Here is a 57060-nt window from a genome sequence, read left to right on the forward strand (position 1 = left end):
CATGTAGGTGCAGCGAAGCAAACCGGAGGGCAGTGTCCCCGGATGAATGCCGGAGCGAAGGAACCCCGAGCCTTAGCGAGGGGCCGGACGCTCGGGGCGAGCCTTTTTTTGCTTACTTTTTTTTGGCGTTTGAAAAAAAAGTGAGTCGCCGTAAGGGCGAAACCATAAGCGGTCGTTACCGAAGTAACGGATATGTACCCGGTCAGCAAAAGATAGGTCGGCTGTAAGGCCGCCTTCGCTGCGATGCGGCGACCCGACAAGCCAGCTCCCACAGTTAATCTGGGTACATCCTCAAATCAGGTCGGCTGTCAGACCGCCTTCGCGAGCAAGTCGAAACGTCGCACCGCCGCTCCCACAGGGGATTGGGGATGCCCGCGAAATCCAGTCAAACCCGCACATTACGCCCCGGCAACGACGAGCGCTGGCTGTTCTCCCAGTTCTCCACCAGCCCCACCGGCACATCCGCCGCCGGCAGCATTTCCTTCCCGCGTACCAGATCCGAAGCCCGCTCCGCCAGCATGATGGTGGGCGCATTGAGGTTGCCGTTCGGCTCGGTCGGGAACACCGAAGAGTCGATCACCCGCAGCCCGGCAATGCCATGCACCCGCAGCTGGGAATCCACCACCGCCATGTCGTCCTCGCCCATGCGACACGAACCGCAAGGGTGGTAGGTGCTTTCGAGGTTTTCGCGGACGAAGGCGTCGATCTGTTCATCGGTTTGCACCAGTGGGCCGGGAGCGATTTCGCCGTCGCGGAAACGGTCCATGGCTTTCTGGCCGATGATCTCGCGGGTCAGGCGGATGCAGCGACGGAAGCCTTCGCGATCCTCCTCCCGTTGCAGGTAGTTGAAGCGGATTTCCGGGTGTTCGTAGGGGTCGGCGGAACGCACCCGTACATAGCCGCGACTTTTCGGCTTGTTCGGCCCGGTGAGCACCATGAAGCCGTGGCCCTTGATCGGTTTGTTGCCGTCGTAGCGCATGGCGGCGGGCAAGAAGTGGAACTGAATGTCAGGCCAGCGCAGACCCTTGTCGGAGCGAATGAAACCACCGGCCTCGAAGTGATTGGTGGCGCCCAGCCCATCCTTGAACAACAGCCAGCGCAGACCGATCAGCAACTTGCTCAGGGGGTCCATTTTACTGTTGAGCGTCACCGGCTCCTTGCAGCCGAACTGGATGTACACCTCGGCATGATCCTGCAGGTTCTCCCCTACCCCCGGCAGATCATGACGCACCTCGATCCCGGCTTTGCGCAGGACATCGGCCGGGCCGATGCCGGAGCGTTGCAGCAGGTGCGGCGAACCGATGGGGCCGGACGAAATCAGCACTTCGCGATTGCAATACACCTCATGGGTCTGGCCATCGTGGTCATAGCGGATGCCCACTGCGCGCTTGCCTTCGAGGATGATCTGCCGGGTCATGGCATGGGTGATCACGGTCAGGTTCGGGCGGCCCATGGCCGGACGCAGATAGGCATTGGCGGTGGAACAGCGCACGCCGTTTTTCACGGTCATGTGCATCGCCCCGAAGCCTTCCTGCATGAAACCGTTGCAGTCGTCGGTCTTGATGTAGCCCGCTTCGGCACCGGCTTCGACCCAGGCCCCGTACAGCGGGTTTTTCATGTGGTTGCCGTTGGTGGTATGCAGCGGCCCGGTTTGCCCGCGATAGCTGTCACCGCCGTCCTCGTAGCTCTCGGCACGCTTGAAGTACGGCAGGCAGTTCTTGTAGCCCCAGCCCTGGGCACCGAGGGTTTCCCACTCGTCGAAGTCGTAAGCGTGGCCCCGGATGTAGACCAGGCCATTGATCGACGACGAGCCCCCCAGCACCTTGCCCCGTGGGCAGTGGATGCGCCGGCCATTGAGGTAAGTCTCCGGCTCGGTTTCGTAGCGCCAGTTGTATTTCTTGGTGTTCATCGGGATCGAGAATGCACTGGGCATCTGGATCACCACACTGCGGTCGCTGCCGCCGAACTCCAGCACCAGTACCGAGGTCGCCGGGTCTTCGCTCAGGCGGTTGGCCAACACACAACCCGCAGAGCCGGCACCGATGATGATGTAGTCGTATTTTTGCTTGGCCATGATTTATCTCCGGGCTGCCGATTCGTTGAACACCGGCAGCGAGGGCTTGGTCAGCGAGTCGCCGGTGGTGTATTGCGGGCAGGTTTTTTCGATGTGCTGGATGACGGTTTCTTCGCGCTTGAGGTCGATCGAGCGGCTCAGCCAGTAGTACGCCAGGCCCGAGACGATCAACCCGACAAGCCAGGCGATGTCAATGCTGCCCAAGGCCTTGGCCAGCGGGCCGACGTACACCTCGCGCTGTTCGACGCCGTCGAAGATGTAGAAGAACGGAATCATCGAGATGAAGCCGATGGCATACGCGAGGATGCCGCGCAGGCCCCAGTTGCCGTAGATGTTGCCGTGGGGCATGAAGAAGTGCGGGATGGCGTAGCGGCCCTTGCGCACGAAGAAGTAGTCGGTGAGGTTGACCGAAGTCCAGGGCACCAGGAAGTACAGCATCACCACCAGATAGATCCCGAGCACCGACAGGCCCTTGCCCGAACTCTGGATGCTCAGGGCCACGCCCAGTTGCAGCAGGATCACGAAACCGATGGCCAGGATCCGTGCCTTGCGGGTCGGTTCGATGTGCTTGATCGAGTCGACGCAGGTCAGCGTGGTCAGCTTGGCGCTGTAGATGTTCATCGCGATCACCGGCAGGAACGCCAGGATGGTGATGACCACCACCGCCGTGCCCATCAGCGGCGACACGGTATTGCCAACCTGACCGAGGGCCACCAGCACGTCGGTGGAGTGCAGGTGATCGGCCAGCCAGCCACCCACGGAAATCATCCACGCCCCGGACAGCGACGCACCGAGGAACACCACCAGAATCAACTTGCCGCTGGAGGTGTTCTTCGGCAGGTAACGCGAGTAGTCGGACACATACGGCGCGTAGGCGATGTTGTAGCTCGCCGCCGCCGCGAACTGCGCAATGAAACCGGTCCAGTTGAAACCCAATGGCGCCGGGGCCACTTCGCCTTCGGCCAGTGCCGGCAGCACGGCATCCGGCACCCAGCCCATCAGCACGGCCAAGGTCACCAGGCCATACAGGGGCAACGACAAGTACAACGCCCATTTGAAGCTGCGGTGCATCCAGTCATGCCCGAGGATCGCCAGCACTGCCGCCGGAATGGTCACTGCCACCGCAATCGCCGTGGGGCTGAAACCGAACAGCGTGTGCAACCCTTGCATCATCAACACCAGGTTGACGATGTTGAAACCGGCGAACACGAACAGCGTCGCCAGCAGCACCAGAATCACCCCGCGATAACCGAACTGCGCCCGGGACTGGATCATCTGCGGCAGGCCCAGGTGCGGGCCTTGCGAACCATGGAAGGCCATGAACAGCGTGCCGAACATGATGCCCAGCGTGCCGGCCAGGGTGGTCCAGAGCGCGGTCAGCCCGACGCTGGGGCCGACGAAGCCGATGGTCATGGTGAAGAAGGTGAAGTTGCCGAGGAACCAGAACGGGCCCTGGCTCGACAGTTTGTCGGTGCGCTCGCTTTCCGGGATGAAATCAATCGAATGACCCTCGACCACGGATTTGTCGTCGAGGAGGGACACACTCGGAGCAGGCTTGGCGTCAATGTTCATGATGGTCTCTTATTGTTGGAAGATCATGACGAGATAACCGCATTCTTTCGGGTGAACGACGTCCCTGTTGGAAGCCCTGTGAAGATCCCTGTGGGAGCGAGCTTGCTCGCGATGGGGCCTTATCAGTCGCTGCATCAGCGCCTGTCCTTGCGCTATCGCGAGCAAGCTCGCTCCCACAGGGTTGGTGTTGTTCAAATAGTCAGCCGTGGATCAGGGCAGCGTGATCCACACCGCCTTGGTTTCGAGCAGGTAATCGAGCTGCTCCGCGCCCAGATCCTTGCCGAAACCCGATTGTTTGTAGCCACCGAACGGCATCGACGGGTCGAGGGTGCCGTGGGCGTTGACGTAGACCGAGCCCGCCTTCAACTGCGGAATCAGGCTGTGCACCTTGCCCAGATCGTTGGAGTACAGGGCCGCCGCCAAGCCGTAGGGCGAGTCATTGGCCAGGGCCAGCGCCTCTTCTTCATCGTCGAAGGGTGCGGTCACCAGCACGGGGCCGAAAATCTCCTCCTGGACGATGCGCATGTCGTTGCGGCAGTGGGCGAAGATGGTCGGTTCGACGAAGAAGCCCGGACCTTCCACAGGTTGGCCGCCGTAGACCAGTTCCGCGCCTTCGCGCTTGCCGGTCTCGATGTACTCGTTCACGCGCTGCTTCTGCTGGGCCGACACCAGCGGGCCGATGAAGCAATCCGGGTCCAGCCCCGGCGCCATCTTCAACGTCCGGGTGTAGGCGATCAGCTCACGCAGGAACTCGTCGTAGACGCTGCGGTGCACATAGGCCCGCGTACCGGCGTCGCACACCTGCCCCGAGTTGAAAAACACACCATTGGCGACCGCTTGCGCAGCGGCGGGAATGTCCGCGTCAGCCATGACGATTACCGGTGATTTTCCTCCGAGTTCGAGGGTTAGTCGCTTCATTTCGTCCAGCGCGGCGCGACCGACGGTGCGGCCGACCGGGGTCGAGCCGGTGAAGGTCAGTTTGTCGATGCCGGGGTGGGTGGCCATGGCCGCGCCGACCACGCTGCCGCGCCCGGTGACGATGTTGATCACGCCGTCCGGGATGCCCGCTTCCTGTACCAGTTCGGCAAAGCGCAGGGCCGAGAGCGAGGTCAGTTCGGCGGGTTTGACCACCACGGTGCAACCGGTGGCCAGCGCCGCGCCGAGCTTCCAGGCCATGGTTTGCAGCGGGAAGTTCCACGGCACGATGGCGCCGACCACACCCACCGCTTCCTTGCGGGTATAGGCCAGGTAATTGCCGGGCAGCGACGGCTCGACGGTTCGGCCGTGGAGCTTGGTCGCCCAACCGGCGAAGTAACGCAAGGTGTCGACCGTACCCTGGATATCGACGTCCTTGGCGAAGGCGACGGATTTGCCCATGTCGATCGATTCGATTTCCGCCAGTTCAAAGGCGTTTTGCTCGATCAGGTCGGCCAGGCGCTGGATCAGGCGTTCGCGTTCCGCCGGTTTGGCCTGGCGCCAGGCGCCGCCGTCGAACTGGGCACGGGCGGCTTGTACGGCGCGGTCCAGATCTTCCGTGGTGCCCATGGGAATGCGGGTGATCAGGCCTTCGGTCGAAGGTTCGATGACCTCGGAAACCCCACCGTCGCTGGCCTCGACCCAAGCCCCGCCGATGAACATTTTCTGCACCTTGCCGAGGAAGGTCTGGGTGGCTTCGCTGACGCCGAATTTCTGCAGGTAGCTTTTGACGATCGTGTCCATTTTCCTCTCCTCAGGCCGGGGTGGCTTCGTGGTTGGTCTGCCGCGCCTGGGCACGTTCGTGGAAGATGAAACCGATGCTGTTGAGCAGCAGCTGCGCGGCGAGGATCGAGGTCATGCCGGTCGGGTCGTACACCGGTGCAACCTCCACCAGATCCATGCCGACGATGTTGCCCCGGCTGCGCTTGGCCAGCGCCTGGATGATTTCCAGCACTTCGTAGTAGAGGAAACCGCCGTGGCTGGGGGTGCCGGTGCCAGGCGCGATGGACGGGTCGAAACCGTCGATGTCGATAGTGATGTAGTAGTTGATGTTCTGCGGGATCAGCGCCAGCACCCCGTCGACACCCAGGCGACGTACATCGCGCACCGAGAGGATTTTCGAGCCGGCCGCGTGGGCCGCTTCGTAGTCATCGCGGTTGGACGACGACACGTTGCGGATGCCCATCTGGGTCATGCCGACAATGTGGTTCATTTCCGAGGCGCGACGCAGCGGGTTGCCGTGGCCGTAGCGCACGCCGTGGCGCTCGTCGACGAAATCCAGGTGCGCATCGAAGTGGATGATGTGGATCGGGCCGCGACCTTCGAACGCCTTGATCACCGGGGCATGCACCGAGTGATCACCGCCGAGCACCACCGGCATCACGCCGGCATCGAGGATCTTGCGCACCGCGTATTCGGTGTTGTGGTTACTGGTGACCATGTCGGTGTGGACGATGTCAGCATCGCCGACGTCGACCATGCGCACGTCGGCGGCGGTCAGGTACATGACGTCATCTTCGTGGTCATAGGCGCCGGCATGGCCGAAGGAAAACAGCGTCGATGCCTCGCGAATGCCCCGTGGCCCGAAGCGTGCGCCGGAGCGCCATTGGGTGCCCATGTCGTTGGGCACGCCGAGCACCGCCACGTCGGCATCCAGGGCATCCCAGTCGGTGCACACCGGGGATTTGCCGAACGTGCAATGCCCCACGAAGGGCAGGTTCAGGCGACCGGACTCATAACCGTTGTTCGACATTTCAAGCCTCTCCACTTCTTGTTATCGGCCTGGCGGACTGCAAGGCGACCGCCGTTGGAATGACTATGGGCGCAGCTTTTCGTGGAAAAAATGCTAAACATCAGATACTCATATCGGCATTGCCGATGTATTCGCACGCCGGAGGTCCAGGGTGATTCAACTGCACGATGTCGACCTGAAGTTGCTGAGGGTGTTTGCCACGATTGTCCGTTGCGGCGGGTTTTCCGCGGCGCAGGCGGCGTTGAATGCCGGCCAGTCGACCATCAGCGAACAGATGACCCATCTGGAGACCCGGCTCGGGGTCAAGCTCTGCCAGCGCGGACGCAGTGGTTTTCGCCTGACCGAGCAAGGGGTGGCGATTCATGAAGCCACCCAGCGCCTGCTCTCGGCGGTGGAAAATTTCTGCATGGACGCCGACGTGCTCAAGCAGCACATCAGCGGCAAGCTCAACCTGGGGATCATCGACACCACCATCACCGATCCCGATTCGCCGATCCCGCGCACCACCCAGCGCTTCGTCTCGCGGGGGCACGACGTGCACCTGAGCGTGTACGTCGGCGAACCCGCCGAGCTGGAGGAACGGGTGCTCGACGGCCGCCTGCACCTGGCCATCGGGCACTTCCCGATCCATGTGCCGGGTCTGCAGCATTCGCCGCTGTATCAGGAAGCGCTGGGGTTGTATTGCGGGCGGCGCCATCCGTTGTTCGGCAGCCAGGCCGAAGGCGATGAACTGCTCGAAGCGATCAGCACCAGCCGCATCGTCGTGCGCGGCTACATGCAGCAATACGACCTGGAACACCTGGGCGTGAGCAAGGCGGCGGCGACCGTGGACAACATCGAGGCCCTGGCGATCCTGATCATCTCCGGCGCCTACCTGGGCTTCCTGCCCGCGCACTTCGCCGCCCAGTGGCTCAAGACCGGGGAGATGCATCGACTGGCGCCACAGAGCCTGCAACTGATGTCGCCGTTCGACGTCATCACCCGGCGCGGCACGGCACCGCCACCGATTCTTCAGGCGTTTCTCGAAGATCTGGCGGCCTGTTCGCGCCAGCGCTGACAACACCTCCCCCTGTGGGAGCGAGCCTGCTCGCGAAAGCGGTGGGTCAGCTCGCATCAATGTTGAATGTGCAATTGGCTTCGCGAGCAGGCTCGCTCCCACAGGTTTTGCACCAAGGACATGGAGGTGCAGCGGATTTCAAGCCATGATGGGCTGACTTGTCATGCCTATCCGGAGGTCCGGCACGATGCCCCATGCAGCGCGATCATTACTCCTGTTCCTGAGCCTGACCCAAGCGTTCATTGCCAGCGCCGAACCCAGGCCCGCGCACATGGTGTATTTGCGCACCCTCGATCCCTCCATCGAACAGGACATCCGTTACGCCAGTGCCCATAACTTCACCGGGCATCCACTCGACGGCTACGAAGCGCCGGAGTGCCTGTTGTCGCTGGACGCCGCCAAGGCCCTCGCCCGGGTGCAATCGGCATTGCGGGCGCAAGGCTACGGCTTGAAAGTGTTCGACTGCTATCGCCCCAGCCGGGCGGTCGCGGACATGGGCCGTTTTGCAACCGAACCCGGCGATCCCCGCAAGGCCGAGTTCTATCCCCGGGTGGACAAGCAGGACTTCTGGCGCCTGGGTTATGTGGCGCGGGTGTCCAACCACTCCAGGGGCGGCACGGTCGACCTGACCCTCACCGGTCCCGACGCCCTGCCCGCTGATCGCTGGACGCCCTCGGCTACACCCGTCGACTGCACCGCCGATTATGGCCAGCGCTGGCACGACGGCGCCGTCGACATGGGCACCGGTTTCGATTGCTTCGATGAACGGGCTCATACCGACTCCACATTGATCAACGCCACTGCCATGGACAATCGCCAGCGGCTCACCCGCGCCATGGCGCAAGAAGGCTTCACCGGTTACTCCGCCGAGTGGTGGCATTTCACCTATACGCAGGATCCTGGCTTGAAGACCGTCATGGATTTTCCCATTACCCCGATTGAATCCACGCCATGAACAGGCTGATCGCGTGCCTCCTGTGGCTGCTCTCCTTCGCAACCATGGCCCAAGGCCTCGACGACAGTCGGCAACTGATTGTCGTCACCAGCCAGGATTGGGATGACACCCAGGGCACCGCCCAGCGCTATGAACGGCACGGCAACCGGTTTGAAAAATTCGAAGCGGCTTTTCCCGTGGTACTGGGCAAACACGGAATGGGCTGGGGCAAGGGGCTCAACGGCATCGAAGGCCTTCAAGGACCGCTCAAACAGGAAGGCGATGGCAAGGCCCCGGCCGGGATCTTCAAACTGGGCACGGCGTTCGGCTATGCAACCACCGCCGAGACCCGACTGCCCTACCTTGCGCTGACACCCGACATCGAGTGCGTGGACGACAGCCCGTCGAAACGCTACAACCAACTGGTCGACGGCTCGACGGTCAGCAAGGACTGGAACAGCGCCGAACGCATGCGGCGCAACGATGATTTGTATCGCCAGGGTATTTTCATCGAGCACAACACCCCGGCCTCCCCTGCTGCCGGCTCCTGCATTTTCTTCCACATCTGGCGCAGCCCCACGACGCCCACCCGGGGCTGCACCGCGATGGCCCCGGCGGATATCGCTCGTTTGCTCAGTTGGCTGGACCCGCGCCAGTCCCCGCTGCTGGTGCAATTGCCCCGGGCGCAATACGCGCAGCTGCGCGAACGCTGGCACCTTCCCGCGCGTTGATCGAGCCCCAAACCTGTGGGAGCGAGCCTGCTCGCGAAGGCGGAGTGTCAGTCAAATTAATGCTGAATGTGCCGACGTCTTCGCGAGCAGGCTCACTCCTACAGAGATGACGGCGCCTGGTTTTGCGCAGCTTGCGCGCAGTGTCCACAAACGGCGTCACGATCAGGCTGTAAAGCGTCAGGTAGCGCCCGTGATCGGCCTCGCCCGTGCCGAAGCGAATGGCCTCGGGCTGCGACTGCGTCACGTACAGCGTGCCGAACATCCAGTCCCAGAGGGACAGGTTGACCCCGAAATTCTTGTTGATGTGCCGGGGCGCGTCGCTGTGGTGAACCTGGTGTTGGGCCGGGCTGTTGAGCACATGCTCGACCACCGGCCCGAAGGACAGCCAGACATGGCTGTGCCGCAGGTTGGCCGCCAGTGCGTTGAGGATGAACACCATGTAGGTCACGCCGAACAGCGTGTACCGGTCGATCTCACCGCCGCAGGCGTACCAGAAGATCCCGGCAAAGGCGCTGACGAACACGATATCGATCAACCGCTCGATCATTTTCTCGATGAAATGCACCCGGCTGGCGGTGGCCGGCACCAGCACCGACGCCGAATGATGGACTTTGTGAAACGCCCACAGGTAGCGCGAATGGTAGGCGCGATGGGCCCAGTAATGCAGGAAGTCCTGCAACACGAACACCCCCAGCCCGTAGAGCAAGGACAGCGCGAGGTGTTGTTCTACCTGCACCCGCGCGCCCCACAGGTGGGTGAAGAAGCGCACGTAGTCGCCGGAGCGCAACACGTACGGGTCCACCAGGCCGACGATGGGCACCACCAGCATGACTTTCAGGATGGCGCGCACGAAGTAGTAACGGTAATCAAGCAAGGCCGAGGGATGGAAATGCACACGGTGGCCGCCGATGAATTGCCAGAACGTGGGTGCAGCGGTCAGCCCACGGGATTTGCGCCAGCGAAACAGGCCGTAGGCAACGGCATAAGAGGTGAAGAGAAAGGCCACGCAGAGGCGGCCGTTAAGGTCGAACAGGCCGAGAAACTGGTCGCTGACCGGCGCGATTACCCACCTGAACAGGTATTGGTAGAGAACTGCTAGAACATCCATGAACGGCTGGCCCGGAAGGTAAAGCGTTGTGGGTAGGTTAAGAACGACGCGGATATTAATGAACCGTCCCTTTCCAGCCAACACCCTTCCACTGTTGGCGGGCGCACACCCGCCAGATAACCTGTGCGCCCGCCTTGCCGGTGATTGCCGTATCACCGAGTGTAGTCGCTATTGCGGATGTTTCTTGTTCACGCCTTGCTTCGCCCTTCAACGGGCACGGCAACCGCCGATGACCGGGCCAGCAGGTAATACAGAATGCCCGGCACCATGAGCCCCACGATCCAGGAAATATCCACGCCGCCAAGCTGCGCAACCATCGGTCCGGAATAGAAATGGGTGTCGACGAACGGCAGCTGAACCAGCACGCCGATGACATACACGCTGATCCCCAGCAGGTTCCAGCGGCCATAGCGCCCCGCCGGATCGGACAAGGCCGGGATGTCGTAACGCTCCTTGCTGATGAAGTAGTAATCCACCAGGTTGATCGCGCTCCAGGGGGTGAAGAACGTCAGCAGGAACAGGATGAAATACTTGAACGAGTTGAGGAACGAATACTGCCCCAACAGCGCGAGCGTGGTGGACGCCGCGACAATCAACAGCACGAACACCATGCGCTGCCTGGCGCTGAACGTCAGGCGGCTGCGGAAACCGGTGATGATGGTGGCCACGCACATGAAGCTGCCGTAGGCGTTGAGGGTCGACACCGTGACCTTGCCGAACACCACGCTCAAATACAGCAAGGACGCCATCAACCCGGTGCTGCCCAGGCCGACGATGGTCGCCACTTCGTGACCGCGGAAGTTCGCCCCCGCCAAGGCCGCGGCAAACACCCCCAGCACCATCGACGCCTGGGCGCCCAGCACCGTACCCAGGCCGACGGCGGTGAAGGTTTTCCAGGACGCGGTCTTGCTCGGCAGATAGCGCGAGTAGTCGGCCACATACGGGCCGAACGCGATCTGCCAGGACGCCGACAACGACACCGCCAGCAGGAAGGTGCTCCAGGCGAAATGGCGGTTTTGCAGCAACAGGCCGATATCGTTGAGGGTCATCAACCGGGTAAACAGATAGACGAACGCGATGACGCCCAGCACGCTGGCCACGCGCCCGACCAGGTGGATCACCCGATAACCGAACATCGTCAGCAGCGCGATGCAGGCAGCGAAAATCAGGATGCCGGCGCTGTCGCTGACGTTGATCAACTGGGCAATCGCCTGCCCCGACAACACCGCGCCGGTGGCGCTGAAGCCGAGGTACATCAGGCACACCAGCACAATCGGGATTGCCGCACCGTACACCCCGAACTGCACACGACTGGAGATCATCTGCGGCAATCCGAGCTTCGGCCCTTGCGCCGCATGCAGCGCCACCACGGCACCGCCCAGCAGTTGGCCGATCAGCAAGCCGATCAGCGACCAGAACACATCACCGCCCAACACCACGGCCAGCGCCCCGGTGACGATCGCGGTGATCTGCAAATTGGCCCCGAGCCACAGGGTGAACTGGCTGTAGAGACTGCCGTGGCGCTCGGCCTCGGGGATGTAATCGATCGAACGGGTTTCGATCAGGGGACTTTGTTGCTGGGTCATTATTCTCGTTCTCTTCCAATTTAGTAGCCATCGCACGATCCATTGTGGGAGCGAGCCTGCTCGCGAAGGCGGTGGGTCAGCTTGCATCAATGTTGAATGTGCAATTGCCTTCGCGAGCAGGCTCGCTCCCACAGGGATTGCGTGTACCCAGGTTTATTTTTGTTGTTCGATCACAGCCACCTGCCCCACAAACGGCGCCTTGGCCCACACCACCTTGCCGCCCACCATCGTCATCAGCACCTGATTGCGCCCCAGTTCCTCCTCGGGCACTTGCATGAAGTTTTTATCCAGCACGATCAGGTCGGCGAACTTGCCCACTTCCACCGAACCGACCACCGTCTCCAGCTTCAACTGCTCGGCCGCATTCAAGGTGATGGTGCGCAACACCTCGGCACGGGACAGCGCCGGATCGGCGTTGAGCCTGCCTGCGTACTTGGGGCCATAGCTGTGTGGGTTCTGCGGATCGCCGGAGCGGGTGACGCCGACTTTCAGCGCGAGGAACTCGTCGAGCGGATCCACCGGCCAGTCGCTGCCATAGGCCACCCGGCCACCGGCGCGGGCGATGCTGCCGGACGGCTCCATGCGTGCGAACCGCTCGGCACCGAGGTGATCGCTGGTGCCGTCGACCGTGGACGGCGCTTGCTGCGCCCACTGGAAGGACATGTTGGCGGTCACGTCGAGCGCCTTGAAGCGTCCATAGTCAGCGGGGTCCACCGATTCGGCATGGGTGATGGTCGGGCGGAAGGCGTTGCCGGGCAATTGCCGGCGCACGTATTCGATGCCGTTGAGCGAGTCCCGCACCGCGCGGTCGCCGGTGGCGTGCAGGTGCGGGTCGAGGCCGGCCTGAACGGCCTTGAGCAGCAATGGATTCAGCACCTGTGGCGGGAAATACAGCTCGCCACGGTTTTTCCCCGGTGCCCATTTCGGTGATTTTTCGGTGCCGGTATTGCCCAGATACGGCGTCAACATGGCCCCGGTATCGGCCGGTGCGTTGATGATGCCGTCCATGAACAATTTGACGTGGCGCATGCTCACGCCCGGCGCCACTTGGGTTTCACCCTGGTCGTAAGTGACGGCCATGGCCTTGGCCTCGGCAATGGTCTTGTCCGGGTCGGCGGTCGCGGCGGCCGGGTCGAGCTTGATCGCCAGCAAGGCGCGGGCGGTCAGCTCACCGGACTGTTGAAGCGCAGTGAAGGCCTTGCCATTCTCCGGCCCCGACAAGGCATCGAAGAAGCTGGTAATGCCCTGCTGGCGCATGGCGTCGAGGGCGGCACGGCTCTGAACCAGTTTCTCGGCATCCGTGGCCGGCGGCACCACGGCGGCCATGGCATCGGCCGCGCCGTCCTCGCAAATCCCGGTCGGGTTGCCGGCACTGTCACGCACGTATTTGCCGTCACCGGGGTTGACCGTGTGCTTGTCGATGCCGGCCACCGCCAGTCCACGGGAGTTGACCAGCACCGTATGGAAATCGGAAGAACGTACCTGGATCGGACGCTTGGTGTTCAGCGCGTCGAGGGTCGCCTTGTCAGGGTCGCCGTCGAGACCGTTCATGCCCATGCGATCCCAACTGCCGACTTCCAGCCAGACGTCCGGGCCCTTGTCCTTGTCGGCATCCAGACAAGCCTGGATGGTTTCCTGGAACACTTTGCGGGTCATGGTCTGGTATTTCAGATCGCACAGGGTCATGGCCCGACCGCCATCGCCGGGATGCATGTGCGCGTCGATGAAGCCCGGCATCAGCATGCGCCCGGCCAGATCGATGACCTGCGTCTGTGTGCCGACGTACGAAGCAACCCCCTCATCGCTGCCGACATAAACGATCTTGCCCCCCGTGACCGCCACCGCCTGCTGCACCGAATCCTTGCCGTCGACGGTGTACACATAACCGTTGCGCATGACCCAGTCGGCGCTGGTCGGCCCCCGGCTCTGGCACCCCACCAGCGCCACGCAGGAAACAGCTGTTGCGCCGGCCACGGCGATAAACAACCTGGACAATTTCAATGGCCTCACCCCTTTTTATTGTTTTGCAAGGACTCGACCGGACGGCCGTGCATGTCCTTGATATGCAGGGCATACCCTATAGGGCGCGGTGAGCGGATGGACCTCTGCAAATGAGGAGGGTCAGGCAATTTATTGAAGCGCGGGACTCAATCGCGGCGATGCGTTTCCAGCAACGAGTTCGGCGAACGCAGAAGCGAACCCAACTCCACCTTGCTCTTGACGCCGAGTTGCAGGTAGCAGTTACGCAGGTAGGTACGCACCGTCGCCGGGCTGAGCGTGAGGATTCTGGCGATTTCCTTGTACGAGTGACCCGCGGCAAACAGCATGGCGACGGTCCGCTCCCGGGGCGCCAGCACCGCTCCGCGGGGTTGGGTTTCCAGCGACAGGATGACGTGTTCGGCATTCGGGGTCAGGGTCAGCGCCGAGCGGCCCAGGCGCATCACGCAGGGCGCCTTGGGCAAATGTGCGATGACTTCGGCGGGCAGCGTCGAGCCATTCCAGCCGGGCAATTCCCGTTGGATGACCGCACACAGCCCGGCGCCGACGTAGAGGAGACCGCCATCGAGCCCCGCGACCGCAAAGTCAGTGGCGCCGTTGCCGGTGTCGACGCGGATCATGTCTTGCACCTGGAAGCGCCACAGTTGCAACAGGTGCTCGCAGAACGCCGAAAACAGACCGGCCTCCCGGTCGTTGAACGCCGGGGCATCGTCGCCACGGTAGAGGCACACGAAAAACATCAGGCCGCTTTCCGGCAGTTCGAAGGTGATGCACATCGGGTGGTAAAGGTCGTGGCGCCGGGCGAAGGCGTCCACATCGGCATCGGGGTCGGTGTAACCGCTGTCGCGGATGACCTCGCCGGGGCGACTCAGGGTGTCATGGGAGAATTTGTCGCTGCCGGCGCTCTGCTGCCATTCGGCGGCAAAAGACTCGGCCAGGTCGATGCGCCCGTGCATCCAGCTTTGCGGCGGTGCGCCGGCGACGGAGACGGACATCTCGCCCCACCATGCCGAGGCGAAGGGTACGAGTTGGCGAAACGCCTGCAGGCCATCGACGATGAACTCGGCAGCGCCGCGTTCCCGCGCAAGACGACCCAAGTGCAGCAGGCAGCGGTTGAATGCCTGTAGCGTGGTCATCGAGGTGTCGACGACACCCTGATTGCCCTCCTTCATCGTGCGGGTCCTGTTTGCTGCGAGGTCTGGGGGCTGAACCATGCCACGGGGATTGCGATGGCGTCCATGCTTGTTGCGGGAGCGTGGCTTGTCCGCGAAGAAACCGGCAGCCGCCCCATCTCTTGCAAAAGCACCCGAGCCCTGTGGGAGCGAGCCTGCTCGCGAAGGACGTCAACGATAACGCGCCCTGTCTGAATGATCGCGTTGTCTGGACGTTTTTCGCGAGCAGGCTCGCTCCCACAATTGAATCAGGTACACCTGCAAGAAATTGGTTGGCTGTCAGGCTGTCATCGCTGGCAAGCCAGCTCCCACAAAAGGTGGAGGACGACGGCCAAAGCCAGGTCGGCTGTCAGGCCGCCTCGCTTTGGATTTGGCTTTTGAGGTGCACGCCCCCTCGAGAGGCCGAGTGGAGCTTCTCTGTAGGAGCAAAGCTTGCTCGCGATGACGGCAGTCCAGGCGACATCGATGGCACCTGATACGCCGCTATCGCGAGCAAGCCTTGCTCCTACAGATCCGGTCTGTCCTTGAGGTCTATGGAGGCTTCGTAGCAGCCAGCACTGCTTCAATTTCCTCAGCCACCAGGCTTTCAATCCGGCTCATGTTGCGATCACGGATACCTTGCTCCCGCAGCATGGTCACGGTGCGGAACAGGTACTGCGCCGCCGAACCCCAATGCCCCGCTGCGCGGGCCAGGACTTGCGCGACCTTGTCCATCGGCAGCTTGCCAGCATAGGCCTTGCCGTCCCGGGCGGCGATGAAGGCCAGGGCGCGCAATGGTCCGGACGCGGTTTTCACCGTTATCCAGCGCGCCACGTTGGTCGGCGGGTTGGCGTCGATTTCCCGGGCCAGCAGCAGGCTTATTTGCTTGAAATGATCTTGTGCTGGCAGTCGGAAGGCCACCCCCTGGCAGCTGCCACCCCGGTCGAGGGCCAGCATCAGCGCTGGCAGCTCGCGTGTGCCGCGCCAGCGGGTCAGGGTCAGGCAGAACGAGCGATGCCAGCCATAGGCGGTGGCGCTGCGACGCTCTTCGAATTCAAACTCCGGGGCCCAGATCAACGAACCGTAGGCGAACACCCAGAGAGCCTGCGGTGTGTATTCGCGCAGCAAGGCCTCGACCATCGCATCGACCTCTGCCGGCGTGTGCTCGGCAGTGCCGGGTTCGGGCCCCGGGTCGGGCTCGAACCGTTCGACATGGGCGACCAGTTCCGCCGTCAGGTTGCGTCGGGTGGATGGCCGGTTTTTGCTTGCGTCCATATCCGCCTCTCAATATGGATCCAACTGCAATCAGTCACCCAGAAAGACTAGCAGCGCGTACCTAATTTTCCCGAGCCGAGCGTCACTGCACCGTGCTGCTCAAGCCATACAAATGGGGCCGTCGATCCCGATGCAGGTCATTGCGCTCACTGATGCGCTTGTTGCGTGCCTCCGCGAGATTCAGGGTGGCCAGCAGCATCTGCTCGCCGCCCTGCTCCGCCGGCCCGGCCAACGGATAGCCATCGGCATCGACGATCACCGAGCCCTGGACCCAACTCACTCCGCGCTCGTGGCCATAGCGGTCACAGGCCGCAATGAACAGGCGGTTGACCGAAGCGTTGGCCTGCACCCGCAACACTTCCGCCGGACGTTCGGTTTGCGGTCGCGGACCGTCGGGCCAGTTGACCGGCGCGCAGAGCAGGTCAGCGCCGGCCAGCGCCGGAAGACGCACCCATTCGGGGAACTCCAGGTCGTAGCAGATCAGCATGCCGATTCGCCCATGAGCCGTTTCGACCACTGGCGGCGCGGCATCCCCGGCGCTGAAGATCTCCTTCTCGGCGTCCCACAGGTGCGCCTTGCGGTACACCGCCCGCACGCCCTGGGCATCGATCAGCGCCGCGCTGTTGGCCAGTTGATCGTCGGCCAGGCGCTCGCAAAAGCCGCCGACGATGATCAGGTTCAGTTCCCGGGCCAGGGATTGCCAGAGGCGCAGGGTCGGGCCGTCAACGGTTTCCGACAAGGCCAGGGCTTCGTCGCGTCCGCTGAACAGGTAGCCACTCTGCACCAGTTCCGGCAGCACCACGACCTGGGCACCCTGCAGCGCCGCCGAGCGGATGGCGCGCTCGGTCAGGCTGCGGTTGTAAGCGAGGTCGCCGATTTTCGGTGCCAGTTGGCAGCAGGCGACCACGGTGTTCTTTGCAATATTCAACGCCCAACCTCCGCGGATTGATGGGTCATGGCGACGATGTCGTGCTCGGTAATCGCGTCGATGACCCGGCGCTCGGCGGCCAGATCCAGCGAACGGCTGAGGATGTAATAGGTCAGGCCCGATACTACCAACCCCACCAGCCAGGCGATGTCGACGCCTTCAAGCAGGCGCGCCAGCGGGCCGACGAACACTTCCTTGCCGGCCGCGGCATCGTAGATGTAGAAGAACGGCACCATGGCGGCAAAGCCGATCAGGTAGGCAACGATGCCGCGAAATTGCCAGGCGCCGTAGATGCCCTTCGGCGTGAAGAAATGCGGGATCGCATAACGGCCTTTACGCACGAAGAAGTAGTCCACCAGATTGACTGCGGTCCAGGGCACGAGGAAGTACAGCAGCAACACCAGGAAGGTGTTCAACAGGGCAATGCCGTCACCCTTGATCGACAGCACGCAGGTCAACAGGATAAGACTGATCACGCTGATCGACAGCACCCGGGCGCGGGGTGTCGGGGTGATTTTTTTGATCGAGTCGACACCGGTCAGCAAGGTCAGCATGGCGCTGTAAGTGTTGAGCGCGATGATCGGCAGGAAGCCTGCCACCGACACCACCACGAGCAAATTGCCCAGCCCCGGAATCATCGAAGAGCCGACCTGATTCAACGCCACCAACGCATCCGCCGCTTTCAGCTCCTGGGCCAGCCAGGCGCCAAGGCCGATCATCCAGCTGCCGGACAACGAGGCGCCGATGAACACCGCCGCGATCAGTTTCGGCCGGCTGGTGTTTTTCGGCAGGTAGCGGGAATAATCCGAAACGTAAGGCGCATAGGAAATGTTGTAGCTGGCGCCGATGGCGAACAGCGTGGCAAAGGCAATCCAGTTGAAGCCCAGGTCTGTTGCCGGGGTGACGCCTTCGGTTCCGGCGCCGAACATCAGGGCAATGGTGACCAGCGCATACAACGGCAAGGTCGCCAGCAACGCCCATTTGAAGGCCTTGTGCATCAGATCATGACCGTAGATCGACAACAGCGCGCCGATCAACACCACGATCACGGCGACGATGGTCGGGTCGACGCCGAACACATGTTCGAGGCCGTTCATGATCAGCGAGATGTTCACCACGTTGAAGCCGACGAACACAAACATGGTCGCCATCAACGCCAGGATCACGCCGCGATAACCGAACTGGGCGCGGGACTGGATCATTTGCGGCAAGCCCATCTCCGGACCTTGCGAACCGTGGAACGCCATGAAGATGGTGCCGAACATGATGCCCAGCGCGCCGGCCAGCATGGTCCACAGTGCCGACAGTCCCAGGCTCGGCCCGACGAAACCGATGGAGATGGTGAAAAAATGGAAGTTGCCGAGAAACCAGAACGGGCCCTGGCTACTGAGTTTGGCGTGGCGTTCGTTTTCCGGAATGTAGTCGATCGAGTGGCCTTCGATGGCCAACCCGCTGCCAGCCTCGGCGGCGTGCGCAGAAAGTGGGGACCCTGACATACGATGGTTCCTATGCAGTTGATTGTTTTTGTTGTGGGTACAGAGGCCGGTTCAGCATCCAGATCCGGTGAAACGCCAGAAAAAGCTGACGATGCCCCTGGTTTCCCTGCAATGTATGGCGTTGGTCATGGCGGTAAAATATCGTACATGCACTGTTCACATAGATCCGCTTCTATGTAATCGACTGTCGGGAGCCCCCATGCTGGGAACTGTAACGGAGCTGGATCTGCGCTTGATCCGGGTATTTCTCACGGTCGTCGAAGCCGGCGGGATATCGGCGGCACAAACCGCGCTCAACACCACGCAGCCGACCATCAGCGCGCAACTGGCGACCCTGGAGGCACGGGTGGGGTTTCGCCTGTGCGAACGCGGGCGCGGCGGTTTTTCGGTGACGCCCAAGGGTGGACAGTTCGTCGAGGCCGCGCGGCGGTTGCTGGCGGCGGCCGAGGGTTTTCGCGTTGAGGTCCAGCACATCAATCGCAAGGTCTCGGGCAACATCAACATCGGCCTGCTGGGGCAGATCGACCCGGTGGCGAACAAGAAAATCGGTTTGGCCATTGCACGCCTGCGGGCCCGGCACGAGGGTCTGTACTTCCACTTCACCGAGCTGTCGTCATCGCTGCTGGAAGAAAAGATCATCAACGGCCACATCGATTTGGCCATCGGTTACTTCTGGCACCGCTTGCCGAATATCGATTATTTCCCGCTGTTCCAGGAAACCCAGATTGCCTACTGCGCGCCGTCACACCCGCTGTTCGGGCAAGTGGGGGCGCTGACCCGCGAGGATGTGAGCCATTACGACTGGGTCTGGCCGAGCCACCCCTTGCCGGAGATGCCAGCGCCCACCTCGATCGAACGCCTGACGGTGCTCACCGACAGCATGGATGGCGCCGCCCTGCTGATCCTGTCCGGCCAACACCTGGGTTTTCTGCCGCAGCATTATGCGGCCCGGCATGAACAGCTCGGGCAGTTGCATCCGCTCAATCCCGAGTTGCTGCGCTATGAGGTGGGGTTCCATGCGGCGGTAAGGCATTCGGCGCGGCAGCGGGATTTGGTGAGTGCGTTTTTGAACGAGCTGATCGATATCTTCGGTTCGCCCTGAACCACACAACTCATGTGGGAGCGAGCCTGCTCGCGAAGGGGTCAGTCCATTCAATATCAATGTGACTGACCTACCGCTTTCGCGAGCAGGCTCGCTCCCACAGGTTCGGCGCTAAATTCAGAAGCGGATTTCACTGGCCGGAATCACATCGATCCGGGCTACCGAACTGCTCAAATCCGCCCAATCCCTGTTGTGTTCGGCAATGATGTCTTCGGCCGTCGTGTTGCCGTTGTCGACGGTGGAATGTGCGTCGGCGGCCAGCACCACGTCGTAGCCCAATTGATGCGCCTGGCGCAGGGTTGCATTCACGCAGTAATCGGTTTGCAGGCCACAGATGACCAGGCGTTCGACGTCCTCCACCGGCAGCAGTTGTTGCAGGTTGGTCTGATAGAACGAATCGCCGGTGGTCTTGCGTACCCGATGATCCTTGGGCGAGGTTTGCAGCCCTTCGGCCAGTTGCCAGCCCGGGGCGCCATGTTTGAACAGCTCACCCTCTTCTTCATGCTGGATGAGCACTACCGGCAGACCGGCGCTGCGAGCCCTGGCACTCAAACCATTGATGGTGTCGATGACACGCTTGATCTCATGGCACTCGTACTCGCCGGAGCACAGGGCTTGTTGAACGTCGATGATGAGCAGTGCAGTGGTCATGGTTCCTTCCTTGAGAAGTCAGTGGATCAGGGGACGAACATAAGCCCGTCCCCTTTCGAACACAACCGTCAGTAGCCCAGTGACAACCCGGTGCCGCGCCGTGGGTCGTTAGCCCCGTAGAAACGGTTCTTGCCCACCGCCTTGCCTTCCAGCGAAGGCGCCCCGACGAGGATCGCCGCCAGGTGGTTGGCATCCTGGGGACCTGCAAATTTATGGCCCCAGCTTTCAAGGATCTTCACCGTGTCGGGACTTGTGGTGAAGTTCTCCAGATTGGTTTCCTCCGGCAGCCATTGCTGGTGGAAACGTGGCGCATCGACCGCTTCCTGGATGTTCAGGCCGTAGTCGATCACGTTGAGCATGGTCTGCAAGGTGGCAGTGATGATGCGGCTGCCGCCCGGCGTACCGACCACCATCACCACTTTGCCGTCCTTGGTGACGATGGTCGGGCTCATGGACGACAGCGGGGCCTTGCCGGGGGCAATGGCGTTGGCCTCGCCCTGCACCAGGCCGTACATGTTCGGTACGCCGATTTTCGAGGTGAAGTCGTCCATTTCGTCGTTGAGGATGCCCCCCGGTCTTGCTCGCCATTACCCCTGCACCGACCCCGTCGTTGAGGGTGTAGGTCACCGACACCGCGTTGCCCCACTTGTCAGAGGGAACGCTTCAAGAGCAGTACGAAGTATGGTCAAGATTGCGTATTGCGCCTCCCCGGCGAGGCAGTATCCTTAACGCTTGTTCAACAATTCGGCGGGGCCCTCGGCATGACCTATACGTACATCACCCTGGCCTCCCCGGTCGGCGAGTTGAAACTGGTGGCGAACGGCACGCGACTGACCGCCATCCTCTGGGAAAACGACAAACCCGGCCGGGTGCGCCTGGGCCCGATGAGCGAAGCGCCAGACAACCCGATCCTGTTGCGCGCTGCCGAACAACTGCGCGAATACTTCGCCGGCACGCGCCAGCGTTTCGAACTGGAGCTGGATTTTGCCGGCACGGAATTCCAGAAGAAGGTCTGGGCCGCATTGCTGACGATTCCGTTCGGCGAGACGCGCAGCTACAGCCAGATCGCCGAACAGATCGGCACCCCCAGTGCGGTGCGGGCGGTGGGGGCGGCAAATGGCAGGAATCCGATCTCGATCATTGCGCCCTGTCATCGGGTGATTGGTGCTTCGGGCAAGCTGACGGGGTTTGCCGGGGGGCTGGAGGCGAAGGAGTTGCTGCTGACATTGGAGGGGAGCGAGTGGTCAGGCTCGAACAAGACGGGAGACTTGTGGGACTGAACCTGCCACTCGGCAAACCAGGTCACGGAAATGTGGGTTCTCCCTCTATGACGACGAACGCCTTGGGAATTTTCTTGCCGTTCTTTGTCGGAAAACCGCTATTCAAAAAGCTCTTCATGTCTTCGATAACGGCGATGACGCGTCGGCGGCTATGAGCAAAACCGATCATTTCCTCCGCATCGGGTAAAGAGGTGCAAAGATTGATGCAGCCGATAGAGGCAAGAAAACCGATACCCGGATGAATCAGAATTTCCTCGCGAGGGTCTGTTTCCTTCAGTTCAATTCCCGGCTTGGGCCTGGCGCTGGAGCTTTCGGATTCTTTATAGCCGAACGTCACATATTTCGCGCCGTCCTGAGTTGCCAAGGGATACCGTCCGGCCTCCACTCTTCGATTGTTTCCGGGCTGTGAGTTATCGCCAGGACCACGGGTTTCGGCAACCATCCCCGAAAGATCAAGTCCTGTCTGTTTTTGCCCGTCGTGGAAAACCTGATAGGTGCCCACTGTTCTGCGCTTGCCATCGCTGGATCGACGCTGCTCGGACTGCCTGACGATGTGCATCTCCCAACCTGTTCCTGTAATAGGCATGTCATTACCCTCCTGTCATGGACCCTTTAATCTGAAAACCGGGTGACTGAGGTGGCAGACAGGTGACAGCACTACAGGTGTTAAACCATTCACTTTCAATGAACCGAATAGTTCATTCTTGCCACGCATAAGGCATAGCAATGAATATCGGTATCTTCCACTCATTGGCGACGACTGGAGCGGGTGCCCGTCACGCCGCAGCGAAAATCCCTTTCATGGCGGCAAACTGCAACAGCATGATCGTCTTTGCGTCACAGATTTCTCCGCGTTCAAACGCTTCCAGCGCTTTTTCGAACGGCCATTCCAACACTTCCAGTTCCTCGGTTTCCTCTTCCAGCCCGCCGCCCTCACTGACCTTCGATGCGGCATCGTATTCAGCGATGAAGAAGTGCAGTTTTTCGGTGACCGAACCCGGGCTCATGTAAGCCTCGAACACTTTCTGGACATGGTGCACGCGGTAACCGGTTTCCTCCTCCGCTTCAGCGCGGATGCGCTCTTCAGGCGCGGCACCTTCGAGCAGCCCCGCCGCCACTTCGATCAGCAAGCCGTCGTGGCCGTTGACGAACACCGGCAGGCGGAATTGCCGGGTCAGCACCACGGTTTTCCTTTCGCGGTTGTACAGGAGAATCGCCGCGCCGTTGCCTCGGTCGTAGACCTCCCGGGTCTGACGCTGCCAGTGGCCATTATTGCGCTGGTAATCGAAGGTGATTTTTTTCAGCAGGTACCAGTCGTGGGACAACACCTGGGATTCGAGGATGTTGACCCGCTCGGCTGTGTTGGACATGAAAACGCATCCTGTTTTTTCAGTGGATCTACATGTTAGGTGAAAACGCCCGGCGCTTGCCTCCTCAAGCGAGCTGCGCCTTGTATTCCTTCACATACTGATTCGCCAGCGTCTCTTTCTGCCTGTCGTCGAGCAACTTGCCGGCCATCTGGAAGAACTTCTGCTCTTCCTCCTCGAGGTGGTGGTGAACCTTCTCGGACAGTTTCCTGGCCGTCACCAGCCAGGCCGGGCTGGACATCTCGGTCTCGTCCAGCGCCTCCATCATTTCATCCATTTCGTGATGCTCGGCGATGGCATGGCGGCTGAGGTCGACGCCGTTGTCGAACGCCATCAACGGGATGTAGAAATGCCGTTCTTCGGCGGTGGCATGGGCCTGGAGTTCGGACTTGAGCTGCTTATAGGCCTCGACGCGCTCAGGGGTGTCACCGCTGGTCTTGATCAGTGCTTTGGCATAGGTACGTTGGCGTTCGTGGCTTTCGCGCAAGGCTTCAAAAATGTTCACGGAGTGTCCTCGGGGCAGCGTTCTGGAGTGACGCTTCTTGAGGCTAGACATCTGTGCGCAGGCGACGGTTCCACTTCTGCCCAGGGGATGGATCAATCGCCATGACCACGATAGGCTGCCGTCTCACCGCCATAAGGACATCGCCATGACCCTGAGAATCGAGTTCTCGCCAACACCCACGGAAGAAGAGCGCCAGGCCATCCTGCTGCCGCTACGCGCGTACAACGCGTCGAAGGCGGACGGCGCCATACCCGAGCACCTTGCCTTGCTGATACGCGACGATAACGGCGAGATCCTCGGCGGTCTCTACGCCCGATTGTTTTATCAGTGGCTGTTCATCGACCTGCTGTCGGTACCGGAACAGGCACGGGGACAAGGCATGGGCACGAAGCTGATGCAGATGGCCGAAGACCTGGCGCGGGAGAGGAAATGCATCGGGTTGTGGCTCGATACGTTTGAGTTCCAGGCACCGGAGTTCTACCGGAAATGCGGTTATAGCGAGATCGGGCACATCGCCGATTACCCGCCGGGTTTCAAGCACTTCTTTTTTCAGAAGCGGCTGAATTATTAATCAAAACACTGTGGGAGCGGGCTTGCCCGCGAAGGCGGACTATCAGCCAACATTGATGTCGACTGAACCGACGCATTCGCGAGCAGGCTCGCTCCCACAGGGGTAGCTCAAGCCTTTAGATCACAGGCACGTCGCCAACGCCGCCAACCGGCGCTTGGCGACAAAGTCGTCCTGTTGCGCGTAGTAGCTCAGCACGGTGCCCGACGCATCGGTGGTCACGTCCACGAAAGACTCCGCCGAACGCGTGTACACGGTCGTGCCGCCCTTCTCGCCAGGTTGCAGATAGCCACTGGCATCGACACCGAACACCGCTTCGTCCTGCCAGGAAAACTGCACGCACTGGGCCACGACTTTTTCCGGCTTGTCCGAGTTGAGGGTCTTGTACGGGGGTTTGCTGCGGGCGTCGCTCATCACCGAGCCCGCGCAACCGGCCAGCATTGTCACGGCCAGCGCCACCATCAGAATTCGCATTGCAATCGCTCATCAGGAAAAAGCGGACTGTATCACTGTGGCAGCGCGTATCGTTCTGCTTTACTGCAATACATCCAGCGAAGGAGCGACCATGGCAGCACCTGAACAACATCATGAACTCGCGTTGAAGCGGTTCCTCGATGAACGCCCCGAACTGCGCACCGAACTCGACAACCTGAATCCCTTGCTCGCCCAGGCCAAGGGCGAAACCCTCGAGCAGTTTCGCGACGAGCGTTTGCACGAAGCCTTCGAGGCCGAAGCCGAGGGCCTGGGCCTGTTTGCCTGGGAGCTGACCCTGAAGTTGACGGCCGCGACGCCCGAGGACTATGAGACCCAGCGCCTCGAAGTGCACCGGGAAGTGGCCGAAATGGCGGGGATGGACTGGCTGGAGTATTGCGAGTTATATGGACTGAATCCGTAACGTCACCGCCAAAGGATGCTTCCATCGATGCTGCCTTCGTCCTCCAGTAGCCACGCCAGTTCAGGTCATTTGCACACGCAGAAATGGCGCGGGCGCATTGGCTTGAGCCTGGTGGCGATGCTCTCGGTGCTGGCCGGCATGACCGACGCCATTGGCTTCATGGCCAGTGGTGATTTCGTTTCGTTCATGAGCGGTAATACGACCCGGATGGCCGTCGCGATCAGTGTCGGCGACCTGACGTTAACCCTGCGCCTGGTGATCCTCGTGGCTACGTTTATCCTCGGAAACGCGCTGGGGATTATCGTCAGCCGACTCGCCGGCCGCCGGGCGCTGCCCTTGCTGCTGTGCATCGCCGCCCTGCTGTGCGCCGCGGCGGCCTGGCCCTTCGAATCACAGCTGCCGGCCTTGCTGGCGGCAATCATCGCCATGGGCATGCTCAATGCCGCCGTTGAAGAAGTGAATGGCCTGCCCGTCGGCCTGACCTACGTCACCGGCGCCTTGTCGCGCTTTGGTCGTGGCCTGGGTCGCTGGATGCTCGGCGAACGACGCAACGGCTGGCGCGTACAACTGATTCCCTGGGCCGGCATGTTTGGCGGCGCGATACTCGGTGCCGTGCTGGAACATCACCTGGGGCTCAAGGCGCTGTATGCCAGCGGTGCGCTCGCTGCCGCGTTGGGGCTGTTGTCGCTGAAGATCCCGCGGCGCTGGCAGTTGGGTTACATGCCCCGCTAGATCCAACATTTGCATTGCCCGGTATTCCGCTTTCGCGAGCAGGCTCGCTCCCACATCTGAAATGCATTCCAATGTGGGAGCGAGCCTGCTCGCGAAGGGGCCGACCCGGTTTCCGTATAAACCCACTTAGCCGCCCCGCCGATAAAGCTTTATCATGGCCGCAGTTTCACTGATCGAGTCCGTCATGAAGTTCGCCATTGCCGTGTTTTCCGCCGCCCATGCGCCCTCCTCGCGCCGCGCCTTGCTGTTCGCCCAGGCCGCGCTGGCCGGCGGGCATGAGATCGTCCGGCTGTTTTTCTATCAGGATGGCGTCTACAACGCCTCCACCAGCGTTGTCACGCCCCAGGACGAGTTGGACTTGCCCAGGCAATGGCGCGCCTTCGTCAGCGAGCAGCAACTGGACGGCGTGGTCTGCATCGCCGCTGCCCTGCGCCGTGGTGTGTTGAACGAAGAAGAAGCCAAGCGTTATCAACGCGAGGCGGTCGCCGTCGGCACGCCGTGGGAACTGTCCGGCCTCGGTCAGCTGCATGACGCGGTGCAGGACGCCGACCGACTGATCTGCTTCGGAGGCGCGTGAGATGGCTAAATCCCTGTTGATCATCAGTCGTCAGGCACCGTGGTCCGGACCGGGTGCGCGGGAAGCACTGGACATCGTATTAGCCGGCGGCGCTTTCGATCTGCCGATCGGCCTGCTGTTTCTCGATGACGGTGTGTTCCAGCTGGCGACGAACCAGGACGCCAAGGCCTTGCAACAGAAAGACCTGAGCGCCAACCTGCAGGCCTTGCCGATATTTGGTGTCGACGAATTGTTCTTCTGCGCCGACAGCGCCAGCGACCGTGGCCTCAGTGTCGTGTCGCTGGCCGAAGCCCAGGCACTGGCCGCCGATGAAATCACCGCTCTCATTGACCGTTACGACCAGGTGATCACTCTCTGATGTCGACTTTGCATGTGTTGTCCCATTCCCCGTTCGGCGACGATCGCCTGAACAGTTGCCTGCGCCTGATCGGCGCCGACGATGCGCTGCTGCTGTGCGGTGACGCAGCCTACGCCTTGCAGCCGGGCACTGCGCCGTTCGCTGCGCTCAAGGCACGCGGACTGAAACTTTATGTCCTGGCCGAAGATGCCCAGGCCCGGTCCATCGCGATCCCGGACTGGGCCGAAGCCGTCGATTACCCGGCCTTCGTCGAGCTGTCGATCCATCACGACAAGGTCAACACCTGGCTATGAATTCCCTGACAGTCGGCGCCCGCGCCATCGAGTTGGACAAGGACGGTTTTCTGGTCGAGTTGAGTGACTGGTCCACCGACGTCGCCAGCGCCCTGGCGGCGGCCGAAGACATCGAGTTGAGCCCGGAACACTGGGAAATCCTCGACTTGCTGCGCAGCTTCTATGCCGAATTCCAGTTGTCGCCGGCCACCCGGCCGCTGATCAAATACACCGCATTGAAACTCGGCCCGGCCAAGGGCAACAGCCTGCACCTGAACCGATTGTTCAAAGGCACCCCCGCCAAACTCGCCGCGAAACTGGCGGGCCTGCCCAAACCGACGAATTGCTTATGACCGATTACCCGGCGTTGACCCTCGAAACACCCGCTGAACACCCGTTCGCCCAGTTCGTGCGCATCCTCGGCAAAGGCAAGCGCGGCGCCCGCGACCTGACCCGCGAAGAAGCGCGCCAGGCCATGGGCATGGTGTTGGATGAACAAGTCGAGGAAACCCAGCTCGGTGCTTTCCTGATGCTATTGCGGCACAAGGAAGAAAGCGCTGAAGAAATGGCCGGGTTCACCGAGGCGCTGCGTGAACGCTTGCAGGCACCGGCATTGAATGTCGACCTGGATTGGCCGACCTACGCTGGCAAGAAGCGGCATCTGCCGTGGTATCTGCTGGCAGCCAAGTGCCTGGCGCAGAACGGCGTGCGGATTTTCATGCATGGCGGCGGCGCGCACACCGCGGGTCGCCTATACAGCGAGCAATTGCTGGAGGCGCTGCAGATCCCGCTGTGTCGCAACTGGCAGCAGGTCGGTGCGGCACTGGACAACGGCGGCCTGGCCTTCATGCCGCTAGTGGACTGGGCGCCACAACTGCAACGCATGATCGACCTGCGCAACACCCTGGGCCTGCGTTCGCCGATCCACTCCCTGGCGCGGATTCTCAATCCGCTGGGTGCCCGTTGCGGCCTGCAAAGCATTTTTCACCCCGGCTACCAGGCTGTGCATCGCGATGCCAGCGGCCTGCTCGGCGACACGGCGATCGTGGTCAAGGGCGATGGCGGCGAGATCGAGATCAACCCGGACACCGACAGTCATCTGTACGGCACCACCGGTGGTGAAAGCTGGGACGAAGAATGGCCGCAGTTGTCGAGTCAGCGCCACGTCAAACCGGCCAGTCTCGAGCCTGAGCACTTGAAGGCCGTATGGCGCGGCGAGGTGGTCGACAGCTATCCGCAAATGGCCCTTGTCTCGACCATGGCCCTGGCCTTGCGCGGCCTCGGCCAGCCCCGTGAGCAGGCCTTCGAAACAGCCCAACGCTACTGGGACGCGCGAGACAAATCGATTTAGTCGATAGTTATTCTTCAACCTTTGCGCTTTTTTATCGAACCCATCGGACTAGACTCTTCTCCAACGCTTACTGGTTGAGGAGTCTTGGACATGGGTTTGCTCGTTGAAGGTCGCTGGCAGGACAAGTGGTACGAAAGCAGCAAGGACGGCGCGTTCCAGCGCGAACAGGCACAGCGACGGCACTGGGTCACCGCCGACGGACAACCCGGCCCGAGCGGTATCGGGGGCTTTGCTGCCGAGGCGGGTCGCTATCACCTCTATGTGTCCCTCGCCTGTCCGTGGGCTCATCGCACGCTGATCCTGCGCAAGCTCAAGGGCCTCGAAAGCCTGATCGATGTGTCGGTGGTCAGTTACCTGATGCTGGAAAACGGCTGGACGTTCGACAAGTCCCACGGCTCCACCGGCGACAAACTCGAGCACCTGGACTTCATGCACCAGCGCTACACCGCCGATGCCGCCGACTACACCGGTCGTGTCACCGTGCCAGTGCTCTGGGACACGCAGAAGAAGCACATCGTCAACAATGAATCGGCGGAAATCATCCGCATGTTCAACAGCGCCTTCGATGAGTTGACCGGCAACGATCTGGATTTCTATCCGGCACCGCTGCGCAGCGAAATCGACGCGCTGAACGAACGGATTTATCCAGCGGTGAACAATGGCGTGTACCGCGCCGGTTTTGCCACCTCACAGCAGGCCTATGAAGAGGCATTCGACGGGTTGTTTGTCGAACTGGATCGACTTGAACAGCTGCTAGGCGCGAACCGTTACCTGACCGGCGAATACCTGACCGAAGCGGACATTCGCCTGTTCACCACGCTGATCCGTTTCGATGCGGTGTATCACGGCCACTTCAAGTGCAACCTGAAGCGAATTGCCGATTATCCGAACCTGTCGAACTGGCTGCGAGAAATTTATCAGTGGCCGGGGATTGCCGAGACCGTGGATTTCACCCACATCAAGAACCACTACTACGGCAGTCACAAGACCATCAACCCAACGGGTGTCGTGCCGAAAGGACCCGCACAGGACTTCACCGCAGCCCATGATCGGGCGCGGTTGAGCGGGAAAGGGGTTTGGCGCAGGGCCTGAGATTTGTGCAGCCTTTGAAGGACTCTTCGCGAGCAGGCTCGCTCCCACAGGGGATTTGTGAACGACACAAATTCATTGTGGGAGCGAGCCTGCTCGCGAAGGGAGCGACTCGGTCTCTAGACCTGCCCCTGAGCCCCTTCAAACCACGCCAGTTTCTCGCGCAGCTGCACCACCTCACCCACGATCACCAGCGTCGGCGCATGCACTTCATGCTCCGCCACCAGCCGTGGCAGGTCGGCCAGGGTGCCGGTAAACACCCGCTGATTGACCGTGGTGCCCTGCTGGATCAACGCCGCCGGGGTATCCGCGCCGCGACCATGCTTGATCAGCTGTTCGCAGATGATCGGCAAGCCCACCAGCCCCATGTAGAACACCAGGGTTTGCGCCGGCGCGACCAGGTCGGCCCACGGCAGATCGGTGGAACCGTCCTTGAGGTGACCGGTGACAAAGCGCACCGACTGCGCGTAATCGCGGTGGGTCAGCGGGATCCCGGCATAGGCCGCACAACCGCTGGCCGCGGTGATACCCGGTACCACCTGGAACGGGATGCCATGGGCCGCCAGCTCCTCGATCTCTTCGCCGCCACGACCGAAAATGAACGGATCGCCCCCCTTCAACCGCACCACACGCTTGCCTTGCTTGGCCAGGTCCACCAGTTGCTGGTTGATCTGATCCTGCGGCACGGCGTGATCGGCGCGACGCTTGCCGACATACACCCGCTCGGCATCACGACGGCACAACTCGAGAATGGCCGGCGCCACCAAGCGGTCATAGAGCACCACGTCGGCTTGTTGCATCAGGCGCAAGGCGCGGAAGGTCAGCAGGTCCGGATCACCGGGACCGGCGCCCACCAGATACACCTCACCGGTCGCGACCGGTGCTTCGCCATCCACTTTTGCTTGCAGCAGACGCTCGGCTTCGGCGCCCTGCCCGGCCAATTGCCGATCGGCGATCGGCCCCTGGAAAACGTCTTCCCAGAACGCACGACGTTGCTGCACATCCGGGAACAGGTTTTTCACCTGGTTGCGGAAACGCGCCGCCAGCCCGGCCAGTTGACCGTAGGTGGAAGGAATCCAGGTTTCGATCTTGGCGCGGATCAAGCGCGCCAGCACCGGCGCGTCGCCGCCGCTGGACACGGCGATGATCAAGGGCGAGCGGTCGACGATGGCCGGGAAAATCACGCTGCACAGGGCGGGCGCGTCGACCACGTTGACCGGCACACAACGCCGATGGGCATCGGCGGACACTTGTGCGTTCAGCGACTCGTCATCGGTGGCGGCAATGATCAGCCCGCAACCGTCCAGATCCGCTTCGACATAGCCACGCAACACGCACTCGCCACCGCTGGCGGCAACCAGTTCGCGCAATTGCGGTTCGATTTCAGGTGCGACCACCCGCAGCAGCGCACCGGCATCGGCCAGCAGGCGGGATTTGCGCAAGGCAATTTCCCCCCCACCGACGACCAACACACGACTGCCGCGCAGGTTATGGAACAGCGGCAGATATTTCATTTAGCCGATGACCTCGAGGCCACCCATGTACGGCTTCAATACCTCTGGTACACGGATCGAACCGTCGGCCTGCTGGTAGTTTTCCAGCACCGCCACCAGGGTACGACCGACCGCCAGGCCGGAACCGTTCAAGGTGTGGACCAGTTCCGGCTTGCCGGTTTCCGGGTTGCGGAAACGCGCCTGCATGCGGCGGGCCTGGAAGTCGCCGCAGTTGGAGCACGACGAAATTTCACGGTACTTGTCCTGGCTCGGAATCCACACTTCCAGGTCGTAAGTCTTGACGGCGCTGAAGCCCATGTCGCCAGTGCACAGCGCGATGGTGCGGTATGGCAGTTCCAGCAGTTGCAGGACTTTCTCGGCGTTGGCGGTCAGGCCTTCCAGCGCTTCCATCGAAGTCGACGGGTCGACGATCTGCACCATCTCGACCTTGTCGAACTGGTGCTGGCGAATCATGCCGCGGGTATCGCGACCCGACGCACCAGCCTCACTGCGGAAGCACGGGGTATGAGCGACGAACTTGATCGGCAGCAGTTTGGAATCGACGATTTCGCCGGCGACGATGTTGGTCAGCGACACTTCAGCAGTCGGGATCAGATAGAAATCGGCTTCACCTTCACGAGCAATCTTGAACAGATCCTCTTCGAACTTCGGCAGCTGGCCGGTGCCTTGCAGCGCCGGGGCCTGGACCAGATAAGGCGTGTAGGCCTCTTCATAGCCGTGCTCGGTGACGTGCAGATTGATCATGAACTGCGCCAGGGCGCGGTGCAGACGGGCGATCGGACCGCGCAGCAGCGCGAAACGCGCACCGGACAGCTTGGCGGCGGTTTCGAAGTCCAGCCAGCCGAACTTCTCGCCCAGGGCGACGTGGTCCTGAACCGGGAAATCAAAGGCGGTCGGCGTGCCCCAACGGCGCACTTCGACGTTGCCGTCTTCGTCGTCGCCAATCGGCACCGATTCGTGCGGCAGGTTGGGAATGCCCAGCAGGATCGAGTCCAGCTCGGTCTGGATCGCGTCCAGTTCGGTTTTGCCGGTCGCCAATTCGCCGGCCATGCGCTCGACGTCCGCCATCAACGGTGCAATGTCTTCGCCGCGCTGCTTGGCCTGACCGATGGATTTGGAACGCGCATTTCGTTCAGCCTGCAGTGCTTCGGTGCGGGTCTGGACGGTCTTGCGCTGTTCTTCCAGCGCTTCGATGCGCGCAACATCCAGGGCAAAGCCACGGGATGCCAGGCGGTCCGCTACGTCCTGAAGGTTGCTACGTAACAGTTTGGAATCGAGCATGTCGGTCTCTCGTTATCAAAGTTTGGTCAAGGACAGGCCAGCCCAGGTGGCGAGCAGCCCGCCGAATACGCTGATGGCCAGATAACCGAAGGCTATCGGCGCCTGCCCGCTTTCCAGCAGGCGCAGCGTATCCAGTGAAAAAGATGAAAAGGTCGTCAGACCCCCTACAAAACCCACAATCAGGCCGGCGCGAATTTCGATCGGTATTTCCGGGCGCGTCAGAAACAGCCCGTACAGCACGCCGATGATCAGACAGCCCACCAGATTGACAGCCAGAGTAGCCGTATAAAAATGCCGGGGCCAATTGGCGCTGACCCAGTTGCCGGTGGCGAAACGCAGTAATGTACCAGCGATGCCAGCTACGGACACCGCAAGAATCGTCTGAATCACTATTTTCTCCGCTGCCGGGGGCTTAAACGATCGAGTTGCGCCAGGTGATTGAGTTTTTCGCCGATCTTCAGCTCCAGGCCACGGGGCACCGGTTGATAGAACGGAATGGGGTCAAGTTCTTCCGGGAAGTAGTCTTCACCGGCGGCATAGGCGTCGGGCTCGTCGTGGGCGTAACGGTATTCGTCGCCGTAACCCAGTTGCTTCATCAGCTTGGTCGGCGCGTTGCGCAGGTGCAGCGGTACTTCCAGCGAGCCATGTTCGGCGGCAGCGCGCAGGGCCGTCTTGAAGCCCATATACACGGCGTTGCTTTTCGGCGCGCAGGCCAGATAGGTGATGGCTTGGGCCACCGCCAGCTCGCCTTCGGGACTGCCGAGGCGCTCCTGCACTTCCCACGCCGCCAGGCACAGGCTCAGTGCACGGGGATCGGCATTGCCGATGTCTTCGCTGGCCATGCGCACCACGCGTCGGGCCAGGTACAGCGGGTCGCAGCCGCCGTCGATCATGCGCGCGAACCAGTACAGCGCACCGTCGGGGTTGGAGCCGCGCACCGATTTGTGCAGCGCGGAAATCTGGTCGTAGAAGGCTTCGCCACCCTTGTCGAAACGCCGTCGGGTATCGCCCAGCAGGCTTTGCAACAGATCGACGCCGATTTCGCTGTTGTCTTCGGCCAGGTCCGAGGCGTTTTCCAGCAGATTGAGCAGACGCCGACCGTCGCCATCGGCGGCCGACAGCAGCATCTGGAAGCCTTCGTCGCTTAGGGTCAGGTTGCGCTTGCCCAGGCCACGCTCTTCGGTCAGCGCGCGATGCACCAGCTTGCGCAGTGCCGCCTCGTCGAGGCTTTTGAGCACGTAAACCCGGGCACGGGACAACAAGGCGTTGTTGAGTTCGAAGGACGGGTTCTCGGTGGTCGCACCGATGAAAATCAGCGTGCCGTCTTCGACGTAGGGCAGGAAGGCATCCTGTTGGGACTTGTTGAAACGGTGCACTTCGTCGACAAACAAAATCGTGCGCCGGCCGTACTGCGCGGCCTGCTGTTTTGCAATCTCCACCGCCTGGCGGATTTCCTTGACCCCCGCCAGCACGGCCGACACCGTTTCGAAGTGCGCGTCGGACACTTCCGCCAGCAACTTCGCCAGCGTCGTCTTGCCCACCCCCGGCGGCCCCCAGAAAATCATCGAATGCAGGGCACCCTGCTCCAGGGCTTCGCGCAAAGGCTTGCCACGAGCGAGCACGTGTTCCTGACCGACGTACTCATCCAGATTGGCCGCGCGCAAACGGGCGGCCAGGGGCTGGGAGATCGGGGCGCTGCGAAACAGGTCCATCACAACTTATGAAACCTCACTGGTCCTGATGTGTATCAGATCCCTGTGGGAGCGGGCTTGCTCGCGAAAGCGGTGTATCAGCCACATCATTGCTGAATGTACCGACGTCTTCGCGAGCAGGCTCGCTCCCACAGTGTTTTTATTCCTGGATCACATCGGCACCCTTGGGGATGTCGAACTTGAACTTGGACGCCGGGATCGGCTCGTTGGCCTTCACACCGGTGAACAGGATATTGGTGCGCTGGCCGACGCTGTCGATCAGCTGCATATCATTGACCAGGCCATTGCGGAACGACAGGCGCAGGCTGTCGAACAGGGTGTCCTTGGTTTTCGGCTTAAGGGTGAAATCGATCACGCCGCCAGCTTCCTTGGCACTGATATCGAAGCTCTGACTGATCTTGGACACGTCACCGGACAACAGCAGCGCTGGCGTCTGGGTCAGGCGTTGATCGAGGTTCTTGATGGTGACCTGCTCCAGGTCAGGGTCCCACAGCGAGACTTTCTTGCCATCGGAAACCATCAGCTGTTCTTGCGGCGCATCGGTGTGCCAGTAGAACAGGCCAGGACGTTGCAGCGACATCTGACCGGCGGTTTCCTGCAATTGAGTGCCAGTGCCATCGAGGGTCAACTGGGAAAAACGTGCGCTCAGGGTCTGGGATTTTTCCAGGAGTTGAGTCAGGCGCGCCACGTCCTTGTCGTCGGCATGGGCCGAGAGCGTGGTCAAAGCCAGTACCGGCAGCAACAGCATGCGGATCAGACGCATGGGAGTCCTCTTAACATTCATGGGAGTGCGGGTGGCGCCCCGAGGACGCCGCCCGTTCAATTTCAGGTCAGTCGCGCACCGGGCCAGGGGCCAGCACTTCACGCGATCCGTTGGTGTTCATGGCCGTCACGACCCCGGCCATTTCCATGGCTTCGATCATGCGTGCGGCGCGGTTGTAGCCGATTTTCAGCTTGCGCTGAACCGCGGAAATCGATGCGCGACGGCTTTCCAGGACGAACTGCACCGCTTCGTCGTACAGCGCGTCGGTTTCGGGATCGTCACCGTCGCCGCCACCGCTGCTGCCTTCAAAGCCACTGCCGGCCTCCTCGACACCGTTGAGAATGTCGTCGTTATACTCCGGCGCGCCGCGCAGTTTCCAGGCTTCCACCACCCGGTGAACCTCATCGTCGGACACGAAGGCACCGTGGACGCGAATCGGCAGGCTGGTGCCCGGCGGCATGTACAGCATGTCACCGTGGCCCAACAGTTGTTCGGCGCCACCCTGGTCGATGATGGTGCGCGAGTCGATCTTGCTCGATACCTGGAACGCCATACGGGTCGGGATGTTGGCCTTGATCAGACCGGTGATCACGTCCACCGACGGCCGCTGGGTCGCGAGGATCAAGTGGATACCGGCCGCCCGGGCCTTCTGGGCGATACGGGCGATCAGTTCTTCAACCTTCTTGCCGACAATCATCATCATGTCGGCGAATTCGTCGACGACCACGACAATGGTCGGAAGCTTTTGCAACAGCGGCGCTTCGTCGTGGATGCTTTCACGCTTGTACAGCGGATCGCTCAACGGCTCGCCAGCGTCCTGGGCCTCCTTGACCTTGGCGTTGAAGCCCGACAGGTTTCGCACGCCCATCTTCGCCATCAGCTTGTAGCGCCGCTCCATTTCGGCAACGCTCCAGCGCAAGGCATTGGCCGCGTCCTTCATGTCGGTGACCACCGGGCACAGCAGGTGCGGAATGCCTTCGTAGATCGACAGTTCCAGCATTTTCGGGTCGATCATGATCAGCTTGGCGTCATCCGGGCCGGACTTGAACAGGATCGACAGGATCATTGCGTTCACACCCACCGACTTACCGGAACCGGTGGTACCGGCCACCAGCAGGTGGGGCATTTTCGCCAGGTCGGTGATGACCGGCTTGCCGCCGATGTCGTGACCCAGGGCCAGGGTGACCGGCGACTTGAAGTTGTCGTACTCGGGGGTCGACAGCACCTCGGAGAAACGCACGATCTGCCGGTCTTCGTTGGGAATCTCGATACCGACCGTGGTCTTGCCCGGAATCACTTCCACGACCCGCACACTGGTCACGGCCAGGGAACGCGCCAGGTCCTTGGCAAGGTTGGCGATACGGCTGACCTTGACCCCGGCTGCCGGCTGGATTTCGTAACGGGTAATCACGGGACCCGGATGGATCGAATCCACAGTGACTTCGACACCGAACTCCTTGAGCTTGATTTCCAGCAGATGACCGACTGCCGCCAGGGATTCCGGGGAGTAATTGAGTTGTTTCTTTTCTGCCGGATCGAGAATCGAGATCGGTGGCAAGGTGCCTTCCACCGCGCTGTCAACGAACAGCGGCGCCTGCTTCTCTTTTTCCACGCGCTTGCTTGGCGCTGCCGGCTTGACCGGCGCCGGAGCAATGACCGGCGGCACCTGCTTCTCGCGCTCGGACATGTGCTTGCTCAGGGCCTGCTCACGCTCGATCAGGCGTTCCTTGACCTTGGCCTGCTCACGCTTGTCAGTGACGGTTGGCGCGACCACGTCGTGCACCCGATCATCGACTTCACGCAATTGCGCGACCAGCTGCTTGCGCTCGGTACGGGCGGCCCACCAGCGATTGGCCGCGCCCTGGAACAGTTCGAACAGGTCGAGGGTGATCTTGCCGGTGACGTCCATCACCTTGAACCAAGACAGGTCGGTGAACACCGTCAGGCCGAACAGGAACAGTGCGATGAACAGCAGTGTGCTGCCTTGAATGTTCAGCGCGTTTTTCGCCAGATCGCCCAGGCTTTCGCCCAGCGCGCCGCCAGCGCCGGCCGGCAGACCGGTCGCGGCATGGAAATGGATATGCGCCAGCGCAGCGCCGGACAGCACCAGGAACACCAGGCCGATCAGGCGCCAGGAGAACAGCCAGCCGCTCCACTGCCACGGCTCGTGGCGTTGGCGGAAGATCTGATATGCCTTGATCGCCAGCAATAAGGGGAAGATATACGCGAAGTAGCCCAGCACCATGAACAGGATATCAGCGCTGTAGGAGCCTGCCGGCCCGCCGAAATTCTGCACGTCATCGATTTTGCTGTTGTGGCTCCAGCCCGGATCGTCCTTGCCGTAGGTCAGCAAGGCCATCATCAGGAACAGGCACAACGCGCCGATGGCGATCAATGCACCTTCCTTGAGCCGGTAGTGCAATTGCTGGCGCCAGAGCGGAACGACAGTTTTAGGTGCTTCGGTGGATTTCTTCAAAACGCTTCTTTTCCTGCGCCATGGGCGCGTCCATCTGTTGAATGACTATAAAACTGCCAAAAACTGCCCAATCCAGGCAGGTAAAAAAGTTAACAAGCGTAACCGGGTCTACTTTTAACACTGTGCCCCGGTTTTTATAAACACGAGCCGCACCCTTTACTTTGTTACAAACACTGTTACAACCGGGCATTGTACGGGTTTGTACGTCCGATGCCATGCTTGCGGCACTTGGATGTAGCATAGTCAAAAGCACATCACATGCGACTCAATTTGAGCATGCATTCTCTTTTGTGACAAAGGCTTATGAGGTGTTTTTATGAGCGAAGCGCAGCATCACCGCCTGATCATCCTGGGTTCCGGCCCTGCCGGTTACAGCGCAGCCGTGTATGCCGCCCGCGCCAACCTCAAACCCGTCGTCATCACTGGCATACAGGCAGGTGGCCAGCTCACCACCACTGTCGAAGTCGATAACTGGCCAGGGGACGTTGAGGGTCTCACCGGCCCGGTCCTCATGGAGCGCATGCAAAAACACGCTGAGCGCTTTGCTACACAGATTGTTTACGACCACATCCATACAGCCAAGTTGCAGCAACGCCCGTTCGAATTGACGGGCGATAGCGGCACTTATACGTGCGACGCACTGATCATCGCCACCGGTGCCTCGGCCCAATATCTGGGACTGCCGTCGGAAGAGACATTTGCCGGCAAAGGAGTTTCAGCCTGCGCGACCTGCGATGGTTTCTTCTATCGCAATCAGGTAGTCGCTGTGGTCGGCGGCGGTAATACCGCGGTTGAAGAAGCGCTGTACCTGTCGAATATCGCCAAAGAAGTTCATCTGATCCACCGTCGCGACAAGCTGCGCTCGGAGAAAATCCTTCAGGACAAGCTCTTCGAAAAAGCCGCCAATGGCAATATCCGGCTGCACTGGAACCAGAACCTGGATGAAGTGCTGGGCGATGCCAGCGGCGTGACCGGTGCGCGACTGCGCGACAGCCATACCGGCGCAACCAGGGAACTGGCGGTGGCCGGCGTGTTCATCGCCATCGGCCACAAACCCAATACCGACCTGTTCATTGGCCAACTGGAAATGCGCGATGGTTACCTGCTGATCAAGGGCGGCAGCGAGGGCAATGCCACCGCAACCGCCATCGACGGCGTATTTGCCGCCGGCGACGTGGCTGACCACGTTTATCGCCAAGCGGTGACCTCCGCCGGAGCCGGCTGCATGGCAGCCCTGGATGCGGAAAAATACCTCGACGACATTCCCGCCGTTTAACGGCACACTGGGTGGCGGGCCTTGCGCCCGCTACCGCCCTCCCCTTCTGCAAGCCCGGACGCCATGCTGACTTGGTTACAACGCAACTCCCTGACTTTCCCGCCGCTGGAAAAAGCCATGCGCGACCCCAACGGCCTGCTGGCCGCTGGCGGCGACCTGTCTGCCGATCGCTTGATACAGGCCTACCGCCACGGCTGCTTCCCCTGGTTCTCGGAAGGCCAGCCGATTCTGTGGTGGTCGCCGGACCCGCGCACCGTACTGTTTCCCGACGAACTGCACGTTTCCCGAAGCCTGAACAAGTTGTTGCGCCAACAACGCTATCAAGTGACCTTCGACCAGGATTTTGCCGCCGTCATCCGCGCCTGCGCCGCTCCACGGGAATACGCCGACGGCACCTGGATCACCGAAGCCATGCAGGACGCCTACCTGGAACTGCACCGTCGCGGGTTCGCGCATTCGGTGGAAGTCTGGGACCAGGGCACGCTCGTCGGCGGGCTGTATGGCCTGGCCATGGGCCGGTTGTTTTTCGGTGAGTCCATGTTCAGCCGCGCCGACAATGCCTCCAAATATGGCTTTGCCATGTTGGTGCGACATCTGAAAGACTCGGGCTTTGTGCTGATCGACTGCCAGATGCCCACCGACCACCTGCACAGCCTGGGCGCCCGGTCGATTCCCCGCAGTGCGTTTGCCGGCTACCTTGCGCAGTATCTGGATCAACCCAGCCGCGCAACCTGGGTTTGCTGAGCGTCTTTTGCTCGCGTGGCTTACACTTAGAGACGCCCCCTAATCAAAAGCTTATTCCGAGGGTTGATCATGACCGAGTTGGCGCGCTTGAAGTTTTATGCCACTCAGCCCCACTCTTGCAGCTATCTGCCTGAGGAGCAGGCGACAACCCTGTTCCTAGACCCTAGCCAGCCCATGGATGTGCATGTCTATGCAGACCTGTCGGAAATGGGTTTTCGTCGCAGTGGCGACCACTTGTATCGGCCCCACTGCCAGAACTGCAATGCCTGCGTCCCGGCGCGCATCCCTGTTGTGCAATTCACGCCCAATCGTCAGCAGAAACGCATTTTCAAACGCAACGCCGACTTGCAGGTTCGCCCGGCGAAGCCAGGATTCAGCGAAGAGTATTTCGACCTTTACCAGCGTTATATCGAACAGCGGCATGCCGATGGCGACATGTACCCACCCAGTCGCGATCAGTTTTCGACCTTCCTGGTGCGCGACCTGCCGTTTTCACGGTTCTACGAATTCCGCCTCGACGGTCGGTTGCTGGCGATTGCGGTGACCGATCTTCTGCCGAACGGTCTATCGGCGGTCTACACCTTCTACGAACCCGAGGAAGAACGCCGCAGCCTGGGGCGTTACGCCATTCTCTGGCAAATCGCCGAGGCCCGCCGGCTGGGGCTGGACGCGGTCTACCTGGGCTACTGGATCAAAAACTGCAAAAAAATGAGCTACAAGACCCAATATCGCCCCATTGAACTGCTGGTCAACCAGCGCTGGGTCGTTCTGAACTAGCTCACACCCTAAACCCCTTGGCTTGAACCCCACTTTTCGGGCACAATGCACGCCGCTTTTGCCTGGCGCAGTTGCACCGGGCCATTCACTGGACACCGAGGGCTTTACTGCATGTCGAAAGAAGACAGCTTCGAAATGGAAGGCACTGTCGTCGACACCCTGCCCAACACCATGTTTCGCGTGGAGTTGGAAAATGGGCACGTCGTAACCGCGCATATCTCCGGCAAGATGCGCAAGAACTACATTCGTATTCTTACCGGCGACAAAGTGCGCGTCGAGCTGACGCCCTATGACTTGAGCAAAGGGCGCATCACTTACCGCGCTCGCTAAGGCTGGAGCGAGCTTGCTCGCGAAAAACCTGAGAGCACCGCGTCAAGTCAGACTCCCCGCATCATCGTTGACGAGCATCGAGAGCAAGCTCGCTCCCACAGAGACAGGGCCCGCTCGCTAAGCAAGTCAATACAAGACGCCCGGCATTTGCCGGGCGTTTTTGTTTGCCTGCAATAATCTCAGAAAGAAACAGATCCTCTGTGGGAGCGCATAACTGGCACACAGCAAAAAGGCGCCCGAAGGCGCCTTTTTGCTTTGTTGCGATAACGTCAGGCCATTTCGGCCGTGGTCTCGAACTCGAAGGTCAGCTCGCCGTCCTTGATGTCGATGTGTACCACACCGCCATGTTCGGCCAGTTCGCCAAAGAGAATTTCCTCCGCCAGTGGACGCTTGATCTTGTCCTGGATCAGGCGAGCCATGGGTCGAGCGCCCATCGTCGCGTCGTAACCACCGGCCGCCAGCCAGCTGCGAGCCGCATCGGTGACTTCCAGCAGTACACGCTTGTCTTCCAGCTGCGCCTGAAGCTCGATAAGGAACTTGTCCACCACGCTCTTGATAACCTCATGACTGAGGCGACCAAACTGGATGATGGTGTCCAGACGGTTGCGGAATTCAGGCGTGAAGCTCTTCTTGATCACTTCCATCGCATCGGAAGAGTGATCCTGCAGAGTGAAGCCGATCGACGCACGCGCTGCGGTTTCGGCACCGGCGTTGGTCGTCATGATGACGATCACGTTACGAAAGTCCGCCTTGCGCCCGTTGTTATCGGTCAGCGTACCGTGGTCCATGACCTGCAGCAGCAGGTTGAAGACTTCCGGATGCGCCTTCTCGATCTCATCGAGCAACAGCACGCAATGGGGTTGCTTGGTGATGGCTTCGGTCAACAGACCACCCTGATCGAACCCTACATAGCCCGGAGGCGCACCGATCAGACGCGATACGGTGTGGCGCTCCATGTACTCGGACATGTCGAATCGAATCAGCTCGACACCCAACGCCTTGGCCAGTTGACGCGCCGCCTCGGTTTTACCGACACCGGTAGGCCCGGCAAACAGGAAGGAACCGACAGGTTTGTCAGGCGACTTGAGGCCCGCACGGGACAGCTTGATCGCGGTCGCCAGGGAGTCGATCGCGGCATCCTGCCCGAAGACCGTCAGCTTCAGGTCACGCTCAAGGTTACGCAGCAGCTCTTTGTCGGAGCTGGTGACGTGTTTTGGTGGAATCCGCGCAATTTTCGCAACGATGTCCTCGACCTGAGGTACCTCGATGCGTTTTACGCGCTTCTCGATCGGCTGCAGACGCTGGAAGGCACCCGCCTCGTCGATGACGTCGATGGCCTTGTCCGGCATGTGCCGGTCATTGATGTAGCGCGAGGCCAGTTCGGCAGCGGCACGCAGGGCTTCATCGCTGTATTCGATGTTGTGATGAGTCTCGAAACGCCCCTTCAAGCCACGCAGGATACCGATGGTGTCCTCCACCGAAGGCTCCGACACATCGACCTTCTGGAAACGCCGCGCCAGGGCACGATCCTTCTCGAAAATCCCGCGGAATTCCTGGAAGGTGGTCGAGCCAATGCAACGGATGTCACCGGACGACAGCAGCGGTTTGAGCAGGTTCGAGGCGTCCATGACGCCACCGGACGCAGCACCCGCACCAATGATGGTGTGGATTTCGTCGATGAAAAGAATCGCCTGCGGACGTTTTTTCAGTTCATTGAGCAGCGCCTTGAAGCGCTTCTCGAAATCACCGCGGTATTTGGTGCCTGCAAGCAGTGCCCCCAGATCGAGGGAATAGACGACACTGTTGGCCAGCAGGTCCGGTACCTGATTGTCGACAATGCGCTTGGCCAGGCCTTCGGCAATCGCGGTTTTACCCACGCCCGCCTCGCCCACCAGCAGCGGATTGTTTTTGCGACGACGCGCCAGGATCTGCGCGACACGCTCGACTTCCAGCTCGCGGCCTACCAATGGATCGATACGACCCTGGCGCGCAAGTTCGTTGAGGTTACTGGCATATGCATCCAGAGGATTGCCTGAAGAAGAAGACTCACCGCCCTCGTCGTCCTGCATATCTTGCTCACCCTCGGAGTGGTCACCGTGCCCCGGCACCTTGGAAATACCGTGGGCGATGTAGTTGACGACATCGATACGGGCAACGCTCTGCTGTTTCAGCAGGAACACCGCCTGACTCTCTTGCTCACTGAAGATCGCGACCAGCACGTTGGCGCCAGTCACTTCGCGTTTGCCCGAGCTCTGTACGTGAAACACAGCACGCTGCAGGACACGCTGGAAGCCCAGGGTTGGCTGGGTTTCACGATCCTCGTCATGCACGGGGATCAATGGCGTGGTGGAGTCGATGAACTCCTGCAGGTCATGCTTGAGTTTGTCGAGGTTTGCACCGCACGCACGCAAAACGGTGGCGGCAGCCTCATTGTCCAATAGGGCCAGCAGGAGATGTTCTACGGTCATGAATTCATGACGCTTCGAACGAGCCTCCTTGAAGGCAAGATTGAGGGTGACTTCGAGCTCGCGGTTTAACATAGCTTCACCTCATACCCAAGTGTCCGGCGATTAACCGTCCTTCTCGATTTCACAGAGTAGCGGATGCTGGCTTTCCCTGGCGTACTGGTTGACCTGCATGGCCTTGGTCTCGGCGATGTCGCGGGTAAACACTCCACATACTGCCCGTCCTTCTGTATGGACGGCCAGCATGACCTTGGTCGCCAGCTCGCGATTCAGGTTAAAAAACACCTCGAGCACTTCGACGACGAAATCCATCGGTGTGTAGTCATCATTGAACAAAACCACCTTGTACATCGGCGGCGCCTGTAAAGCAGGCTTAGCCTCCTGAACAGCAATGCCTGCGGAATCGTCGTCGTGTAAATCAGGGCGATCCTGATTGAATGTTAGTCGAATCTGGCTGATTGCATGCATGGAAAGAAAGGTTCGTCAGTTGTGCAAATACAGTGGTGGGGGCGTCTATTAACGATTTCAACTCCGAGCGCCGGGTCACCTTGACTATCGGCAAAACGGTGTTACAACCAATAGAGCCCACAGTGGGTAAAAAAGGTCCGCGGAGTCAACTTTTTTCGAAGAAGTGACTGCGGATGAACTGGATGATACTCCAGTGATGGAGTCTGTTGCAGAGGGAGTTGGGTATGTCAGGCGTCAAGGTCAGTGGCAAGGTGAAATGGTTCAACAACGCCAAGGGTTACGGTTTCATCAATGAGGACGGCAAGACAGAAGACTTGTTTGCTCACTACTCGGCCATCCAAATGGATGGTTATAAAACCCTGAAGGCCGGCCAGGCTGTCGAATTCGAAATAATCCAGGGTCCCAAAGGCCTGCAGGCCGTCAACATCAGCGCTCCTGTAGATGCTTCGAAAGTCTCGACACCTGCCACGCAACAGACCGTGACGGTTTAAACAACCACCGTCATCCAGTCATAAAAAAACCGCCCGACTCAATCACTTGAATCGGGCGGTTTTTGTACGCCTGTCGCTTGCTTACATGTGCTTGATCAATTCATCACCGAAGCCGGAAGACGAAACCAGCTTGGCGCCTTCCATCAGGCGCTCGAAGTCATAGGTCACGGTCTTGGCCTTGATCGCACCATTGGTGCCCTTGATGATCAGGTCCGCCGCCTCGGTCCAGCCCAGATGGCGCAACATCATCTCCGCAGAGAGGATCACCGAGCCCGGGTTGACCTGGTCCTTGCCGGCATACTTCGGCGCGGTGCCATGGGTGGCTTCGAACATGGCGACGGTGTCGGACAGGTTGGCGCCCGGCGCGATACCGATACCGCCCACTTCCGCCGCCAGCGCATCGGAGAGGTAGTCACCGTTGAGGTTCAGCGTGGCGATCACATCGTATTCGGCCGGACGCAGCAGGATCTGCTGGAGCATGGCGTCGGCGATGGCATCCTTGACGATGACTTCGCGACCGGTTTTCGGGTTCTTGAACTTCATCCATGGACCGCCATCGAGCAGTTCGGCGCCGAATTCTTCCTTCGCCACCTCATAGCCCCAGTCCTTGAAGGCACCTTCGGTGAACTTCATGATGTTGCCCTTGTGCACGATGGTCAGCGACTTGCGGTCGTTGTCCACCACGTATTGCAGGGCCTTGCGCACCAGACGCTTGGTGCCTTCCTTGGATACCGGCTTGATGCCGATGCCGCAGTCCTGGTCGAAACGGATCTTGGTGACGCCCATTTCTTCTTTCAGGAACTTGATGACTTTAGTGGCTTCCGGCGAGCCGGCCTTCCACTCGATACCGGCATAGATGTCTTCGGAGTTCTCGCGGAAGATCACCATGTCGACGTCGCCAGGCTTTTTAACCGGGCTCGGCACGCCTTCGAACCACACCACCGGACGCAGGCACACATAAAGGTCAAGCTGCTGGCGCAGTGCCACGTTGAGCGAGCGGATACCGCCACCGACCGGCGTGGTCAGCGGACCCTTGATGGAAACGACGTAATCTTTCACGGCATCCAGTGTTTCCTGGGGCAGCCAGGTGTCCTGGTCGTAGACCTGGGTGGCTTTCTCGCCGGCATAGACTTCCATCCAGGAAATCTTGCGCTTACCCCCGTAGGCTTTTTCCACGGCAGCATCAACCACTTTGATCATCACGGGGCTGACGTCGACGCCAATGCCGTCGCCTTCAATGAATGGAATGATCGGATTATTAGGAACATTGAGAGAATGGTCGGCGTTGACGGTGATTTTTTCGCCGACGGCTGGAACCTGAATCTTCTTGTAACCCATGCTGAACTCCATTGATTGGATTGAACATCTGGCTTGGTTCGAGCGTAACCCAGTTGAATCGGCGCGCAAACCCTATGTTCCATCGATCTGCCGCAAAGCCGCATAACAGCTGAGCTACAAGCCTGAAAGCAAAGGGAAAAGTGCCAAACTCAAGCACGACGAACGACCCTGCACCGCCGACATCTTTGCACGCGTCCCTGCGACCTTTAGACCAATGGACGAGAATCGATTCACATGAACCATCGGCAGATTGCCAGCTACCTATGTATAATGCCGCCCGCTGACCACAGGGTCACGACGGCCGACCTCTCCTTGCTACTCAAATGTAGCCGAGACTTTCCGCCCATAGCCGGACTGTTACCGCAGCCCGACTGCTTGACGCTCTACTGATGCACCCAACATCACCGCGAAGAAATCTCGACATTCGGTTCATGGATGACTTTGAACGAACGCGCTTACCCGGCGCCCCTCGAGTTTCTGCGCACGCTTTAGCAAAGAAGAGAGAGTTAATCCGAATATGCCCACCCGCTCGAAGATCATCTATACCTTCACCGACGAAGCCCCAGCCCTCGCCACCTATTCACTGTTGCCTATCGTAGAGGCCTTCACCGCCTCGGCTGATATCGCCGTTGAAACCCGCGATATCTCTCTTGCAGGGCGCATCCTGGCCAGCTTCCCCGAGCAACTGGGCGACAAAGCCGTAGCCGACCACCTCGCCGAACTGGGCGACCTGGCCGTTACGCCTGAAGCCAACATCATCAAGCTGCCGAACATCAGCGCCTCGGTTCCGCAGCTGCAAGCCGCGATCAAAGAACTGCAAGCCCAGGGCTACGCCCTGCCGGACTACCCGGAAACCGTCACCTGCGACGCCGACAAAGAAGCCAAGTCCCGTTACGACAAGGTCAAGGGCAGCGCCGTGAACCCGGTCCTGCGTGAAGGCAACTCCGACCGTCGCGCTCCGCTGTCGGTCAAGAACTACGCGCGCAAGCACCCGCACAAAATGGGCGCCTGGGCTGCGGACTCCAAGTCCCACGTTGCGCACATGAGCACCGGCGATTTCTACGGCAGCGAAAAAGCCGCCCTGATCGACGCCGCTGACGCCGTGAAGATCGAGCTGGTCGCACAAGACGGCACCACCACCGTCCTGAAAGAAAAAACCAGCGTTCAGGCTGGCGAGATCCTCGACTGCGCCGTGATGAGCAAAAACGCCCTGCGCGCGTTCATTGCCGCTGAAATCGAAAGCGCCAAGCAACAAGGCGTGCTGCTGTCGGTTCACCTCAAGGCCACCATGATGAAGGTCTCCGACCCGATCATGTTCGGCCAGATCGTTGCCGAGTTCTATAAAGACGCACTGGCCAAGCACGCTGACGTGCTGGCACAGATCGGCTTCAACCTGAACAACGGCATCGGCGACCTGTACGCTCGCATCAAGGCTCTGCCGGCCGAGCAACAAGCTGCCATCGAAGCTGACATCCAGGCGGTCTACGCCGTTCGTCCGTCGCTGGCGATGGTCAACTCCGACAAAGGCATCACCAACCTGCACGTGCCGAGCGACGTTATCGTCGACGCCTCGATGCCAGCCATGATCCGTGACTCCGGCAAAATGTGGGGCACCGACGGCCAGCTGCACGACACCAAGGCCGTGATCCCGGATCGTTGCTACGCCACCATCTACCAGGCAGTGATTGAAGACTGCAAGGCAAACGGCGCCTTCGACCCAACCACGATGGGCAGCGTGCCAAACGTTGGCCTGATGGCCAAAAAAGCCGAAGAGTACGGTTCCCACGACAAGACCTTCCAGATCAAGGCCAACGGCGTGGTCCGCGTGACCGACAGCAAAGGCACCCTGCTGATGGAACAGGCTGTTGAAGCCGGCGACATCTTCCGCATGTGCCAGACCAAAGACGCGCCGATCCAGGACTGGGTCAAACTGGCCGTCAACCGCGCCCGCGCCAGCAGCACGCCTGCGATCTTCTGGCTGGACCCGATGCGCGCCCACGACGGCGTGGTGATCGAGAAAGTTCAGGCTTACCTGAAGGATCACGACACTGCCGGCCTGGACATCCAGATCATGGCTCCGGTCGATGCGATGAAGTTCACCCTGCAGCGCACCCGCGAAGGCAAGGACACCATCTCGGTGACCGGTAACGTACTGCGCGACTACCTGACCGACCTGTTCCCGATCATGGAACTGGGCACCAGCGCCAAGATGCTGTCGATCGTACCGCTGATGAACGGCGGTGGCCTGTTCGAAACCGGCGCCGGCGGTTCGGCTCCGAAGCACGTTCAGCAACTGCTGGAAGAGAACTTCCTGCGCTGGGATTCCCTGGGCGAGTTCCTGGCCCTGGCCGCGTCCCTTGAGCATCTGGGTGTGAACTACAACAACCCGAAAGCTCTGGTACTGTCCAAGACCCTGGACCAGGCCACCGGCCTGTTCCTGGACAACAACAAGTCGCCATCGCGCAAAGTCGGCAACATCGACAACCGCGGCAGCCACTTCTACCTGGCGCTGTACTGGGCTCAAGCCTTGGCGGCCCAGACCGAAGACACTGCACTGCAAGCGCAGTTCGCGACCCTGGCCAAGACCCTGACCGAGAACGAAGCAACCATCGTTGCCGAACTCAACGCCGTTCAGGGCAAGCCAGTGGACATCGGCGGTTACTACCACGCCAATGCCGAACTGATCAGCAAGGCCATGCGCCCGAGCGCCACGCTCAACGCGGCGATTGCTGCGCTGGTGTAAGGTTGTTGTGATGCAAAGAAACCCCGGCCCCGTGCCGGGGTTTCTGTTTATGCACATCTGCCGAAACCGGCCCTTGTGGGAGCGAGCCTGCTCGCGAATGCGGTTTATCATTCGACATCAATGCTGGCTGACCCACCGCTTTCGCGAGCAGGCTCGCTCCCACAGGGGCCGGTTTCCATATTGAAAACTTTGCACCCCTGAACTTGAGGAAACCCCATGGACTGGCAACCCCACATCACCGTCGCCACCATCGTCGAAGACAATGGCCGCTTCCTGATGGTCGAAGAACTCAAGCACGGACGCGCGGTACTCAATCAGCCCGCCGGGCATCTGGACCCGGATGAAACCCTGATCGAAGCCGCCGTGCGCGAAACCCTCGAGGAAACCGGCTGGGACGTAGAAGCGACCGGCGTACTGGGCATTTACCTCTACACCGCCCCGAGCAACGGCGTCACTTACCAACGGGTCTGCTTCATCGCCAAACCGCTGAAACACCACCCCGACTATCAGCTGGATGACGGCATCGTCGGCGCCAAGTGGCTGACCCGTGACGAATTGCTGCATCAGCGCGCAAACTGGCGCAGTGAGCTGATCATCCGCTGCATCGATGATTATCTGGACGGCAAGCACTTCGGCCTCGAATTGATCCGTCCTTCTCTTTAGCCTTGCGGGCCCGAGCCTGTTAGAATCGCGTCCTTTTTCAAGACACTCATTGAATCCCTATGCGTGATCCAGCCCCTTCTGACACACAAAAGAAGCGCGTCATTGTCGGCATGTCCGGCGGCGTGGACTCTTCCGTTTCCGCCCTCCTGCTGATCGAGCAGGGTTATGAGGTGGAAGGCCTGTTCATGAAGAACTGGGAAGAAGACGATGGAACGGAATACTGCACCGCCATGGATGACCTGGCGGACGCCCAGGCCGTGTGCGACAAAATTGGCATCAAGCTGCACACCGCCAACTTCGCCGCCGAGTACTGGGACAACGTGTTCGAGCACTTCCTGGCCGAATACAAGGCCGGCCGCACGCCGAACCCGGACATCCTGTGCAACCGCGAGATCAAGTTCAAGGCGTTCCTCGACTACGCCATGATGCTCGGCGCCGACCTGATCGCCACCGGTCACTACGTGCGTCGTCGCGACATCGATGGCCGGACCGAGCTGCTCAAGGGCCTGGACCCGAACAAGGACCAGAGCTACTTCCTGCATGCCGTCGGCGGTGAACAGATCGCCAAGACCCTGTTCCCGGTTGGCGAACTGGAAAAACCCCAGGTGCGCGCAATTGCCGAGAAATACGAACTGGCGACCGCGAAGAAAAAGGATTCCACCGGGATCTGCTTCATCGGCGAACGCCGCTTCAGCGATTTCCTCAAGCAATACCTGCCCGCGCAGCCGGGCGAGATCAAGACCACCGAAGGCGAAGTCATCGGCCGTCACCACGGCTTGATGTATCACACCATCGGCCAGCGCCAGGGCCTCGGCATCGGCGGCCTGAAAGACGCTGGCGAAGAGCCATGGTACGTGCTGATCAAGGATCTGGAGCACAACGAGCTGATCGTCGGCCAGGGCAACGACCATCCGTGGCTGTTCTCCCGCGCCCTGCTCGCCTCCGACATCTATTGGGTCAACCCGATCGACCTGAGCCAGCCGCGCAAGCTGACCGCCAAAGTCCGCTACCGCCAGAGCGACCAGCCCTGCACCCTGGAAAAGACCGCCACCGGCTATCGCGCAACCTTCGATGACCCGCAACGCGCGGTCACTCCGGGCCAGTCCGTGGTTTTTTACGACGGCGAGATCTGCCTCGGTGGTGGCGTGATCGAAGTGGCCGAACCGTGGACAAGCAAAGGCCAGCAACAATGAGCCCGACCCAGGAGCAACTGACGGCGCTGGGAGGCGTGTTTCTCGCCGCCGTGCTGGTCGACAAGATCGCCAAGACCGGCCAGACCAACGAAGCCGGCCTGAGCTGCATGCTCGGCAGCCTGTTGATCCGCGACCCCAAGGACACCCTGGAAGTGTACGGCGGCGACGACATCAACCTGCGCGAAGGTTATCGCGCCCTGATCGGCGCCCTCGAACGCGACCCGAGCGCCCTGCAGCGCGAGCCGCTGCGCTATGCGCTGGCCATGCTGGGCCTTGAGCGCCAACTGGCCAAACGCGGGGACATGCTGGACGTGATTGGCAAACGCCTGCCGCAGATCCAGTCCCAGGTCGAACACTTCGGCCCCGCGCACGAAAACGTGATCGCCGCGTGTGGCGCGCTGTACCAGGACACCCTGAGCACCCTGCGCCAGCGCATCCAGGTCCACGGCGACATGCGCAACCTGCAGCAACCGAGCAACGCCTCGAAAATCCGCGCCCTGTTGCTGGCGGGCATTCGTTCGGCACGCCTGTGGCGGCAGTTGGGCGGTCATCGCTGGCAACTGGTGGTCAGCCGACGCAAATTACTCAAAGAGCTTTACCCGCTGATGCGCAGCTGATGCGCCTCTGCAACACCGTTTTGTAGTCTGTAACGCGTAATACGCTGGTCAGTTGGCAACGGACCCGCGGATTTTTTCATGTATGATACGCGCCCCATTTCGTTGCCCGACTGTCCGAGAACACCCCATGCAGCTCTCTTCGCTCACTGCGGTTTCCCCTGTTGACGGCCGCTACGCCGGCAAAACCCAGGCCCTGCGCCCAATTTTCAGCGAGTACGGCCTGATCCGTGCCCGCGTCCTGGTTGAAGTGCGCTGGCTCCAGCGCCTGGCCGCTCACCCTGCCATCAGCGAAGTGCCGGCGTTCTCCGCCGAAGCCAACGCCGTATTGAACACCCTGGCGGAAAACTTCTCTCTGGAGCACGCCGAGCGCGTCAAAGAGATCGAGCGCACCACCAACCACGACGTAAAAGCCATCGAATACCTGCTCAAAGAGCAGGCGGCCAAGCTGCCGGAACTGGCCAAGGTCAGCGAATTCATCCACTTTGCCTGCACCAGCGAGGACATCAACAACCTGTCCCACGCCCTGATGCTGCGTGAAGGCCGTGATGACGTGATGCTGCCGCTGATGCGCCAGACCGCCGAAGCCATCCGCGAACTGGCCATCCGCTTCGCCGACGTGCCTATGCTGTCGCGCACCCACGGTCAACCGGCTTCGCCGACCACCCTGGGCAAAGAGTTGGCGAACGTGGTTTACCGCCTGGAGCGCCAGATCGCTCAGGTCGCCGCCGTTCCACTGCTGGGCAAGATCAACGGCGCCGTCGGCAACTACAACGCACACCTGTCGGCCTACCCCGAGATCGACTGGGAAGCCAACGCCCGCGCCTTCATCGAAGACGAGCTGGGCCTGGGCTTCAACCCGTACACCACGCAGATCGAACCGCACGACTACATTGCCGAGCTGTTCGACGCGATCGCACGCTTCAACACCATCCTGATCGACTTCGACCGCGACATCTGGGGCTACATCTCCCTGGGCTATTTCAAACAGCGCACCATCGCTGGCGAAATCGGTTCGTCGACCATGCCGCACAAGGTCAACCCGATCGACTTCGAAAACTCCGAAGGCAACCTGGGCATCGCCAACGCACTGTTCCAGCACCTGGCGAGCAAGTTGCCGATTTCCCGCTGGCAGCGCGACCTGACCGACTCCACCGTACTGCGCAACCTCGGCGTCGGCTTCGCCCACAGCGTGATCGCGTACGAAGCGAGCCTCAAAGGCATCAGCAAGCTTGAGCTCAACGCCGAGAAAATCGCCGCTGATCTGGATGCATGCTGGGAAGTCCTGGCCGAGCCGATCCAGACCGTGATGCGCCGCTACAACATCGAGAACCCGTACGAGAAACTGAAGGAACTGACGCGCGGCAAGGGCATCAGCCCTGAGGCGCTGCAAACTTTCATCGACGGCCTGGACATGCCCGCCGCCGCCAAGGCCGAGCTGAAACTGCTCACCCCGGCGAACTACATCGGCAACGCTGTAGCGCAAGCCAAACGCATCTGATCGACCGCTAGACCCTTTTAAGACGCCCGGCCGCGCCGGGCGTTTTTATTCCCGTATGAAAAGTGCATTTTTTCAATAGGTTACACATGAATCCTGACATCCCTCTTCAACTTCTGGGCGGCATCACGGCACGGGAATTCCTGCGCGACTACTGGCAGAAAAAACCGCTGCTGATCCGCCAGGCGATTCCTGATTTCGAAAGCCCGATCGACGCCGACGAACTGGCTGGCCTGGCGCTGGAAGAAGAAGTCGAATCGCGCCTGATCATCGAGAACGGCGAGCGTCCGTGGGAATTGCGTCGCGGCCCGTTTGCCGAGGACGAGTTCAGCAAACTGCCGGAGCGCGAGTGGACCCTGCTGGTGCAAGCCGTTGACCAATTCGTACCGGAAGTCAGCGAATTGCTGGAGCACTTCCGCTTCCTGCCGAGCTGGCGCATCGACGACGTGATGATCAGCTTTGCTGCCCCGGGCGGCAGCGTGGGTCCGCACTTCGACAACTACGACGTGTTCCTGCTGCAAGGCCATGGCAAGCGCAACTGGAAAATCGGCCAGATGTGCGACTCCGAGAGCCCGCTGTTGCAACACGCGGACCTGCGCATCCTCGCCGACTTCGAAACGACCGATGAATGGGTGCTGGAACCAGGCGACATGCTGTACCTGCCACCGCGTCTGGCCCACTGCGGCGTCGCGGTCGACGACTGCCTGACCTACTCCGTGGGATTCCGCGCACCGAGCGCCGCTGAAGTACTGACTCACTTCACCGACTTCCTCAGCCAGTTCCTGCCGGACGAAGAGCGCTATACCGACGCCGACGCCCTGCCAGCCGCCGACCCGCACCAGATTCAACACGACGCCCTCGATCGCCTGAAAAGCCTGCTGGCCGAGCACATGAGCGACGAGCGCCTGCTGCTGACCTGGTTCGGCCAGTTCATGACCGAGCCGCGCTATCCGGAACTGGTGGTCGGCCCTGAAGACCTCGCCGAAGACGACGTTCTCGGCGCACTGGAGCAAGGCGCGGTGCTGATCCGCAACCCGAGCGCACGTCTGGCCTGGTCGGAAGTCGATGACGACCTGCTGCTGTTCGCCAGCGGCCAGAGCCGTTACCTGCCGGGCAAACTGCGCGAGCTGCTGAAAATGATCTGCGCCGCCGACGCCCTGCACAGCGATAACCTCGGCGAATGGCTGAGCGATGAAGACGGTCGCGGCCTGCTGTGCGAACTGGTCAAGCAAGGAAGCCTGGGGTTTGCCGATGAATAAGATTCACGTACGTGTCGCAGACTGGCAAAAGGACAACGCCGAGATCCGGCGCATTCGTGAAGCGGTGTTCGTCGCCGAGCAGTCCGTTCCACCCGAACTGGAATGGGATGCCGACGACCTGACTGCCGTGCATTTCCTTGCCCTCGAAGGCGATTTTCCGATTGGTACCGCACGCCTGCTGCCTGACGGTCATGTCGGCCGGGTGTCGGTACTCAAGGACTGGCGCGGTCTGAAGGTCGGCGATGCACTGATGCAGGCGGTGATCGGCGAAGCCGAGAAACGCGGCCTGAAGCAGCAGATGCTCAGCGCCCAGGTACAGGCCACGGCGTTCTATGAGCGCCTGGGCTTTCGCATGGTCAGCGAGGAATTCCTGGAAGCAGGGATTCCGCATGTGGACATGGTGCGCGAGTCGGCTTGAGACCCGGTTGATGCCTTCGCGAGCAGGCTCGCTCCCACATTGGAGTGATAGCGCCGCAGAAATTTGAGGCAGCTCACAAATCTACTGTGGGAGCGAGCCCGCTCGTGAAGGGACCCTGAAGGACACCCAAAACGCCCCGTCATTTTCCAATGCCGGGGCGTTTTGCTGTCTAGGATTCAACTTGCCCCACCCCAGGCCGACAAACTGGCACTATCAACACACCTGTAGGAGCGAGCCTGCTCGCGATGGTCGTCAACGATAACGCTGGAAGCCTGACACCCCGCTGCGCGCTCACGACCATCGCGAGCAAGCTCGCTCCTACAGATCAAGAATTCGAAGGCGGAGATAACGGATATGTCCTTACGCACCCTGCTCACCACACTCTTGGTGACCTGCAGTTTTTCGGTCATGGCAGCCACCGAAATCGTGCCACTGAACTACCACACCAGCGCCGATATGTTGCCAGTGGCGCAGGATTTCATTGGCAAGGAAGGCCAGGTCAGCGCCTATGGCAATCAGCTCATCGTCAACGCCGATCAGCGCAAGATCGACGAACTTAAAGCGCTTTTGGGCCAACTCGATACCGCCCCCAAACGCCTGCTGATCACCGTCGACACCAACGAAAACAACGTCCAGGGCGATCAGGGTTACTCGGTCAATGGCGCCAAGCCAAGCCAGACCCGAGTCATCAACCGCAGCACCGATAGCCGTGACGGCGGCATCCAGCAAATTCAGGCCACCGATGGCATGCCGGCACTGATCCAGGTCGGCCAGAGCGTACCCCTGACCAGCACCCAGACCGACTCCTATGGCGACCTGCGCAGCCAGACCGAATACCGCAATGTCACCCAGGGGTTTTACGTCACCGCGAGCGTCACCGGAGAGATCGTTCACCTGTCGATCAGTACCAACCGTGACCGCATGAGTCAGGAACGTCCCGATGTAGTGAACGTGCAAAGCACCGACACAACCGTCACCGGCCGCCTGGGCGAATGGATCCTGCTGGCCGGGGTGAATGGCCAGACACAGGCCGACAAACAAGGCCTGGCCCGCAGCTACTCGACCCAAAGCCGGAACGACATGACCCTGCGAGTGAAAGTCGACGCCTTGGACTGAGCCACCTAATCCTGACTGACAAGTCGCATTAGACCAAAGATGTAGTGGTTGAAAAAAAGCACTACAAAACGTTTGACGAGTCAAAAAAGCAAAGGCATGATGGCCTCGCTCCCGCTAATCAGAGGCCCTGGCAAGGGCCTTCGAGGCGATGTTCGCACCTACCCCGCGAACCGCTTCGTGTCTGTACCGCCCACAAGGTGTGTTTGACGAGGTTGTCGACTGGAACGAAGTTGTCCCGAGGGACGGAAGCGTAATTAGGTAACCCGGCACCACACTGATGTTCGTACCAAGGCCCACGACGCCCGAATGCGCCCGCAGTCCGCCTTTACCTGCTCACTTCCCCTCGAGCCCATCGTTCATCCCGTCGCCTTCCCCGCCAAATTCGACTTGACCACTCAAGCTTCTGGTCAGCGAGCGCAGGAATTTTCCACCGCAGAACAACTTTTCATACAAGACGCGACGAGGTTTATCTCCATGGCACTGACACGCGAACAGCAAATTGCAGCCCTCGAAAAAGACTGGGCTGAAAACCCGCGCTGGAAAGGCGTGACACGCACTTACTCCGCTGCTGACGTCGTCCGTCTGCGTGGCTCGGTTCAACCTGAGCACACCTTTGCAAAAATGGGCGCCGAGAAGCTGTGGAACCTGGTCACCCAGGGTGCCAAGCCAGCCTTCCGTCCTGAGAAAGATTTCGTCAACTGCATGGGCGCCCTGACTGGCGGCCAGGCTGTGCAACAAGTCAAGGCCGGTATCCAGGCGATCTACCTGTCGGGCTGGCAAGTGGCTGCGGACAACAACTCCGCCGAATCGATGTACCCGGACCAGTCGCTGTACCCGGTTGACTCGGTTCCAACCGTGGTCAAGCGCATCAACAACTCGTTCCGTCGCGCCGACCAGATCCAGTGGAAAGCCGGCAAGAACCCGGGCGACGAAGGCTACATCGACTACTTCGCTCCGATCGTGGCTGACGCAGAAGCCGGTTTCGGCGGCGTTCTGAACGCCTACGAGCTGATGAAGAGCATGATCGAAGCAGGCGCCGCCGGCGTTCACTTCGAAGACCAACTGGCTTCCGTGAAGAAATGCGGCCACATGGGCGGCAAGGTACTGGTTCCTACCCAGGAAGCCGTGCAGAAGCTGACTGCTGCCCGCCTGGCGGCTGACGTTGCCGGCACTCCGACCATCATCCTGGCCCGTACCGATGCCAACGCAGCTGACCTGCTGACTTCGGACTGCGACCCGTACGACCAGCCATTCGTGACTGGCGAACGTACCCAGGAAGGCTTCTACAAAGTGCGCGCCGGTCTGGACCAGGCCATCGCTCGCGGCTTGGCCTACGCTCCGTACGCCGACCTGATCTGGTGCGAAACCGCCAAGCCGGACCTGGAAGAAGCTCGTCGCTTCGCCGAAGCGATCAAGAAGGAATACCCGGACCAACTGCTGTCGTACAACTGCTCGCCTTCCTTCAACTGGAAGAAAAACCTGGACGACGCGACCATCGCCAAGTTCCAGCGCGAACTGTCCGCCATGGGCTACAAGCACCAGTTCATCACCCTGGCCGGCATTCACAACATGTGGCACAGCATGTTCAACCTGGCGCACGACTACGCCCGCAACGACATGACTGCCTACGTGAAGCTGCAAGAGCAGGAATTCGCTGACGCCTCTAAGGGTTACACCTTCGTGGCTCACCAGCAGGAAGTGGGCACCGGCTACTTCGATGACATGACCACCGTGATCCAGGGTGGCTCGTCCTCGGTTACCGCGCTGACCGGTTCGACTGAAGAAGAACAGTTCCACTGATCTGCTTCACCTGAGTCAACGGCCGTTGCGGACCGTATAGAAAGCTAACCGCAACGCTGCAAATCTGACGCCCCGACTGGTTCGGGGCGTTTTTTTGCCCGGAATTTAACCAACACCACAAAACCCTGTGGGAGCGAGCCTGCTCGCGAATGCGATTTATCACTCACCGGTGATGGTGACTCATCCGACGCTTTCGCGAGCAGGCTCGCTCCCACAATGGCCAGTGGCGCCCGGAGGAAAAGTATTGATCCAGAGCGGTATCGACTTCAGGAAACTCGGTTAAAACGGGCACCAACGCTACTTGCAGTAACCCCCATATAAGACAACTTCCCAACTTCCCGCCGGATAAACAGTTTGAAACCCGAGCCAAACAATATTGATTATCATTTAGCTGAAACTATGTTCGTTACATTCCTAACAAAACATATTTCCCGAAAAGCCGGCTAATGCCCGCAACGCAAGGCCTACGGCGCTTTTGGCGCTCGCTATGTCCTTATTCCTATAAATAATTTCGCTATAGGAATTTTACTTGCAGGGTGTTGTGCCATAAAATCAGCGGGATTGATTGCTGCGACATATCGTCACTGCTTTGTTTCTTTTCAAGCTCAGAGACCCTTGCTCTCTGTTAAGGATTACCAGCATGCCCGAAGCGACAGGACTCATGGCCCACAACTGGGGCTTTGCCATTTTCCTTCTGGGTGTTGTCGGCCTCTGTGCCTTCATGCTCGGCGTCTCC

At 60.6% G+C, this 57060-nt stretch carries 55 protein-coding genes and 1 pseudogene (1 of these 56 only partly in view); 29 read left to right on the forward strand and 27 right to left on the reverse strand.

Going from position 1 to position 57060, the window contains the following annotated elements; translation table 11 throughout:
- Nucleotides 1-385: 385 nt before the first annotated feature.
- The 4 genes from betA to speB form a co-directional block, all read right to left on the reverse strand.
- On the reverse strand, nt 386-2074 hold the full coding sequence (gene betA / locus HNQ83_RS17900; protein ID WP_175390164.1) for a choline dehydrogenase: 1689 nt from the start codon (nt 2072-2074) through the stop codon (nt 386-388).
- Between the two features lie 3 nt (nt 2075-2077).
- Nucleotides 2078-3646, reverse strand: coding sequence for a cytosine permease (locus tag HNQ83_RS17905; protein WP_175390165.1), 1569 nt, complete (start codon nt 3644-3646; stop codon nt 2078-2080).
- A 210-nt stretch (nt 3647-3856) separates the two neighbouring features.
- The gene (locus HNQ83_RS17910; protein WP_175390166.1) at nt 3857-5365 is read right to left on the reverse strand and encodes an aldehyde dehydrogenase; all 1509 of its coding nucleotides are present in this window, start codon (nt 5363-5365) and stop codon (nt 3857-3859) included.
- A gap of 10 nt (nt 5366-5375) precedes the next feature.
- On the reverse strand, nt 5376-6374 hold the full coding sequence (gene speB, locus HNQ83_RS17915) for an agmatinase (RefSeq protein WP_175390167.1): 999 nt from the start codon (nt 6372-6374) through the stop codon (nt 5376-5378).
- A gap of 151 nt (nt 6375-6525) precedes the next feature.
- Here speB and HNQ83_RS17920 point away from each other — a divergent pair, with 151 nt between their 5' ends.
- From HNQ83_RS17920 to HNQ83_RS17930, 3 genes are all read left to right on the forward strand, one after another.
- Nucleotides 6526-7431 (forward strand): LysR substrate-binding domain-containing protein, encoded by a 906-nt coding sequence (locus tag HNQ83_RS17920; RefSeq protein WP_175390168.1) that lies wholly within the window; start codon nt 6526-6528, stop codon nt 7429-7431.
- A gap of 187 nt (nt 7432-7618) precedes the next feature.
- Nucleotides 7619-8386: a M15 family metallopeptidase gene (locus HNQ83_RS17925; protein WP_175390169.1), complete on the forward strand. Its 768-nt coding sequence runs from the start codon at nt 7619-7621 to the stop codon at nt 8384-8386.
- Nucleotides 8383-9096 carry a L,D-transpeptidase gene (locus tag HNQ83_RS17930; protein WP_175390170.1) on the forward strand — a complete coding sequence of 238 codons (714 nt, stop codon included), beginning with the start codon at nt 8383-8385 and terminating at the stop codon, nt 9094-9096. The genes HNQ83_RS17925 and HNQ83_RS17930 overlap by 4 nt, the downstream gene beginning before the upstream one ends.
- Here HNQ83_RS17930 and HNQ83_RS17935 read toward each other — a convergent pair.
- The 7 genes from HNQ83_RS17935 to HNQ83_RS17965 form a co-directional block, all read right to left on the reverse strand.
- Nucleotides 8999-10204, reverse strand: coding sequence for a sterol desaturase family protein (locus HNQ83_RS17935; protein ID WP_175390171.1), 1206 nt, complete (start codon nt 10202-10204; stop codon nt 8999-9001). The two genes, HNQ83_RS17930 and HNQ83_RS17935, sit on opposite strands and share 98 nt — an antisense overlap.
- A gap of 188 nt (nt 10205-10392) precedes the next feature.
- Nucleotides 10393-11790: a cytosine permease gene (locus tag HNQ83_RS17940; RefSeq protein WP_175390172.1), complete on the reverse strand. Its 1398-nt coding sequence runs from the start codon at nt 11788-11790 to the stop codon at nt 10393-10395.
- A 153-nt stretch (nt 11791-11943) separates the two neighbouring features.
- Complete coding sequence (locus HNQ83_RS17945) at nt 11944-13791, reverse strand: amidohydrolase (RefSeq protein ID WP_175390173.1); 1848 nt, start codon at nt 13789-13791, stop codon at nt 11944-11946.
- 146 nt (nt 13792-13937) lie between these two features.
- On the reverse strand, nt 13938-14960 hold the full coding sequence (locus tag HNQ83_RS17950; RefSeq protein WP_175390174.1) for a helix-turn-helix transcriptional regulator: 1023 nt from the start codon (nt 14958-14960) through the stop codon (nt 13938-13940).
- A gap of 531 nt (nt 14961-15491) precedes the next feature.
- On the reverse strand, nt 15492-16214 hold the full coding sequence (locus HNQ83_RS17955; protein ID WP_175390175.1) for a gamma-glutamylcyclotransferase: 723 nt from the start codon (nt 16212-16214) through the stop codon (nt 15492-15494).
- Nucleotides 16215-16296: 82 nt separating this feature from the next.
- Nucleotides 16297-17142: a nitrilase family protein gene (locus HNQ83_RS17960; protein WP_175390176.1), complete on the reverse strand. Its 846-nt coding sequence runs from the start codon at nt 17140-17142 to the stop codon at nt 16297-16299.
- Nucleotides 17139-18638 (reverse strand): cytosine permease, encoded by a 1500-nt coding sequence (locus HNQ83_RS17965; RefSeq protein WP_175390177.1) that lies wholly within the window; start codon nt 18636-18638, stop codon nt 17139-17141. The genes HNQ83_RS17960 and HNQ83_RS17965 overlap by 4 nt, the downstream gene beginning before the upstream one ends.
- Before the next feature lie 199 nt (nt 18639-18837).
- On the opposite strand from HNQ83_RS17965, the gene HNQ83_RS17970 reads away from it, so the two are divergent.
- A complete protein-coding gene (locus tag HNQ83_RS17970) occupies nt 18838-19740 on the forward strand; it encodes a LysR family transcriptional regulator (protein WP_175390178.1) in 903 nt (300 codons plus the stop codon).
- Between the two features lie 117 nt (nt 19741-19857).
- Here the strand turns inward: HNQ83_RS17970 and HNQ83_RS17975 are convergent, their stop codons facing one another.
- Nucleotides 19858-20391: a cysteine hydrolase family protein gene (locus HNQ83_RS17975; RefSeq protein WP_175390179.1), complete on the reverse strand. Its 534-nt coding sequence runs from the start codon at nt 20389-20391 to the stop codon at nt 19858-19860.
- 68 nt (nt 20392-20459) lie between these two features.
- Nucleotides 20460-21042, reverse strand: a pseudogene (locus HNQ83_RS17980) (gamma-glutamyltransferase); the annotation flags it as partial.
- A gap of 110 nt (nt 21043-21152) precedes the next feature.
- On the opposite strand from HNQ83_RS17980, the gene HNQ83_RS17985 reads away from it, so the two are divergent.
- On the forward strand, nt 21153-21671 hold the full coding sequence (locus HNQ83_RS17985; RefSeq protein WP_175390180.1) for a methylated-DNA--[protein]-cysteine S-methyltransferase: 519 nt from the start codon (nt 21153-21155) through the stop codon (nt 21669-21671).
- Between the two features lie 22 nt (nt 21672-21693).
- Here HNQ83_RS17985 and HNQ83_RS17990 read toward each other — a convergent pair whose 3' ends face one another.
- The 3 genes from HNQ83_RS17990 to HNQ83_RS18000 all read right to left on the reverse strand — a co-directional run bounded on the left by HNQ83_RS17990 (nt 21694) and on the right by HNQ83_RS18000 (nt 23543).
- Nucleotides 21694-22257, reverse strand: a complete 564-nt coding sequence (locus HNQ83_RS17990) for a hypothetical protein (protein ID WP_175390181.1) — start codon at nt 22255-22257, stop codon at nt 21694-21696.
- 190 nt (nt 22258-22447) lie between these two features.
- Entirely contained in the window at nt 22448-23041 is a 594-nt protein-coding gene (locus HNQ83_RS17995) for an NUDIX domain-containing protein (RefSeq protein WP_175390182.1), read from the reverse strand.
- A gap of 64 nt (nt 23042-23105) precedes the next feature.
- Nucleotides 23106-23543 carry a hemerythrin domain-containing protein gene (locus HNQ83_RS18000; protein WP_175390183.1) on the reverse strand — a complete coding sequence of 146 codons (438 nt, stop codon included), beginning with the start codon at nt 23541-23543 and terminating at the stop codon, nt 23106-23108.
- Nucleotides 23544-23688: 145 nt separating this feature from the next.
- Here HNQ83_RS18000 and HNQ83_RS18005 point away from each other — a divergent pair, with 145 nt between their 5' ends.
- On the forward strand, nt 23689-24114 hold the full coding sequence (locus tag HNQ83_RS18005; RefSeq protein ID WP_175390184.1) for a GNAT family N-acetyltransferase: 426 nt from the start codon (nt 23689-23691) through the stop codon (nt 24112-24114).
- Nucleotides 24115-24234: 120 nt separating this feature from the next.
- Here the strand turns inward: HNQ83_RS18005 and HNQ83_RS18010 are convergent, their stop codons facing one another.
- Nucleotides 24235-24585, reverse strand: a complete 351-nt coding sequence (locus HNQ83_RS18010) for a hypothetical protein (RefSeq protein ID WP_095192688.1) — start codon at nt 24583-24585, stop codon at nt 24235-24237.
- 91 nt (nt 24586-24676) lie between these two features.
- Between HNQ83_RS18010 and HNQ83_RS18015 the strand changes: the two genes are divergently transcribed.
- The 8 genes from HNQ83_RS18015 (at nt 24677) to HNQ83_RS18050 (ending at nt 29388) form a co-directional block, all read left to right on the forward strand.
- Entirely contained in the window at nt 24677-25006 is a 330-nt protein-coding gene (locus tag HNQ83_RS18015; protein ID WP_175390185.1) for a DUF6388 family protein, read from the forward strand.
- A 27-nt stretch (nt 25007-25033) separates the two neighbouring features.
- Nucleotides 25034-25738: a YoaK family protein gene (locus tag HNQ83_RS18020; protein WP_175390186.1), complete on the forward strand. Its 705-nt coding sequence runs from the start codon at nt 25034-25036 to the stop codon at nt 25736-25738.
- Nucleotides 25739-25922: 184 nt separating this feature from the next.
- Nucleotides 25923-26315: a sulfurtransferase complex subunit TusD gene (tusD, locus tag HNQ83_RS18025; protein ID WP_175390224.1), complete on the forward strand. Its 393-nt coding sequence runs from the start codon at nt 25923-25925 to the stop codon at nt 26313-26315.
- Between the two features lies 1 nt (nt 26316).
- Nucleotides 26317-26673, forward strand: coding sequence for a sulfurtransferase complex subunit TusC (tusC, locus tag HNQ83_RS18030; protein WP_175390187.1), 357 nt, complete (start codon nt 26317-26319; stop codon nt 26671-26673).
- Nucleotides 26673-26966 (forward strand): sulfurtransferase complex subunit TusB, encoded by a 294-nt coding sequence (gene tusB / locus HNQ83_RS18035; protein WP_175390188.1) that lies wholly within the window; start codon nt 26673-26675, stop codon nt 26964-26966. The genes tusC and tusB overlap by 1 nt, the downstream gene beginning before the upstream one ends.
- A complete protein-coding gene (locus tag HNQ83_RS18040; RefSeq protein WP_175390189.1) occupies nt 26963-27298 on the forward strand; it encodes a TusE/DsrC/DsvC family sulfur relay protein in 336 nt (111 codons plus the stop codon). Before tusB ends, HNQ83_RS18040 begins: the two co-directional genes overlap by 4 nt.
- On the forward strand, nt 27295-28296 hold the full coding sequence (locus HNQ83_RS18045) for a glycosyl transferase family protein (RefSeq protein ID WP_175390190.1): 1002 nt from the start codon (nt 27295-27297) through the stop codon (nt 28294-28296). Before HNQ83_RS18040 ends, HNQ83_RS18045 begins: the two co-directional genes overlap by 4 nt.
- Nucleotides 28297-28386: 90 nt before the next feature.
- Nucleotides 28387-29388 (forward strand): glutathione S-transferase family protein, encoded by a 1002-nt coding sequence (locus HNQ83_RS18050; protein WP_175390191.1) that lies wholly within the window; start codon nt 28387-28389, stop codon nt 29386-29388.
- A 116-nt stretch (nt 29389-29504) separates the two neighbouring features.
- On the opposite strand, the gene cysG is transcribed toward HNQ83_RS18050, so the two are convergent.
- From cysG to HNQ83_RS18085, 7 genes are all read right to left on the reverse strand, one after another.
- A complete protein-coding gene (cysG, locus tag HNQ83_RS18055) occupies nt 29505-30899 on the reverse strand; it encodes a siroheme synthase CysG (protein WP_175390192.1) in 1395 nt (464 codons plus the stop codon).
- Entirely contained in the window at nt 30900-32180 is a 1281-nt protein-coding gene (gene serS, locus HNQ83_RS18060) for a serine--tRNA ligase (RefSeq protein ID WP_175390193.1), read from the reverse strand. It abuts the gene before it with no gap.
- Between the two features lie 15 nt (nt 32181-32195).
- Nucleotides 32196-32570, reverse strand: coding sequence for a fluoride efflux transporter CrcB (crcB, locus tag HNQ83_RS18065; RefSeq protein ID WP_175390194.1), 375 nt, complete (start codon nt 32568-32570; stop codon nt 32196-32198).
- Nucleotides 32570-33892, reverse strand: coding sequence for a replication-associated recombination protein A (locus HNQ83_RS18070; protein ID WP_175390195.1), 1323 nt, complete (start codon nt 33890-33892; stop codon nt 32570-32572). The genes crcB and HNQ83_RS18070 overlap by 1 nt, the downstream gene beginning before the upstream one ends.
- Before the next feature lie 139 nt (nt 33893-34031).
- Nucleotides 34032-34655: an outer membrane lipoprotein chaperone LolA gene (gene lolA / locus HNQ83_RS18075; protein WP_150768471.1), complete on the reverse strand. Its 624-nt coding sequence runs from the start codon at nt 34653-34655 to the stop codon at nt 34032-34034.
- 67 nt (nt 34656-34722) lie between these two features.
- On the reverse strand, nt 34723-37131 hold the full coding sequence (locus HNQ83_RS18080; RefSeq protein WP_175390196.1) for a DNA translocase FtsK: 2409 nt from the start codon (nt 37129-37131) through the stop codon (nt 34723-34725).
- Nucleotides 37106-37348: a hypothetical protein gene (locus tag HNQ83_RS18085; protein ID WP_175390197.1), complete on the reverse strand. Its 243-nt coding sequence runs from the start codon at nt 37346-37348 to the stop codon at nt 37106-37108. Before HNQ83_RS18085 ends, HNQ83_RS18080 begins: the two co-directional genes overlap by 26 nt.
- Nucleotides 37349-37447: 99 nt before the next feature.
- Between HNQ83_RS18085 and trxB the strand changes: the two genes are divergently transcribed.
- From trxB to infA, 4 genes are all read left to right on the forward strand, one after another.
- Nucleotides 37448-38407, forward strand: coding sequence for a thioredoxin-disulfide reductase (trxB, locus tag HNQ83_RS18090; protein ID WP_175390198.1), 960 nt, complete (start codon nt 37448-37450; stop codon nt 38405-38407).
- A gap of 63 nt (nt 38408-38470) precedes the next feature.
- Entirely contained in the window at nt 38471-39151 is a 681-nt protein-coding gene (gene aat / locus HNQ83_RS18095; RefSeq protein ID WP_175390199.1) for a leucyl/phenylalanyl-tRNA--protein transferase, read from the forward strand.
- Between the two features lie 69 nt (nt 39152-39220).
- On the forward strand, nt 39221-39928 hold the full coding sequence (locus HNQ83_RS18100; RefSeq protein WP_175390200.1) for an arginyltransferase: 708 nt from the start codon (nt 39221-39223) through the stop codon (nt 39926-39928).
- A gap of 111 nt (nt 39929-40039) precedes the next feature.
- Nucleotides 40040-40258, forward strand: a complete 219-nt coding sequence (gene infA / locus HNQ83_RS18105) for a translation initiation factor IF-1 (protein ID WP_002553999.1) — start codon at nt 40040-40042, stop codon at nt 40256-40258.
- A gap of 269 nt (nt 40259-40527) precedes the next feature.
- Here the strand turns inward: infA and clpA are convergent, their stop codons facing one another.
- Both clpA and clpS read right to left on the reverse strand, forming a co-directional pair.
- On the reverse strand, nt 40528-42798 hold the full coding sequence (gene clpA, locus HNQ83_RS18110) for an ATP-dependent Clp protease ATP-binding subunit ClpA (RefSeq protein ID WP_175390201.1): 2271 nt from the start codon (nt 42796-42798) through the stop codon (nt 40528-40530).
- A gap of 30 nt (nt 42799-42828) precedes the next feature.
- Nucleotides 42829-43191 (reverse strand): ATP-dependent Clp protease adapter ClpS, encoded by a 363-nt coding sequence (gene clpS / locus HNQ83_RS18115; RefSeq protein ID WP_015094394.1) that lies wholly within the window; start codon nt 43189-43191, stop codon nt 42829-42831.
- 224 nt (nt 43192-43415) lie between these two features.
- Here clpS and cspD point away from each other — a divergent pair, with 224 nt between their 5' ends.
- Nucleotides 43416-43682: a cold shock domain-containing protein CspD gene (cspD, locus tag HNQ83_RS18120; RefSeq protein ID WP_175390202.1), complete on the forward strand. Its 267-nt coding sequence runs from the start codon at nt 43416-43418 to the stop codon at nt 43680-43682.
- Nucleotides 43683-43763: 81 nt separating this feature from the next.
- Here the strand turns inward: cspD and icd are convergent, their stop codons facing one another.
- Nucleotides 43764-45020, reverse strand: a complete 1257-nt coding sequence (icd, locus tag HNQ83_RS18125) for an NADP-dependent isocitrate dehydrogenase (protein ID WP_175390203.1) — start codon at nt 45018-45020, stop codon at nt 43764-43766.
- A 517-nt stretch (nt 45021-45537) separates the two neighbouring features.
- On the opposite strand from icd, the gene HNQ83_RS18130 reads away from it, so the two are divergent.
- From HNQ83_RS18130 to HNQ83_RS18175, 10 genes are all read left to right on the forward strand, one after another.
- On the forward strand, nt 45538-47763 hold the full coding sequence (locus HNQ83_RS18130) for an NADP-dependent isocitrate dehydrogenase (protein ID WP_175390204.1): 2226 nt from the start codon (nt 45538-45540) through the stop codon (nt 47761-47763).
- 216 nt (nt 47764-47979) lie between these two features.
- Nucleotides 47980-48426, forward strand: a complete 447-nt coding sequence (locus HNQ83_RS18135) for an NUDIX hydrolase (RefSeq protein WP_175390205.1) — start codon at nt 47980-47982, stop codon at nt 48424-48426.
- A gap of 59 nt (nt 48427-48485) precedes the next feature.
- Nucleotides 48486-49619 (forward strand): tRNA 2-thiouridine(34) synthase MnmA, encoded by a 1134-nt coding sequence (gene mnmA / locus HNQ83_RS18140; RefSeq protein WP_175390206.1) that lies wholly within the window; start codon nt 48486-48488, stop codon nt 49617-49619.
- A complete protein-coding gene (hflD, locus tag HNQ83_RS18145) occupies nt 49616-50236 on the forward strand; it encodes a high frequency lysogenization protein HflD (protein ID WP_175390207.1) in 621 nt (206 codons plus the stop codon). Before mnmA ends, hflD begins: the two co-directional genes overlap by 4 nt.
- Nucleotides 50237-50363: 127 nt before the next feature.
- On the forward strand, nt 50364-51734 hold the full coding sequence (purB, locus tag HNQ83_RS18150; RefSeq protein ID WP_175390208.1) for an adenylosuccinate lyase: 1371 nt from the start codon (nt 50364-50366) through the stop codon (nt 51732-51734).
- Between the two features lie 86 nt (nt 51735-51820).
- Entirely contained in the window at nt 51821-52990 is a 1170-nt protein-coding gene (locus tag HNQ83_RS18155; RefSeq protein WP_175390209.1) for a cupin domain-containing protein, read from the forward strand.
- On the forward strand, nt 52983-53408 hold the full coding sequence (locus tag HNQ83_RS18160; protein WP_175390210.1) for a GNAT family N-acetyltransferase: 426 nt from the start codon (nt 52983-52985) through the stop codon (nt 53406-53408). Before HNQ83_RS18155 ends, HNQ83_RS18160 begins: the two co-directional genes overlap by 8 nt.
- 354 nt (nt 53409-53762) lie before the next feature.
- On the forward strand, nt 53763-54524 hold the full coding sequence (locus HNQ83_RS18165) for a secretin N-terminal domain-containing protein (protein ID WP_175390211.1): 762 nt from the start codon (nt 53763-53765) through the stop codon (nt 54522-54524).
- A 474-nt stretch (nt 54525-54998) separates the two neighbouring features.
- Nucleotides 54999-56324, forward strand: a complete 1326-nt coding sequence (aceA, locus tag HNQ83_RS18170; RefSeq protein WP_175390212.1) for an isocitrate lyase — start codon at nt 54999-55001, stop codon at nt 56322-56324.
- Between the two features lie 640 nt (nt 56325-56964).
- Nucleotides 56965-57060: the 5' end (the start) of an NADH-quinone oxidoreductase subunit A gene (locus HNQ83_RS18175; RefSeq protein WP_003223812.1), read on the forward strand. It continues 318 nt past the right edge of the window; the window shows 96 of its 414 coding nt (coding positions 1-96); the start codon lies at nt 56965-56967; its stop codon lies off the right edge, out of view.

The sequence above is a fragment of the Pseudomonas sp. C2B4 genome, from assembly GCF_013359695.1.
Lineage (GTDB): Bacteria > Pseudomonadota > Gammaproteobacteria > Pseudomonadales > Pseudomonadaceae > Aquipseudomonas.

Coding starts and splice junctions, on each gene's coding strand:
- icd (WP_175390203.1), bottom strand. CDS start 45,020: ATGGGTTACAAGAAGATTCAGGTTCCAGCCGTCGGCGAAAAAATCACC.
- HNQ83_RS17935 (WP_175390171.1), bottom strand. CDS start 10,204: ATGGATGTTCTAGCAGTTCTCTACCAATACCTGTTCAGGTGGGTAATC.
- HNQ83_RS18155 (WP_175390209.1), top strand. CDS start 51,821: ATGAATCCTGACATCCCTCTTCAACTTCTGGGCGGCATCACGGCACGG.
- HNQ83_RS17910 (WP_175390166.1), bottom strand. CDS start 5,365: ATGGACACGATCGTCAAAAGCTACCTGCAGAAATTCGGCGTCAGCGAA.
- HNQ83_RS18135 (WP_175390205.1), top strand. CDS start 47,980: ATGGACTGGCAACCCCACATCACCGTCGCCACCATCGTCGAAGACAAT.
- speB (WP_175390167.1), bottom strand. CDS start 6,374: ATGTCGAACAACGGTTATGAGTCCGGTCGCCTGAACCTGCCCTTCGTG.
- HNQ83_RS18015 (WP_175390185.1), top strand. CDS start 24,677: ATGGCAGCACCTGAACAACATCATGAACTCGCGTTGAAGCGGTTCCTC.
- betA (WP_175390164.1), bottom strand. CDS start 2,074: ATGGCCAAGCAAAAATACGACTACATCATCATCGGTGCCGGCTCTGCG.
- HNQ83_RS18160 (WP_175390210.1), top strand. CDS start 52,983: ATGAATAAGATTCACGTACGTGTCGCAGACTGGCAAAAGGACAACGCC.
- serS (WP_175390193.1), bottom strand. CDS start 32,180: ATGCTCGATTCCAAACTGTTACGTAGCAACCTTCAGGACGTAGCGGAC.
- HNQ83_RS18020 (WP_175390186.1), top strand. CDS start 25,034: ATGCTGCCTTCGTCCTCCAGTAGCCACGCCAGTTCAGGTCATTTGCAC.
- aat (WP_175390199.1), top strand. CDS start 38,471: ATGCTGACTTGGTTACAACGCAACTCCCTGACTTTCCCGCCGCTGGAA.
- HNQ83_RS18050 (WP_175390191.1), top strand. CDS start 28,387: ATGGGTTTGCTCGTTGAAGGTCGCTGGCAGGACAAGTGGTACGAAAGC.
- HNQ83_RS17930 (WP_175390170.1), top strand. CDS start 8,383: ATGAACAGGCTGATCGCGTGCCTCCTGTGGCTGCTCTCCTTCGCAACC.
- mnmA (WP_175390206.1), top strand. CDS start 48,486: ATGCGTGATCCAGCCCCTTCTGACACACAAAAGAAGCGCGTCATTGTC.
- HNQ83_RS17925 (WP_175390169.1), top strand. CDS start 7,619: ATGCCCCATGCAGCGCGATCATTACTCCTGTTCCTGAGCCTGACCCAA.
- HNQ83_RS17950 (WP_175390174.1), bottom strand. CDS start 14,960: ATGAAGGAGGGCAATCAGGGTGTCGTCGACACCTCGATGACCACGCTA.
- HNQ83_RS17985 (WP_175390180.1), top strand. CDS start 21,153: ATGACCTATACGTACATCACCCTGGCCTCCCCGGTCGGCGAGTTGAAA.
- purB (WP_175390208.1), top strand. CDS start 50,364: ATGCAGCTCTCTTCGCTCACTGCGGTTTCCCCTGTTGACGGCCGCTAC.
- HNQ83_RS18005 (WP_175390184.1), top strand. CDS start 23,689: ATGACCCTGAGAATCGAGTTCTCGCCAACACCCACGGAAGAAGAGCGC.
- aceA (WP_175390212.1), top strand. CDS start 54,999: ATGGCACTGACACGCGAACAGCAAATTGCAGCCCTCGAAAAAGACTGG.
- HNQ83_RS17970 (WP_175390178.1), top strand. CDS start 18,838: ATGCTGGGAACTGTAACGGAGCTGGATCTGCGCTTGATCCGGGTATTT.
- HNQ83_RS18070 (WP_175390195.1), bottom strand. CDS start 33,892: ATGGACCTGTTTCGCAGCGCCCCGATCTCCCAGCCCCTGGCCGCCCGT.
- HNQ83_RS17955 (WP_175390175.1), bottom strand. CDS start 16,214: ATGGACGCAAGCAAAAACCGGCCATCCACCCGACGCAACCTGACGGCG.
- hflD (WP_175390207.1), top strand. CDS start 49,616: ATGAGCCCGACCCAGGAGCAACTGACGGCGCTGGGAGGCGTGTTTCTC.
- HNQ83_RS17965 (WP_175390177.1), bottom strand. CDS start 18,638: ATGTCAGGGTCCCCACTTTCTGCGCACGCCGCCGAGGCTGGCAGCGGG.
- HNQ83_RS17975 (WP_175390179.1), bottom strand. CDS start 20,391: ATGACCACTGCACTGCTCATCATCGACGTTCAACAAGCCCTGTGCTCC.
- tusC (WP_175390187.1), top strand. CDS start 26,317: ATGGCTAAATCCCTGTTGATCATCAGTCGTCAGGCACCGTGGTCCGGA.
- cysG (WP_175390192.1), bottom strand. CDS start 30,899: ATGAAATATCTGCCGCTGTTCCATAACCTGCGCGGCAGTCGTGTGTTG.
- infA (WP_002553999.1), top strand. CDS start 40,040: ATGTCGAAAGAAGACAGCTTCGAAATGGAAGGCACTGTCGTCGACACC.
- clpA (WP_175390201.1), bottom strand. CDS start 42,798: ATGTTAAACCGCGAGCTCGAAGTCACCCTCAATCTTGCCTTCAAGGAG.
- HNQ83_RS18165 (WP_175390211.1), top strand. CDS start 53,763: ATGTCCTTACGCACCCTGCTCACCACACTCTTGGTGACCTGCAGTTTT.
- cspD (WP_175390202.1), top strand. CDS start 43,416: ATGTCAGGCGTCAAGGTCAGTGGCAAGGTGAAATGGTTCAACAACGCC.
- HNQ83_RS18045 (WP_175390190.1), top strand. CDS start 27,295: ATGACCGATTACCCGGCGTTGACCCTCGAAACACCCGCTGAACACCCG.
- HNQ83_RS17995 (WP_175390182.1), bottom strand. CDS start 23,041: ATGTCCAACACAGCCGAGCGGGTCAACATCCTCGAATCCCAGGTGTTG.
- tusD (WP_175390224.1), top strand. CDS start 25,923: ATGAAGTTCGCCATTGCCGTGTTTTCCGCCGCCCATGCGCCCTCCTCG.
- HNQ83_RS17905 (WP_175390165.1), bottom strand. CDS start 3,646: ATGAACATTGACGCCAAGCCTGCTCCGAGTGTGTCCCTCCTCGACGAC.
- trxB (WP_175390198.1), top strand. CDS start 37,448: ATGAGCGAAGCGCAGCATCACCGCCTGATCATCCTGGGTTCCGGCCCT.
- HNQ83_RS18010 (WP_095192688.1), bottom strand. CDS start 24,585: ATGCGAATTCTGATGGTGGCGCTGGCCGTGACAATGCTGGCCGGTTGC.
- HNQ83_RS18085 (WP_175390197.1), bottom strand. CDS start 37,348: ATGGCATCGGACGTACAAACCCGTACAATGCCCGGTTGTAACAGTGTT.
- HNQ83_RS18040 (WP_175390189.1), top strand. CDS start 26,963: ATGAATTCCCTGACAGTCGGCGCCCGCGCCATCGAGTTGGACAAGGAC.
- clpS (WP_015094394.1), bottom strand. CDS start 43,191: ATGCATGCAATCAGCCAGATTCGACTAACATTCAATCAGGATCGCCCT.
- HNQ83_RS17940 (WP_175390172.1), bottom strand. CDS start 11,790: ATGACCCAGCAACAAAGTCCCCTGATCGAAACCCGTTCGATCGATTAC.
- HNQ83_RS18100 (WP_175390200.1), top strand. CDS start 39,221: ATGACCGAGTTGGCGCGCTTGAAGTTTTATGCCACTCAGCCCCACTCT.
- HNQ83_RS17990 (WP_175390181.1), bottom strand. CDS start 22,257: ATGCCTATTACAGGAACAGGTTGGGAGATGCACATCGTCAGGCAGTCC.
- HNQ83_RS18130 (WP_175390204.1), top strand. CDS start 45,538: ATGCCCACCCGCTCGAAGATCATCTATACCTTCACCGACGAAGCCCCA.
- lolA (WP_150768471.1), bottom strand. CDS start 34,655: ATGCGTCTGATCCGCATGCTGTTGCTGCCGGTACTGGCTTTGACCACG.
- tusB (WP_175390188.1), top strand. CDS start 26,673: ATGTCGACTTTGCATGTGTTGTCCCATTCCCCGTTCGGCGACGATCGC.